Genomic DNA, 54030 nt, shown 5'->3' on the forward strand with positions numbered 1-54030 from the left:
TGGCGGCGGGCAGCGCCGCGCCAGAGCAGCGGCGGCAGGCGAAGCGCCGCCTGCATCGCCTTCCAGCGGATGCTGACAGTTCCGCTGGCATCCCCGCCTCTGCCGCTCGCGCTTTCATAACCAACAGCGGCTTCCAGCTGAATCCGCCCCTGCAGATGGGCAAGCTGGGCAGCAGCTTGCCAGAGCCGTTCAGCTCCATCAGCCTGCTCTACCAGCAGGGCCTCCACTTCCGGCTGCAAAAGTGAGCGGCCGGACAGCAGTGTCACAAGACAGTCTGCAGAATGACTCAATTCCCGCATGCAGCCAGGAGCTTCAAACCACAAATCCTCTTCACTTCTCTGCCCGCCTGCATCACCCACACTCCGTCCGGCCCGGCCATCTAGCATATCCCGCACATCGAATAGCTCCCAAGCCCACTCCTCCTTCCGCTGCCCCCGGGCTGTTTCCTCTTCCCGGATCTCCCTTTTAAGAGTATCTACCATACAGGCCCGCCATTCTGCTGCTGTCCATTTCTGCATAGCATAGCTGTATTCTATCTTCTCCCTGAGCTTCACACCCCACCCGAGAGGAATTGCGGATGACAGCATCACAAGTCCATCCGCCTTATTGTTATTCCAGCCGCGCCCTCCCCTCCCGCTCCACCATAACCAGTCAACCGCCGGAAAAACCGAGATCCATAGCTTCCAGCGCCCTTCTGTTGCCGCTGCATAGACACTAACTCTCATAACATGCCGCCCCCTGCTTATAAGATAATCACCCTGTCAGCGTAAACGCTGATCCTGATAAAGACCCTGAATTACAGATCCCCATGTACTTCCTTTTCTTTTCTCGCCGCTATAGCTTGGGCAATCAGGAAAACACAAAAAAGCACACTCCCCCGAAATGGAGAGTGTGCTTCACCCGTTTCTTGCATATTGAATTAATATTCGCCGCGTGTCGATTGCGATCCCCCGCTTCCCGGCATCCGCAGATCTATTACGGTCTGCCGTTCCTGCATACCCTGAAGCTGCATCAGCGGTACGAATTCAATTGCGGAGCCGCTCCGGGCCAGTCTGACTGCTACGGCTACCGTGCTGTCCTTGGATTCGTCATCCATCAGAGTTACCTGGTAGGCTTTGCCCGCCCGGAACGCCCGCCAGGCAAGCATCCGGATATACCCTTCAATTACCGCCTCATGATTGCGGGTAATCAGAATATAATGAATCCGCTTGCTGAACCGTCCGGCATGCGACGTTCCCGGTGTTTCAGGATATGAACGAGAGCTACTGCCAATCCATAAACAGCCGCAATCCATATTAACTGGGCTACCATGGAGATGCACCTCCTCTTATACCGACACTATATGCCGGTGTTCCGAGGTCGGTGACTGCCCATGGTTCCCTGCGCCTGGGAAACCTGTCTGCTCTAAAGGCTATCTTAAAGCGGACAGGGTCAGATCGCCTATTTCCGGGTATTTACTTAAATCAGCATTTTGCAAAATTCGAATATAACTGCGACTGAACAATACGCTGGCAGATGACAAAATACTCCCTGCCGTTATGTAATGTTGTTCCGGATCATTTGGATTCTCCAAAACGCTCAGTTAACGTTATGCCGGTTATAGGGTAACCCAGCCGTATTTAATCGAGTTGATTACGGCTTGTGTACGGTCGTCAACTTCCATTTTCTGCAAGATGCTGCTGACATGGTTCTTGACGGTCTTTTCACTGATAAAGAGGTATTCTCCGATATTCTTGTTGCTCTTGCCTTCAGCCATCAGACGCAGCACCTCTGCCTCACGGCGGGTCAGCGGATTATTGTCGCCGGCAACGAACTTCACGCCTGCTTCCTTGACCGGAGTCTCAGCCATAGCACCTGTTTCGTTAAGGTAAGTCATACGGCGCAGCTGGTTGATCAATTTACCGGTAACTTTGGGATGAATGAACGCATGCCCTTCACACACCGAACGGATGGCATTGATCAGCGACTCCGCCTCCATATCCTTCAGCAGATAGCCGTTGGCACCCTTGCGCAGTGTCTCGAATACATAACTCTCATCATCATGAATCGACAGAATGATAACCTTTACATCCGGGAACATTTCCCGTAGCTTCTGTGTAGCTTCAACACCATTTTCAACAGGCATATTGATGTCCATCAGCACAATATCCGGTTTGTTAACGTTGCAGAACTCCAGTACCTGAATACCGTCACCGCATTCACCGATAACCTCGATGTCGTCCTCCATATTTAAAATCCGTTTAAGCCCTTCGCGAAACAACTGATGATCATCGGCCAAAAGTACTTTTATCGGCAATTTGCCAGAGCTTTGGTTCTCCATCACATTACTCCTTCCCCTTTTCCACATTTGTCGGAATGTGAATTACGATTGTTGTTCCCTGATTCTCCGCTGACTCGATTTCCATCCTGCCTTCAAGCAGCTCTACACGCTCCCGCATGCCGACCAACCCGAAGCTTTCCCGGCTGCCCTGCTCGCTCACCTTTTTTACATTGAAGCCGAGCCCGTTATCCTTTACGACAATCTTGATCAGCTGCGCCTGATAAGTGATTTCTACCAGAACGTAACTCGGATAGGCGTGCTTCGCAGCATTGGTTAGACCTTCCTGCACAAGCCGGTAAACTGCAGCTTCCATAGCGGAGGAAAGCCGGTGCTCCTTGCCCCTTGTTTCGAAGGTGGTACGGATTTTTGTTTTTTCCTCAAAGTCATGCACATACTTGCGGAGGGTTGGGATCAACCCAAGGTCATCCAGCGCCATTGGACGCAAATTAAAAATAACCTTTCGCATTTCTTCCAGACTGTAGCGGACCTGTCCCTTTAAATCTATTATTTCGTCCTGCACCAGGCCAAATTCCTGCTTTACCAGCATTCTTTCTACAATTTCCGTCCTTAGGACTAGATTTGCCAGCATTTGAGCAGGACCGTCATGAATTTCCCGGGCAATTCTTTTGCGTTCCTCTTCCTGAGCCAAAATAATTTTAAGCCCGATCAGCTGCCTGTTTTTTGCCGTTTCGACAATCCGCGTGACTTGTCCCATTTCCCCGGCCAGGTAATCGATAACAACGCTCATTTGCGAACCGATGGATTCTGCGCGCTCAACAGAATTTTCGACACTGCGGACCCGCAGCTGCAGCTCATCCCGCCTGCTCCGCAGATAAATCTCCCGCTCCCTTGTCATCATAAGCTCAAGCTGCAGCTCGGTCGCTTTTTCATAAGCAATCCGTATATCCTTCTCCGAATAACGGACAAAATCACGGCTGACCTCGGTCAGCCGGATCCGTGACCGGTGATACTGCAGCTCCAGCTTATCGACTTTTTGCAATGTTTCATCCGTTTCTTCCATAACCCTCTGCAGTTCTTTTGTGAGTGCAACAAGCTCGTCCCGGGCAACATGCATTATTTCAAAAATCTGATACTTGCTGCTCTCCATCACGTCGATGGTATTCTTAATGACGCGATCTATCGCATCGGCCTGAAATTCCACGGATGCTTGCCCCATTTCTATCGGATCGTATTAAAGGCTTTCCTTTATATTAACATATCACGATTCGATAGTTACGGTCTTCGTTTTCTGTTCCCATTTTACGGTCAGTCCGAGCTGTTCCGAGACGAGTCTAAGCGGTACTAAAGTCCTGCCGTCTAGGATTAAAGGAGCTACTTCAGCACTTTGACGCTTCCCGTTCAGTACATATTCTTTTTTGCCGACAGTCAGGTCGAGTGCCTTCGCCCCACGCAAAACCATGATTTTCTTGGTATTCTGATCCCAGGCTGCGCTGCCGCCGAAGACATCCACTACATATTTAATTGGAATATAAGTGGTGTTATCCTTAACGATCGGAGCGACATCAATCGCTTTCTTAGTGCCGTTAACCGTCAGGGACTTTGAACCGATGACCATGGAGGCCGCTGCCTTCGGAAGTCCTGCTTCACTGGACAGGGACGGCATAACAAAAGAAATATTATCAAAGCCTACCGTACCGGTCTTGGCCCGCTCGTCCTGCCCTTCCTCTACATTGACTACATATACTCTTTTTAGCGTTGCCGGGAACTTGATGCCCGAGCCCGACAGGTCGATGTTCAGGCTCTTCCAGCCATTCCAGTCAATCACTTTAGCCAGATCAATGTATGCCGTTGTCCCCGCATTGTCAACGACCTCAGCCCGCAGCCAGTTAAGGCTCATATCGCCCATAACATCCAGTGACATCGAGGTTGCCGCAGCCGGGATGCTCTTGCCGGTGGTTCCATTGAACTGTGCATAGGCATACATTTTTCCGCTGCCTGCCGTCATGTCATAGCTGAGTGACAGCACTTTGGAGCCCGCGCGTTCGGCCGATCCAGCCACAACCGCCGCAGTTCCGGTGACGCCTGCTGCATTTGTAGTGAAGGCAATCGGATAGTTCACATTTTCAAAATCTTCCCAGGCTGTGGCTGCCGCTGTAGACAATACAACCGCGGTACTGAAGCCGTCATACCGGGCAATTGCGTAGCCTGTAGTCACGCCTGCATTGACCGAATTAACCGTAAGCTTGCCGTTCTGGACACTCCCGTTAAAACCGACCATTTCCCATTTCAGCGCCGAAGCCGGCACATTCAGAGCCGCTCCGCTTTTAGAGACTGCTGTAACAGGGACTGATACGGTCGTACCCGCTGTCAAGGGAGCTGTAGCTGTGCCCACAGACAGGCTCGCCAGATCCTCTCCTCCCAGAACGGTTACCTTTGTTGAGGCACTGGCTGCTCCGCTGGTAGCGGTCAGTGTGGCCGTTCCGGCTTTGACTGCTGTTACTTCACCTGCGCTGACAGTCGCGCTGCCGTTGCTGGAGGTCCATGCAGGGTTACCCGAGGCCACATCTATCGGATTATAGTAGGTATCATACCCTTTTAACGTATAGCTGGCTTTTTGTCCAATCAGAAGCACCGGACTGCCGCTGATCTTGATTCCTTTTACCTCTCCCTGCGGAGCGGAAGTATATACTCCCAGGCCGTTGACAATGCTGCGCTGCTCTGTACCGTATTCTGTGTTGAAGGTAAGTGTAGTCGACGTTTCGGCCAGCGGGCGGTCTACCATGGTTGTAGAGCCCCCTCCGTCGAGGTTCAATCCCTTCCAGACTCCGATATTGGTCATAAAGGATTGCAGCTCTGTCAGTGACATCCCGGCGCTGTTAGCATTATCCTCTACCGCAATCAGATAGACGTAACGGCCGTCCTGGGAATATCCCAGCGCTGTCCTTGCCCGGTAGCCGCCGATGCTGGAAGTCGAACGCGAGAAGGCCGCCGCCTTGCCGCCATTGACCAGAATGGTATGTCCGCCAATCATCATTTGCAGACTGGCCGGATCTACGGACTGCTGGGTCGTTTTGGATTTCAGCGAGTATACACTGCTAAGCTTCTGGCCTACCGCCAGATGGGCCTTGACGAATTGTGCAGCCAGCCCGTGAGTCCGCAGGATATATGCACCATCCGGAACGGCCATAGGCAGTGCCGCATCCAGAGAAATTTGCGTGATAACATCATTCTGAACCAGCACCTCTGTCGGTGTTGTTGAGCTGTTCTTTGGCCGGTCCAAAGCGGTCCAGGCATCAGTATAGATATAGGCAGCATTAGCATGGCTGTACGTGGAACTGCCGCCTTCCGGGCTATAAGCCCCCTTGTTAATACCGGATAACGGGAACTGGGACCCGTCCTCTGCCGTAACAAGACCCTCAAACATATATTCATCAATGACCGGCTTGCGGTCCTTGGTTACTGCGAAGGCATACATTCCATCCAGCTGCGAAGGTGTCGATACCAGGACTCCGCCGGATACCTGCCCTCCAATCGGGGCCCCTTCACCGCCGGTATTGAAGTAATCCCCGTTAATAGCCGCTACTGCTCCCGTTTCTGCAGCCATACCGCCCGTACTTTGCCGGGTAGTCAGATTACCGCCCTTGCCGGTCATTACATCCAGAGAAACATAAGGATTGTTCAAATCCACACGGATGACATCCGCCAGTCCGGTTGCGCTTTTGCCTGAACGCAGTGTGGTGTATTTATATTTCATCATCATCGCTCCGGAGGTAATGACCTCTTCACCCAGCTTCGTAACTGTAAAAGAACTGGCTGCCGCCTGGGCTACAGGTGCTGTACCTGTTCCCAATCCCGGCAGTCCCTCACTTCCAATCACCGGCATAATCCAGAGCACTCCGGCCAATGATGCTGCAATCCAACGTTTTGCCGCCGGCTTTCCTGTTCCCCGTCCCGGCTTCTTGTCACTGTTCCCCATGAAAACTTCGCTCATTTCAGTGTAACTCTCCCATCTCTTTTTATAATCGCACTCTTTCAGTGTCCAGCGTCTATTATGAAGTCAAAAAACAGGCATCTACTTCCCCTTTACTATTAAATAGACTGAATTTTTAACGAAAAGTTGCGAATATTGCTAGATTCCTCCCTTTTCATTGCTGCTACAGAAAATGCAGACAACATAAAAAAGCCCCGCTTACACGGGGCTTACTTCTTATAAGCAAACTTATTTTAAAGATAACCGGCCATACCCAGCATCCGCTGCAGCATAACTGCAGCCTGTGCCCGGGTGGCATTGCCCTGAGGCTGGAATTCCGTTGGGGTCATCCCCAGGATAATGCCTTCCTGTACCGCTTTTGCCACAAATTCGGCAGCCGCGTTCTGTATTTTGTTTTTGTCCTTAAATGCGCTTAGTGCAGAGGCAGCCGTACCGCTCAGGGTAATCGGATGCTCTGTGTACTCCATTGCACGGATGATCATGATGGCCAGCTGTTCACGGGTAATATTGTCATTCGGCCGGAAGCTGCCGTCTGTATTCCCGGTAATGATTCCTGCTTTGGCTGCTGCACCAATGTAATCACCGGTTTGGGTTGAAGACTGTATATCACTGAAGCGCTGTGCCGTTTCCCGGTCGCCCAGGAGCCCAAGCCCCCGGCTAAGCATAACAGCGAATTCAGCCCGTGTAACTTTTTGCTCGGGCTTGAACGTAGTACCGTAACTGCTGTCAATAATATTTTTGGCGGCAAGCAATGCTACAGTCGACTTGGCCCAGTGCTTACTCATATCTGTAAAGCTGCGGGTTGACAGGAATGTTCCCACTACCTGATTTCCTGTTGTATTCGCCCGGATAACGGTATAGCTGCCTGCTGAACTGATCTTCGTCGGCAGATACGTGGCATCATAATAGACAAGATCGAGTCTGGCTGCCGAGGTCTGGTCACTATTTAGTGTAGCGGTCGTCCGTACCGTATATTCCCCTGGGGAACTTAGGACCGTACCGTTAGAATAATTGCCGCTTACTACAGCGCTCATCCGGATATCTGTCAGACTGGTGACGGTTTGCAGCCCCTGGCTTCTAAGCTTTTGTTCAAACGGTGTATATGTGCCGGAAGGTACCTTTTCCAGTCTGATGACAAGCGATATTGTGCTGCTGTCTGCAATCAGACCTGCAGCCAGACCGTTCATGTTCACATCATCCAGCGCCAGATTGTACAGGGTATCCCCGTACCGGATGCCGAAAGCTGATTTGCTGTTGCGGTTAACCGCATCCAGCAGCGGCTTTAGCGGCACTGACACGTAAGCGGCAAGTTCCGTCTGGGGCACTTCGAATACCAGGGAGGGTGTACCTAGCTTTTGGAGATAATCATAGCTTGCGCTCAGGCGGTCGGCTGCAAGCACATACCGTTTGACTATTTGGTTATACACGGAGCGGTCGTCTGCTGTAGTCGCGGAATCGCTTTTGAGCAGCGGATATTCCTTGCCGAATTCACTGGCAGCCAGAATGCCCAGATAGGACGGGCGGCTGGATGTGGACGCTGCCGTACCGGTCAGATTCTGTACAGCGAGAGCTGTAAACGACGCAAGCGCAGTTCCGCTGAGATCAAGAATACTGCCTGCCCCGGTCATGTAAGACAGATCAACAGTCTGGCCTGCTTTGACTACAGTAGATAGAACCAGCTTCATCGTCGATCCCGATACATTAAAGGTTTGTACACCTACCGTGCTGCCGTCGACTCTGACAGCGAACTGGCCGCTATACAGCGTTGAACTGGCCTGCATGCTTTTACTGAAATTAACGGTCAGTTCATCCCCTGTTATTGTTGCTGAGCTAATATTCGGCACGGTGGTTACACTGCTACCGGAGACCGATACCGGCTGAAGATTAATGTAAGAGGCCCGGTTACCGTTCAGATCACTGATTCCTGCTGTTCCCGGAACATATGAAACGGTGGTATAGCTTCCAGTTGACAGGGCACTTGCTAAAGTAAGTATTACCTGATTGCCGCTCACGGTTACGTTAGTCACATAGTTAGGGGTGCTGCCGACCAGTACCGAGTACTGGCTGACCAGCGGCAGACTGTTCGGAGAGAGACCCTCATTATAAGTCAGGACAATTTGCTTATCTGACCCCGAAGCACTCTGGTAGACAGGCGCCACCGTATCACTGGTATTCCGGACATAGAAATCACTGAAGCTGGCTATATTTTGCCCGTATTGATCCTGCAGCGGATTAGAGCCGGCATAGTACGTTACTCGGACGTTCTGCCCGCTCGCTGCAACATTGTTTAAGCCCAGTGTAATGGATGAACCGCTGGAGCTCATTGAATTAACGCCCAGTGAAGTGCCATCAGCATACACATAGAACTGGATGTAGCCTGCAGCAGAGGCTGTTCTAAGCTGATCATTAAAGTTCAGCACCAGTGTTTTGCCGGTGAGGGTTCCATCCTTTGGTGTCGGAAGCACGGACTGGATGTTATTGGTCACCACACGCGCTGTAAAGGAGCCTGCAGCGTTTCCGCTTAAATCCTCTATCATTCTTATTCCCTGGATGTAAGATATTCTAATGACTTGACCTACGGCTACACCGGTACTGAGTGTAACGTAGACACTGTCCCCCTGAATATAAACACTATCAATGTTACGCTTCTCTTCATTAACAGTAACGGTAAAGCTGCCAAGCATCAAAGAGACACCTGAGTTGAGCGCTTCATCATACTTCAGGCGGATGGTACGGTTGTTCTCAAGTGATGCAGAAGATAGTAGCGGAGCTGTTTTATCCAGAGCTACTGTTTTAAAGCTCCAGGCATTTCGCCCATTAAAACCTTCGAACGGATTGTTGTTGCTATCAACAAATGCTCCATGGGCAATATCGACATAATAAACAGTATCATTATCCAGTCCTGCTGAAGGAACGATAGTAAATTCCTTTGAATCTGCACTTGGATTTACAGTCGTTGAAAGCTTAGTTCCGTTACTCTTATATAAGGCTACCCCATTCGGCGAAGTTAAGGTGGTTGCCTGATTGAAGGTAATTTTGATCGGCTGGTTGATCTGCACTGCTTCACTGCGATCAGCCGGACTTAGCGAAGTTATTCCGAAACCTGTAAGCGAAGTAGTGGTAAATGTCCATGTGTAAGGCCCGGAAGCCGGGAACACATTGCCATCCTGATCATAGAATGCCCCCTGCGGAATAGTCACCGTATACTGGGTGTTGCTTAACAGCGGATTAGACGCAGAGGCTGAAGCAACCTTAATAAACCGGGTTCCCCCTCCCGTTACCGAAGCAGAATTCACGTTAAAATATCTGGCATTCGCCGTATTACTTGGCGACACAGATATAACCCCCGTAGCCGGCATCATTGGCTGGTCAAACGTAAGCTGAATACCCGTTGATACCGCTACAGCACCTGCCCCGTTTGATGGAGATACCGTTATCCCCGGCACAGCAGAGCCTTTTACCGAAAAGCTCCAGACATTCCCCGTAGTGATGCCTGCGTAGGATTTATTATCATCATCCTTCAGTGCATACGGATCAATCAGCACATAGTAGCTGCTGCCGGCTGTTAGTCCATTTGCTAAGGTCAGCGTTACTGTTGTAGTTGAGGTTGCACTATCATTATACAGATAGACATAAGGCTCACCCTCTTTGATTTTAAACTCCTGAACCACAGAATTGTCCGCCGAAGCAATCAGTTTGATCGATCCGCCGCCCTTCTGCAGCTTCTTGTTTAATTTCAGGCTCAGCTGGGTGAGACTGCTGTCAACCCGTGAATAATTAGCCGGCGTGTATTCTGTTGCAGTAATAGCTGAATTAATAGATGGAGCAGTAGTAAATATTGAAGAGGCCGCTAACGATTCAAGGCCCAGGCTATCTTTGAACATACCTTTTGGCACATTAACCGTATAGGTCTTGTTATATTCAAGTTCCTTGCCTAATTTGACCTGATATTCCGTAGAACTGCTGATCAGTCCCGAGCTCCCTACCGGGATCGTAACATACGGCTCGCTCGCCCCTTGTGCCGTAACTGTGATGTTTCCGCTTTGCGGACTTACCAGCCTATCGAAGCTAAGCTTGATATTTGAGCTAACATTTACATTCATCTCTCCCTGAGCCGGGGAGATTCCGACGTTAAATTCATTTGCGGCATGTGCCGTCTGGCTGCCAATCCCAATAGACGGATAACCGGTACTGAGCAGCAGGTTTCCAGCCAGAATGAGTGCTGTCCAGATTGAAATTTTCCTTTTCATGCGCTAAAGACTCCTCTCAAGCCATACTTTCTCGTCTGTATACATATCCTTATATTTCGGCTTCCAGGCTTCCAAAGTTTAGAAGACTCACGCTTTTCCGGACGCTGCATCTCCGATCTGTTCTTCAATAACACAAAAAAGCCCGCAGCCAGTGATCTTCTGCAATAGAAGTACTGTTGCGGGCTTGTCTATTTTGAGTAAAACATTACTTTCTTATCTTATGAAAAGTCTAGACTCCGGCTTTAGCCTTCAGCATCTCTGCTTTATCTACACGTTCCCATGGAAGATCCACATCAGTACGTCCGAAATGTCCGTAAGCTGCGGTCTGTCTGTAGATCGGCTTGCGCAGATCGAGCATGGAGATAATGCCGGCAGGACGAAGATCGAAGCTGCTGCTGATCAGCTCAGCCAGCTTCTCTTCACTGGTTTTGCCTGTTCCGTATGTATCCACATTGATCGAGACAGGATTAGCTACACCGATTGCATAGGCCAGTTGAATTTCACACTTGTCCGCAAGTCCGGCAGCCACCAGGTTCTTGGCAACATAACGGGCAGCGTAAGCGGCTGAACGGTCAACTTTGGTCGGATCCTTACCGGAGAAAGCGCCTCCGCCATGACGGGCATAACCGCCATAAGTATCTACAATGATCTTGCGTCCGGTTAGACCGGCATCCCCTTGAGGTCCGCCAATGACGAAACGTCCTGTAGGGTTGATGAAATATTTTGTGTTATCATCCAGCAGTTCAGCAGGAACTACCGGCAGAATGACATGCTCTTTAATATCTGCCTGAATCTGCTCAAGTGTAATTTCCTCAGCATGCTGAGTCGACACTACAATGGTATCAACACGTACAGGCTTTTCATCCTGGTACTCGATGGTAACCTGTGTTTTGCCGTCCGGACGCAAATACTCCAAAGTACCGTCTTTGCGGACTTCGGATAACCGGCGGGCAATCCGGTGTGACAATGCAATCGGCAGCGGCATAAGTTCAGGTGTTTCATTTGTTGCAAAACCAAACATCAGACCCTGGTCTCCGGCACCGATATTTGCAGTTTCCTCAGCAACCTGTGCTGGATCGCGATTCTCAAGTGCAGCATTAACACCTTGTGCAATATCGGCAGACTGCTCATTCAGTGAGCTCAGTACCGCGCAGGTATTATAGTCAAAACCGAATTTTGCCCGGGTATAGCCGATCTCTTTAATGGTATTACGGACGATGGACGGAATATCGACATATTCCGATTTGGTGCTGATCTCGCCGATGACCAATACAAGACCAGTGGCGACAGCCACTTCGCAGGCTACGCGTGCATTCGGATCATTAGCCAAAAAAGCATCCAGAACCGCGTCAGAGATCTGATCACAGATTTTATCCGGATGCCCCTCCGTAACAGACTCGGAAGTAAACAAATGACGCCCTTTAATAGACATGTACATCAACCTCCCATATTGTTAGTCTGACACTGTATAAGGGGGCTCCTTAACACATAACAGGTCAAATAAATGGTAATAATATATAATGAATTTCTGCCCGTCCAAAAAATGAACCTTTTCCACATGGAAAAGGTTTAAGGCTTTCCTCAAAAGTCATATTATCTTATTTGCCGGAAGGTGTCAATTAAAGGCAAGTTTCGCTATGATCAGAAAAGAGACTGCTCCGCCTGCTTCACAAGCCTCTTTGTAATTTCTCCGCCTACAGATCCGTTATCTCTGGAAGTCAGATGACCCAGATATGGAGTCCGCCCAACCCCGCCCGATCCTCCAAGCGCTCCCAGCTCAGAAGCAAATTCCGTATCGGCTCCTCCGCCATAGGAATGACCATATAACCCGAATTCTGCTGCAATTTCATATTGCATTTGTTTCAGCATCGCCCGGCTTTCGGGTACTACTGTGCGATTAGTACGTGCCATGGTACAGCACCTCCTGAATGATTGTTTAGAATTACAGGAAGTATTGTGTACCTGAACCATAGCTTTAAGTCGGGTTAATGTTTGTCAGGTGTGGGAAAGAGTTCCGGGGTATAAAATTCATCCTGCCGGGCATTCTTATTATATAAGTATGCACAAAAAAATTATTTCAGAGTGTACGGTCCGCGTACCATAACGACCAATCCCAGAGTCTGTCCTTCTTTAACAGTTATCCCCCGGCCATCACGCGGGAAAGATAATAAATGATTGGATGGTGCGGCAGTTCCGTTAAGAAGATCTGTACCATCTGTCAGATCAGCAACACCATTGCTATCCTGTGAATAGATAACGGCTTTGCCGGCCCGTACAATAAATTCAGCACCAGCTCCGGCAATTAAAGTTTGGCCCGGTTTAACATCAACAATTTCTACAGCCTCTCCACTCTGAACTGGTGCGGTTGTTGCAACCGGCGCTGTCGTAGCTGCAGGTGTCGCAGTAGCCACGGGTGCTTGAGTTGCTGCTGTACCACCGCCTTGAAGTGCTTTTTGAATTTGTTGGTCAACATAGCTTTTGGTGACTACAGGATCATCAGCCGTACCTGGCTGGGAACCAACGCTTGCACCGTCAGCAGTAACATTGAGCAGAGAACCAGCCCAGAGGCTGCCTGCCAATACACCGGTTGCCAAGGATATTTTCCATACCGTTTTCATTAGTGCCCTCCTTTTGTATATAAAAAAAGAATAGCCTCCGAAGAGGCTATTCTGTGCTTCGGTATAACCGAGAAGCTAATTATTTACCGTTAACTGTAGTGTCTTTAACGATTTGGTTACCAGCAGCATCAACGATAGTTGCGTTGCCGTTAACAGATACAACAATTGTGTAAACGTAGCTTGCAGACAGGTTCAGGTTAGCAGCAGTATCGCCAGTGTAAGCGATAATTTCGTCAGCCTGGATTCCTGCTTCTTTGCCGTTTTCTACGTACACTACATCATTGTTATTGTAAGATCCGTGCGATACTGGCAGAGTCAGGCTCCACTTAGTGCTTGGAGCTGTTCCAGTCAGCGGTTGTACGGAAGCTGCAGTTACAGTTACACCGTTAACTACTACCTTCAGATCACCAGCGTCTACTCCGTTAACTGGCTCGGAGAAGGTCAGGATCAGTCTGGAAGAAACATCAGCGGATACAGCAGCAGATGCAAGTGTAGGAGCCACTTTATCTACGAAGCCGATAACCGAGATAGGGTAAGGAACTACTGTATTTCCGGAAGTATCTTTGATTCCGCTAATTACGAGCTGTTGAGCATCGGAAGAAGAGATCGAAGAAGACGGAATGTACAGGGATGCTACCAGGCTAGTTGGGTTACCAGTTCCGGAGTAGTTAGTAGTGATGTAAGAACCGGCAGCCAGTGCTTTACCACCCAGTGTGTAGTTGTTTACATCGCGAACAGTCGCTACGTTAAGGCCAGTTGCATCGTAAACGTTGAACGTTACAACTTGGTCAGAACCGTTAGGTGCTGTAGTAGCTCCTACAGTTACGCCGTTACCAGCGGATACAGTAGGTCTGTCAGTGTCAGTAGTTGTGGAAGCAGATACAGTTACAGTTGTAACAACTGCTGCGCTGCTGTTTGGAGCAGAAGCAGTATCCTTAACCAAACCAGCTGGCAGACGCAGTGTGTAAGTTCCAGCAGCAAGGCCAGTTACGTTCTTGAACGTTACAGATGCACCGCTCACAGAGTAAGTAGCTGCAGTTACAGGAACATTAGTAGCGAAGCCGTTAGCATCGTTGATCAGAGTGATCTGGGATCCGGCTACAGTTACATCTTCAGAGAATTTCACAACAAGACCTGTGCTAGTGTAAGTTGCACTTACAACTGTTGGAGCAACAGCATCCTTAGTGAATGTTACAGCTTGGGAAACACTGCTTGCCAGTGTGTTACCCAGAGCGTCGCGAACACTTGTTCCGAATACAATTGTACCGTTGAAAGTGTTGCTGCTTGGGAATGTGAACGCTGGAGCTGTCAGTGTGTAAGTTTTGGAATCAGTTTTGGAAACTACGAATGCACCTTTGCTTTCGCCGTTAGCATCCAACAGACGGATGGAACCGTTCAGAGACAGCTGATCCATATCTTTGCTGAATACAACTTTAACTTTGTTCTCGCCGGTAACTGTCGCACTTGTAATAGTAGGAGCAGCAGTATCAGCCACTACAGTTACAGTAGTCTTAGTTGGGTTCGGGGAGATGTAGTTTCCAGCGAAATCAGCTACGTTCAGCAGGGATACATCGTAAGTTTTGCCAGTTTCCAGAGTTCCGGTAGTCAATACCAGAGTATCCAGAGTATCACCAGCTGCTGCAGTTACAGCAGCACCATTAACATAAGCAATTGTTCCAAGCGCCTTAACTGGCTCGCTCAGTTTAACAGTTACTTTGTTAGTAGTTGCTTTAGCAATAGCACTTACGGAAACGATGGAAGGAGCAGTAGTATCACTAACTGTTACCAGTTGTGTGAATGCTGTTACCTTTTCACCGGCAGTAGTCTTGATTGCGTCAGTTGTAGTAACACCGTACTGACCTTTCAGGTACTGGTCTCCAGCAAATGTGATAGTTGCTTCTGTACCGTCAGCGCCCAGCACTACATTAGCAGTGTTAGGAGTTACGACAAGAGCATCACTCAGGTTAGTTACAGTGATAACACCGTCAACCAGAGTAGTCACGTTGTCTTTAGTTTCAGCGATTGTTGCGGAATCAATCGAACGATTGAATTTTACAACCAGCTGTTTGCTGTTTGGAGTAGTTACGGAAACAACCTTAGGAGCTGCCAGAGTTACTTTAGCAGTGTAGTCGTGACCGTTGTTCTTGAAGTTAATTGTAGTTTCAACGCCTGCTACAAGAGCAGTTGTCAAAGTTACAGTTGTAGTAGTTTTGTCAGAGAAAGTAACGAATACGCTAGTTGGGCTCAGCGCTTCAGCGGATGCTACAGTTGGAACTTTAGTCAGGTTGTCAACTGCATAAGCTGCTTCTACTACCAAAGAACGAGTAGCGTTAGCTTTGAAGTTGGTGCCTTGAGCAACCAGGCCAGCGTTGATAACTGCTTGAGCATAGCCTTTAGCCCATGCGGATGCGGAGTTATCAGTTGTAGCTGGAGTTTCCAGTTTCAGAGCGCGGAACAATACAGCCGCAACTTCTTCTACTGTTACTTTACCGTTGTAGTCGAAGATACCTTTAACAGTATCTTTACCTTGCATCAGGTTAGCTGCAGTAACAGCTTCGATGTAAGGAACTGCCCAGTTAGTAGCTGTGTAGCCTTTGTCTTTGTAAGACAGCTTACCAGTTACTTCAGTAAGACCGAACAGTTTAGTAACGATCTTAGCGAACTCAGCGCGAGTCAGATCTTTTTCAAGATGAGCTTGACCGTCTGGGTAACCGTTCAGGATACCTTTAGCAGCCAAAGCGTCGAATTTAGCTTGTGGAGTTGTTGCAGTTTCACCAAATGCTACAGAGGCAAACATCGAGAATGCCATTGCTGTAGATAATGCTACGGATAAAATTTTCTTCATAACCTTTTTTTCTCCTCCTTGGACATTCATGAACTGAGAATTTTCTTTAGTTGGGTAGCTCATGTCACTCATTAGCCGATGCACCCCCTTTCCCGAGTTGAGCATGTTAAGTATAAATAATGTCTGTGACGGGTATCACAGAAACTTGTAAACAGGTTTAAGGCAGACTAATACTAGATTCCTAATTCTACCTAAGTATTATACAATGTGCCTCAAGTCACGTAAAGTTAATTTTTCCATACGGCATCACCTTAACCCTTCAAGGTACTGGGCGTATGCCTGGTGTAATTGACTCTACATCTTAAACGCAGAAGTTTTTAAAAAGTTGCGCTTGGTTCAAAAGTTTTTTCAAAAAATTATGTGAGGTGCTTCCCGACCCGTTAGAAGATACTTTTGTATCTTCTACTAACTATTGTTAATCTTGGGCAGCTACGGGAATTAGTATAGCATAGCGCCTTTCACAACGTCATTAAGCAATATTTGTTAAGTAAATAAACATAATTCCCCTTTTTTGAACCCAAATACTGGCGACTGCCAATAAAAAAAGCGCCGCTTGCGGCGCTTTCCTTCTATAAACATATCCTAACGGATTTTCATGGATAGCTGAATCAATTCCTGGCGCTTCTCCGGGCTGGAATTTACATTCTCATACATCGCATCGATGGCTGAGCGGTTCTCGCGGTAGGCCTTCTCATGTTTAATTGTTGTATGGGACCATTCAATCAAAGCATTCTCCGCGATAACAAGATCATTGTATGCATCATGGAATCCGGTAGCCTGCACAAGCTCTTCCATTACTTCCTGTGTAATCTCCTGCAGTGCGCGCTTTGCGGCAATTTCCTTTTCCAAAACTTTAGCTCTATTCTCAAACAGGTTCTTTGCTTTCGTGTAATCCAGTTGCGCTTTAGATAAAATCGGTTTCATCGATGGCTTTCACCTTTCAGAAAAAAATTATTTTCTAAGTTATTGTAACGTAAAACAGTGCAGATTACAAAGTTAATGTCGGCGGTATGTAAATTCCTTCAAACAGGCGGACATACATTCATTAAATAAAGTATAACCTCTTCTCCACAAAATAACCGGCCGCGAACAGTTGTCGCAGCCCGGCGGTACTTAATTAATTGAAGGTTTTAGGGAAGATGCTGGTGCTCTTCTGCAATAGGGCTACCGCAATTTTGCCGGCTTCCGCTCTGGTTAGCTTGCCCTTGGGATTAAAATTGTATACCGGCTTGGTCTGACCGGTAACAGTAACTGCACTGCCCTCCATAATCTTTGCCTTGGATACGGCTTCGATCGCCGGACGGGAGTAGAAATCCATGCTGCCTGAGTCGACAAATGATTTGTTGAGGCTGGCCAGCAGCTTGGCATCATTGGCTGACATTTTGAGTTTGAGCGCCCGGGCAATCATTACCGCCGCCTGCTCTCTGGTGAGCGCCTGGTCCGGACCAAAGAATCCGTCGCTCAAGCCCGTGATAATCCCCGCTCTTGCCGCAGTCTCTATACTCTTAAAGTTCCAGGTTGTAGATACTGCTTCCGGCACGATATCGAAGAAGGTCTGCTTGTTGGTATCATAATCAAGCGGAATATTAAGACCGGTAACCAGCAGTGTAGCGAATTCGCCGCGGGTTGTTGTATCATCTGCCCCGAAGGCGTCGGCGCGCAGGTTGGTCATAATGCCTTTGGAATAAAGGCCGTTCAGAATATTTCTTGCCCACGGGTGATTTGTAATATCCGTAAACCCGCGGCGCAGTTTCATAACAGTGTAGTAGCCGAACTCATCAAAAGGAACGGTTACGGTATGATTCTTGGTATCGACTTCCCCGCCGATGTTCTCCCATTTGCCCGCGTCCGTGTAACGGAACACTGTAACGGTCGAACCGACCTCATCCACCACGTTTGGACTAAAGCTGAGCGTCAGCTCCCCGCGCTGGGAAGGTATGATTTTGCGGGACTGGCTGATCTGCGTGAAATTACCCTCGATGGAATATGGGGCAACCCCGTTAGATGCAGGCACATAACTGCTGCTTCCCTTGGTGCCTACCTCACCCAGACCACCGCTTAACCAGTAAATATCCGATACTCTGGAAAAGTTACTGTTGGTCGCTGATGAGGTGAACCGGAGAACCAGCTCCTGCAGAATGACGAGCTGCTTCTGAACTCCTACAAATCTTTCATCTACCGGGCTGACATTAATGATGTTGCCGTAATCGTTGGTACGCTCTACAACCCCGTCATTAGGGTCGGCAATCCCGAACAGCAGCTTGGTGTCAGGATAATACTTCGCTGCTCCTGAGCTGGTAAATCCCTTCATCAATGTGCCTTTAGGGAAATTGAGCTCCAATTGCTTGTTGAAAACACTATACTTTGTTGCTACCTTCTCAGCCATGTACTGCGTATCAATCTGCACTGCACTGGCGTAATAAACCGTTACTGTATCATTAAGGGTTGAATCCTTACGTACAATCTGAATCTTAATCGTTGTTGCCTTATCCGGTTTAAGCCCTACAAAGTCGTAGGTAAAACGGTTAGCCAGGTCAGAACGGGGCACAGCTTCATACTTGTCGATCATAACCTTCGTTGCGCCCTCAGCTTCAATATCAAACCGTACGAAGTTTTTGTTTACAACAATCTGGTTTCCGACAGTGGCTACTGGAGCCAGAATACGGTAAGGCAGCACTTCACGGACAATTTCAATTCTTTGCGTCGTTCTCGCACCAGTCTTATTGATCAGCTCCAGCGTGTAAACATGGCTTCCTGGAGCATCGAACTTCAGATCGCGGATCCGCAGCAGAAAGTCCTTGGTTGTTCCAACATAATCATAGATTACTGAACCGTAGGTTCCTGGTGATGTAAAATCATCTTTGCTGTTTTCTTTGAGCATAGTGGCATTGCCAACAGAACTAAAGACCATATCAGAGCCCCTGTAAAGATTAAGAGTGGTAGCTCCCCCGCCTTGCAGGACCAGATCATAATTATCCTTGGTGGTTACATACTTGCCGTCAGTGTATGTGATCTCTGCCGGAAGAGTCAGAATCGCATTGCGCTTGGCATCATTCGTACGGGAATCCGTCTCGAATGCCGGACGGTTCGTTACCAGTACCGGATGAAACTGCGTCAGATTGGATACGTTTGTATCAATAATATAGATACGCAGCTCTTTGGTAATCACACGCTGGTTGCCGGAGGAGTCCATGGAAATCCCCGTAAACATCAATGTATTTTCCCCGTATACCAGCGGACCGGCCTGATCGATCTTCAGGGTGACTTTGAATTTAGGTGCCTGCATGGTGACTTTAAACTGCGGATTTGATGCCGGATCCCATGATGAGCTGTCCCTGCCGTTAATCTGGAACTGGGCTCCGGAGATATTTTCAAAGCCGATATATTCTCCCTCTACAGTAATGCTTGAGGTTGTATTGGAGTTATACTCGATTGTCTGGCCGTCCTGCAAATTGCTGACATAGATATAGTTCTTCGATACATAGGAAATATTTACATTGTACACCGAATTGGATGTACCATATTTAAACTGTACTTTCTGCTGGCCGTTCGAGAAACCGGTAATTCTGTACACCTGCTGGGTACCATCAGCATCAAGCCCGGTTGCAGCAATTTTCTCAAGCGCCAGGCCTTTGGTACTCAACGGCAGATACATCGCGCTTAAAGCGCCTGTAGGCTCAACATTCGTCTCTACCAGGATGTAAAAGTTATCTTTCTCCATCTGTTGTCCGTTCAGCGGAAGCTTGGACACATCAGCGATGCTTTTGCCTGTTGCATAATCCGGAAGGTAGTAGATATTATCAATAACCGTTTCTCCGGGAACATAGTAATAAGATTTCACAAGGGATGCGGTATAGTTGCCGAATCTTACAGTCAGTGTAAAGTCATTGCTGCCAGTAGCAATCGGAACATCCTCCGAGGTTGTGAACTTCACCAGCTTGTATGCCGGCGTAATACCGTCAGGACCCGGAATAGTCTGCTCTTGAGTAGTCGTAATGGTTCTGATGGCAACTTCACTTGTTGTACCTGCATTAATGATCAGCTTGCCTGTACCTGAATTCCCACCGAATGAGGATGTGTTATACGGAAGCAGAACTTCCCCTGACAAGCCGGCGGTAAATTTATTCGCAACAGAAAGTGTCGGCGTATTGTTAATCAGGGAGTACTTGCTGCCCGCATGAACCAGATCCAGGGAAGCGTACGGCTGGTCCGTATCAAAATAGTATACATTACGGTCGATTGTAATTTTGTCGGAGGCATTCTGTACAATAATCTGCAGTGAGCTTAGACCCGGCTGCAGCGTTAGGGCCGGAGTAAAAAAGGTTCCGTCCTCCAGCAGAGAGGTCTGAAGCGCTGTTCCTCCATTAAGCGATACGGTTACCTTTGTAGCGTTGGCTACTTTACCTTGCAGTGTAATCGATGATACAGGAACGACTACCTGTGTGCCTTCATTTAAGTTGAGGGCAGCCGGACCGCCCAGCACCTGGAGCGATGTTACATAAGGCACTCTGTCATACAGAACATAGAAGGACTCAGAACGTGTCAGATTCCCCTGGAGACCCGAGAAGGTGATTTTGTTAAACCCGGAATACAGGGTCACCCCGCTTGTTGTAAAGCGGTTGCCAGGGCTGTTGGCATCAGTAGTCACTGTTCCTGTTGTTAGACGCGTGGAATCTGTTACCCATCTGCCTAAGCTGTCCTGCGACAGCTGCTCCACAACAACCTTCATAGTGGTGGATGTTACTTGTGAATAAACACCAGTTATATTAAGCGTCTGATTACTCGTCAAAAAAACCTTGTCACGGGTGATTGCATTTGCTGTGTTTACAGCAGCATTAGGATCCAGCACTACTGTCGAGCGCAATGTCTGATCATCGGGAGTAAAATAAGTTGTGACTGCAGTCGCCGCAGCCGCCTGAGGCATATATTTGCCCGGGAACATAGAAACGATCAGAGCCGCAAGCAGCACCCAGACAAATGGTCTCTTAAAGCGTTGCATGTGTATATCTCTCCTTTGAGTTAAAATTCTCTTCGTGACCTTCACTTTTTTCTTTATCGGTTGTTTCCGCCTATCTTGTTAGGGAGAACAGCAAAAAACTCATCCTAAAAAAGGATGAGTTTTGTTAATTTAACAATAAAAGTCTGAATAAGAGCGGTAGACTAAGATTTCGAGCTGCGCTCCGGTGCAAGCTTGAGGCGCATTCTCAGGAATAAATCAATAAGCGGACGTTTGGTTTTGCTGATAACGCCGGTAATTTCAGCACCGATCTGCAGGAAGAACAGCATCACACAGATCACCACAAAAGTAACCCAGTTGGCCTCGTACAGGGAAGCAGACGTTTGAATGACAGCCAGTACACCAAAGAAGGCGGCGATCCCGTAAATAATCAGCACCGTCTGGCGGTGGCTGAATCCAAGCTCGCGCAGGCAGTGATGCAGATGACCTTTATCCGGTGCAAAGATTGGTTTCTTTTGCAGCTTGCGGCGTACGATTGCAAAGAAGGTATCCGATAAAGGAACTCCAATAATAAGAAGCGGTGTTATAAAAGATACAACAGCGATCTGTTTGAATCCGAGCAACGCCAGCAGTGCCAGACAGAACCCAAGGAACAGTGAGCCTGTATCACCCATAAAGATTTTGGCGGGATGAAAGTTGAAGAACAAAAATCCTAAAATACTGCCAAGCAGCAACAGGCACAGAAGCGCAACCATTGTATTGCCCATCAGGAAGGCCATAACCGCAATTGTAGCAATTGCTATACCTGATACTCCAGCAGCCAGCCCGTCCAGGCCGTCAATCAGGTTAACCGCATTGGTGACCCCGACAATCCAGAAAATCGTCAGCGGTACCGCAATCCAGCTCTCCAGTGAGGAATACGTATTATTAAATGGAATGTTTACGAAATCAACAGTAATGTCAAAACCGAAAACGACGATGCAAGCTGCAGCAATCTGGCCCAGCAGCTTCACTTTGGCTGAGAGCTCGAAGCGGTCATCAAGTCCGCCGATCAGAACAATCAGTCCACCGCCGCACAGCAACGCTTGAATGAAATGTGTCTCCCGCGAAGTAAAATCGTACGGAATAATCGGCAATACGGCAAGCAGGCCTAACACAAACGCCAGGAAAATACCAAGTCCGCCGAGGCGGGGCATAATTCTCGTATGCACCTTTCGGGCATTCGGCACATCTGTGGCACCAATCTTGATAGCGAATCTCTTCACTAGCGGTGTCAGGAGAAGTGCAAGTCCCATGCACACAATAAATCCGGCGATGTATATGATTAACATTTGAAAAGTCGACCCCCATTTCTCTACCGCATTGAATTATACGCTGAACTAAAAGCAAATTCCAATTCCGTTTTTAGGCTGTTGTTCGGATATTCCCGGTAAATTAGCTCGTTTTTTCAGACTTTTGTTACTTTATCTTTCTCACGCAGCACTTTTACTGCAAATTTCGGCAGCGCAAGCATTCTTTTATATCGTGTTGGTTCTTTTAGAAGACGATATAGCCACTCGGCCCGCAGTTTCTGGAACGCAACAGGCGCCCGTTTGCTCTTGCCGGAGATCACATCAAAGCTTCCGCCTACTCCCATCATTACAGGGATATTCAGCTGTGATTTGTACTTGGCGATCCATGGCTCCTGGCTGTCCGCCCCTCTGGCGACAAACAGCAGGTCAGGCTGGGACTTCACAATATCTTCCACAACAGCTTCGTCTGCTTCCGGACCAAAGAACCCGTCGCGGTAGCCGGCAATTACGATACGCGGATATTGAGATTGTAACCGGGAGACGGTCGCCCGAATCACTTCAGGCGTCGAACCCAGGAGATACACTTTCCAGTTATAGCTTTCGCCTTGACGCAGTAATTCATGTAAAAGGTCAAATCCCGCTACACGCTCAGCCACCGGCTCCTTGCAATACTCTGCAGCCCACACTACGCCAGTCCCGTCAGGGACAACCAGTTCTGCCGATTTCATAATCTCCATGTAGGAAGGGTTCTCCAGTGCAGCCATAACCATAATGGGATTGGCAGTAATGACCTGATGCGGCTCACGGTTACGCACTGCATCGGTCAAATAAGAGACTGTAGCCTGCATATCGACTTTGGAAACACGTATACCAAAAATCGGTACAGTAGGCAAAATACTATCTGCTTTCACGTTCACTCATCCTTTACGGCGTAAATATTCGACAATCCGGCGGGCAGGTGCTTCAGCTTCTAGGGCCAGGGAGGCGATCAGAGATTCCCGTTCCTGCTTCCAGGCTTCCCCCTGCTCAAGAAGCAGGAGAACTTCCGCGGCAACCTTGTCTGCCTCCAATGAACCCGTCGATCCGACAGGTCTGCAATGGATGCGCTCTAGGAAGTGGTCGATCTTCGGATCATAGGAGACGCCCATCAGCGGGACCCGTCTGCCGGCGGCATAAATCAGGCTGTGCAGGCGCATGCCGATCAGCACATCGCACTCCGCAACCTCGCGCAGCATCTGCTGCGGATGCAGCGCATCTTCACGTATACTGACGCTTCCTCCTAATGAAGCAGCCTCTTTTTCCAGCTTCCGCATGACATAACGCGAGGCTTCATTGTCAATAGGATGATGAAAAGGCAGAAAACGCAGGTGAAGCGGTGTTTGAGCACAGGCCTTCAGCAGCCCTTCAGCGATTGCATTCAGCTCATGCCGTGACTCCTCCCAGAAACGGACGGAAATCCCCACAGTCTTCATTCCAAAGGCTGTCCCAGCAGTGGATGCGCCCAAAGACTCCGCTCTTTGCGGCAGCTCGAGACCCATTACAGGATCGGGCACGACCTGAATGTTATTCTGACTCAGCCCCATGCTCTCCAGCAGGCTGCGGGACTGTTCGTCCCGCACGGACACATAGGCGCTTTTACGGAATACTGACTTAATCAGCGGGTGAAACAGCTTGCGGTTAACCGGTCCGATCCCCTGGGCATAAATAAAGGTCGGCTTGCCCATCCATTGGGCAAGCTTCAGGACGCCCAGATAATACGGTATGGTTTTAGGACTGGTTACATCCTGCAGCAGACTCCCGCCTCCGCTGATCAATCCGGCGCTTTCGGCGATGGCCTGCCGCACCTCGCCCAGCTTCATCCGGTGTACAGACTTAACACCGTAGGTGGAGGTTGTCCATTCCGGGTCTATGGATAATACAACAGGTTCAATCGTTATGCCGGCGGCTTGCGACTGTTTCCGCAACGCATTCAGAATCGATTGCAGAACAGCCTCATCTCCGCTGTTGCGGAAGCCGTAGTAGCCGGAAATTACAAGTTTTTGAGCAGTGGCGACCATCGTTTCCAACACCTTTCCGCAATCTGCCAGACCGCTACGGCAATCAGGCCAATAATAAGCCCAAGACCTAATCCAAGAAGTCCGCGGATCAATGAGATCAGCACCGGAGTATGAATATGGGCAAAAGTATCCACCATGGACAGCTGGCCGATGACCGCAACAATCATAATAAAGGCGGCATTGCGGTATTTATAGGCCATAAAGGCGCCCAATATAAACAGCGGATGGGCCAGCAGGAACTCCTTATTGCGCGGCCGCACGCCAACTGTATTCTCCAGGAAGGTACGGAAAGTCATTTCAATGGAGCTGACGCTGCCGCTGTTACCCGTACGGCTTAAATAGTACATGCCCAGCACACCGAGAATACCGGCGGCGATGACCATGGCCAGGGTAACCGGTGTACGCAGAAGCTTGCCGGTCTTGTTAAAGGCAAACTCTCCGCGGTATAAGAGTACATACAAGGCGGTCAGTCCAATAGGAGCCAGGTGCAGAAGACTGACGCCGCGGAACTGGTTAAGCACCAGACTGTAAGTAATATTGTTAAGCAGGGCAATAACAAACGGCACAGCACTCAGCGAGATAAGTGCAGTCTTGATATAGAGCACAAGGCTATGAGCCAGCCGGCGTCCGGGACTCATAACTGCATAAGTCAGTTTATTAATCCGCAGCGGCGGCCCCTGCTCGTTGATCTTGCGGACAGCCAGCACAGTCGCAACTGTCGGCGCACTAATAGCAACTGCAAGCGCAAGTGCCTGCTCAAACAGCTGCGGCTTCAGCAACATCAGACCGGCACTGCCGACCAGTCCCAGAATCCAGGCAGCCAGGGTAAGCCAAGGAATGAAGTACGACACAAGCAGGGCTACCATGGATACTGCGCCTATAACAGCCCCCAGCTTGAAGTAACGCTGGTAAGAGGAATCTACGACCTCGAAGGCTTCAGCCTGACCGAGTGTAAATCCGTTATCTTCAATCTTCTGCACGGCTCCGTCAGGGCCGCTCAAGCTGGTCACCAGGTTGTCCAAGGTATCTTTAATCTGAGCTGTAGTGGTATCCCGTGAAGGAATGGTATTGAGATACAGCATCCGGATGTTGCGGTCCTTGGTAGCCAGGGCAAACCTGTCGGCAATGACCTCCGGAGACAGCCCGGAATCGCCTTCGCTAAGCGAATACAGGCGCGTCACATTATAATCAAGCAGATAAGCCAGCTTGCCGAAGCCCTTTTGCTGGGCCTTGATATTCTCGATGGCCGCTATCCCCATCCCGCGTTCCTTAAGGAGATCAGCAAAAGCGGTAAGGCTACCGGTATCGGCATCATCCGTGAAGCCTTTAACCGATTCTCCTTCGAACAGTATGCGTTTGACGCCAAGCTCCTGGTAGCGGTCCAGCAGCTTCGTAACGGCTTCTTCATTATAGGCAAGAGAGTCCACCAGACGCGGAACAACGCTGAAGCCCTTCTCATGCAGCATCTCCAGATTGAACGGGTCAGGCTGGAGCGGCTTCAGGGTAGCATCTTCCAGCGGGGTTTTGATAATCAGCCCCTGCTGCCCGCGGAAGCTCCAATTTTCAGTGTCAATGCCAAGCACATTAAAAGCATCCTGAATCAGCGGTGCGAGCACCGAACTATTCTCCGTGCTCGTAAAGAGGACGTATGTATAGTTCTCATTCTCGGGAATTACAGTATCAGTCAGGTTGGCAATATCAGTTGCCCCCCACATCATCAGACGGCGGGCCTTGCGGTAATCCTCCAGCGTGCTCTCATAAATTGCCATGCTCTGAACGCCGGCTTCCTTGAGGCGGTCAAGCTGCTGTGAAATGTAATCCTTGGGATTAGCACGGTAGCTGGCTACCTCCACCAGATCACGGTAATCAAATACAAACTCAACTGTCTTGGAAGATTTCTCGGTCTGCAGACGGTCGTAGACAACCGGGAGAGCAGACAGAACACCGATTACTACGAGAATCCATAACCACTTGCGTGAAGTAATATTCCATTGTTGCCATTTTTGTGCACCAAAAGTACCTCCTCTTTCACTTCCTAACTCAAGCAGAAACGGATGCGCGTCCTGTCAGGAGCAGTATCCGTTTCTGTGAGAAAGCTTCATATCGTGCAGGATTATTATTTCCCGTCGACGCGGGCCATAACCTGCTTTGTAAGGGCAGCCACCTTGTCTTTTGCATTCTGCAGCGATTCTCCGCGAACCGCAAAGTATACTTTAATCTTCGGCTCTGTGCCGGATGGGCGCAGGCAGAACCATGAACCATCGGACAACAGATACTTGAGCACATTTTCCTTAGGCAGCCCGTTAAGGCCAAGTGAATAGTCGAGCACCTCGGTAACGGAAGCTCCGGCGATTTCCTGCGGAGGATTACTGCGCCAGTCACTCATGATCCCTTGGATCTGGGCTACCCCGTCCTTGCCCTTGAGCGTGCGTGATTCCAGGCTTTCCAGGAAGTAGCCGAACTGTTCATACAGCTCCTGAAGCACATCATACAGCGTCTTGCCCTGCGCTTTATAATAAGCACCTGCTTCGGCAATCAGCATGGAGGCAAGCACGGCATCCTTGTCGCGGGCATAGTTGCCGGCCAGATATCCGTAGCTTTCCTCGTATCCGAACAGATAGGTATATTCACCGGACTGCTCGAACTGGGTCATTTTCTCCCCGATATATTTGAAGCCTGTCAGCGTGTTGAATACGGTAGCGCCATAATGCGAAGCTACAGCCGCTCCCATCTCACTGGTAACAATGGTTTTGACTACAGCACCGTTGCTAGGCAGCTTGCCCTGTTCCTGCAGACGGCTCAGGTAATAATGGATCATCAGCGCGCCGGACTGGTTGCCGGACAGTACTACAAAATTGCCCTCATTATCACGGACGACGGCTCCCATACGGTCCGCATCCGGGTCTGTCCCGATCAGCAGGTCTGCATTAAGCTCTTCGCCCAGCTTGATCGCCAGCGTGAAGGCTTCGCGCTCTTCGGGATTCGGCGATTTCACAGTTGAGAATTCGGAATCCGGCTGTTCCTGCTCGGGTACAACATGTACCTCCGTGAAGCCGATTTTCTTCAAAACGCTGCGGACCGGCAGGTTGCCTGTCCCGTGCAGCGGGGTGTATACAATCTTGAAATCACGGCCGAGTGTGGAAGTAATCTCCTCACGGGCAACGCTGACGGCTGCCACTGTATCTGTGAAGGCCTCATCCTCTTGCTCTCCCAGCCAGTGCAGCAGGCCTTGGCTCTCCGCTTCTTCACGGGAAAGACGTTTAACACCATTGAAGGAATCAACCTCCAATATGTATGAAATCACCTTTTCCGCTTCGTCCGGTACAAGCTGTCCGCCGTCGGCATTGTACACCTTATAGCCGTTATATTCAGGAGGGTTATGGCTCGCAGTAATAACTACGCCTCCTGAAGCCTTCAAATGACGTACAGTAAAGCTCAGCTGCGGCGTAGAGCGCAGGGAAGGGAACAAGTGAGCCTCAATCCCGTTACCGGCCAGAACAAGCGCTGCTTCCAGAGTGAATTCAGGTGAGAACCGGCGTGAATCGTGTGCGATTACGACGGATGGCCGGCCTTCGCCCTTATGATTTTCAAGAATATAGTTGGCGAAGCCTTGAGTAGCTCTGCCCACAGTATAACGGTTCATGCGGTTGCTGCCGGCGCCGATTACTCCGCGGAGACCGCCTGTACCGAATTCCAGATCTCTGTAAAAGCGTTCTTCCAGCTCCTGCGGATCGTCCGCCAGAAGGTTCAGCTCTTGTTTGGTGTTCTCGTCAACGGAAGGGTCCTGCAGCCAGCGGCTTAATGTTTCTGCGGCTTTCGGGCTTAATTGAGTCATATGAATCTCTCCTTCTCCATCTATAATTTAGGGTAGTATAACTGGGATTAGCTGAGCGCGAACATAATTTCGCCGGAAGCCACAACCTTGCCGTCCACCTTAGCGGTAGCCTGGCCTTTTCCGATGCTGCCTTTAAGTCTCGTGATTTCTACCTCAAGGGTAAGCGTATCCCCCGGTACAACCTGGCCGCGGAAGCGGAAGCCGTCCAGCCCTGCCAGAAAACCGATTTTCCCGCGGTTGGCTTCAACCCCGAGAATAGCTACTGCACCAACCTGGGCCAGCGCTTCAGTAATCAGCACACCCGGCATAACCGGATAACCCGGGAAATGGCCTGCAAAAAACGGCTCGTTTACCGTTACGTTCTTGATGCCTACAGCCCGTTTGCCCATTTCAATTTCGATAATTTTGTCCACCAGCAGAAATGGGGGCCGGTGGGGGATTATTTCCTGGATTTCATTGATATTCAGCATTTAAGCAAAGCTCCTTTCGGATTTAACCGCGTCATTGGGCAGTCCTCCGGCAGGCTGCAGCTGTAATCTTGCCGAACCCTGCATAAAGTTGGACTACTCCGGTAAAAACTATAATTATCCTTCACCACCTGCAGCAGTGGAGGTTAAGATAAGGGGCTTTCTCCGCCGCACGCGGCAGCATGACGGAGAGGGCCCTTTTTGGATTGCGGAAGGTTTAGATCCGCAGTCTCCGCAAAGCTTCTGAACAGCTCCCCTGTTAAGGGTCCGCTTGTCCCTTAGTCCCCACTCATTATACATTTTCCAGTATAAAAAAGAAAACTCCCCTGTACAACAAGGGAGTTTCAAAACAACGCATAAATTAAGGTGCAAAGACCAGATCATAGACATGCTTCCATGTGCTCCACTGGAGTACATCACTGAGTTCCCGTTTGCCGATAATGACATATCCTGCAACCAGCCCGCCGGCGAGCGCAGCGATCAGCAGGAGAGGAATCAGAAACCACTGGATAATGGTCCATTTGGATACGCCGCCCCGTTTGACCGGCTGCTGCTTGTCCTCTTCAGGCTTTGGTTTGTTCTGAGCACTCATTCCTTCACCTACCCGCGCATATTATTGGCCAGGCCAAGCATCTGGTCACTGGAGGAAATCGCACGGGCAGCCAGCTGGTAAGTGCGCTGAAGCTGCATAAGCTCCTTCATTTCCTTGCTTAAATCCACATTGGACTGCTCCAGATATCCGGATCGCACGCCGAATGCCGTCTCTTCACCAGGCTGCCGCTGGAGAAAGGCCTGCCCTTCCGTTACACCATCAGGAAGCACATAAAAATTACCGTCTACAGCCTGCAAAGCCGTCTTGCTGAGCGGCTCAACAATCATTATTGTGCCCGCTAACTGCACAGGTTCATTCTCGCCGGTTTTGGTAAGTACCCGTCCCTTCTCATCTATCGCTGCACTGACATTTGCCGGAACCCTGAGCGGGTTTCCCTCTGTGTTCAGCACCGGATTGCCTGTACTGTCCACCAGCATCATCTGCTGGGCATCCGCCGGAACAGGAGTGAAATGGAAATTCCCTTGACGCGTATAAGCCGTGTCCCCGTTAACCTGCACGCCGAACAGCCCGTTTCCCTGCAGCGCGAGATCTGTAGGGTTGCCGGTCTCCTGCAGCGGCCCTTCCTCCCAATTGCTGGTTACTGTGGATACACGTACCCCGAACCCGATATTGAAGCCGAGCGGCATACTGCGGCCAGGCTGCTCATAATCCTTAGACTGCTGCTGGACACGGGTCAGGACATCCTCAAATGACCCTTCCTTGCTCTTATATCCATTCGTATTCATGTTTGCGATATTGTCCGCAATAATATCCAGGCGCTGCTGAAGACTGGACATAGAGACGCCCGCACCGATCGTCGAATTGTTCACAGGTTGTTCCCTCCCAAAATAACCCCGCAAAGTGGGGCTTTATTATCGAAGCTGACTCAGGTACTTTGCGGGGACCCCGAATATATACTGATATGTTCAAAAAAGCTAGTACGCCTTGCCTTCGACCTATACTCTGCCCACTTCATTAACAGTCTTCTGCAGGCTGGTGTCATAGAACTGGATTACCTTCTGATTGGCCTCATATGCCCGGTAAGCGGCATTCATATCCACAGTTACCTGGGTAGCATCAACATTGGAGCCTTCAATATAGCCCTGGCGCAGCAGGAGATTGTCCCCGTCTTCCGCAAAACGGATCTCTGCCGCATCTGCATCATCAGCGTGAAAAACACCATTGCCGTCACGCACCAGCTCCTGCGGTCTTGTAACGATACTGATGCCAATCTTTGCTCCGGAAGGAAGGCCGGTAGCCGGGTCCAGCAGGTTGCCCTGCCCGTCCACTGCAAGATTATCCATAGGCTCTGTCAGCACAAGCGGATTGCCTGCCGCATCCAGCACCCGGAACCCTCCGGAGCTGAGCACTTCCCCTGCTGCGTTAACAGTAAAGCTGCCGTTTCTTGTATATAAGTTATTCCCTTCATTATCCTGTACGGTAAAAAAAGCCTGCGGCTTGTAGGTAACTTCGCCGTCCTCGCTCACATGCTTGCCCGATCCGTCGAACAGCATGTCCGCTCCGGTTGCCGGGTCCGGAAGCCGCAAATCATCAGACAGCGCAAAATCAAACGGCTTGCCGCTTTCAATCAAATCGCCCTGCAAATATTGGGAAACAGCCTGCTCAGCGAATACCCCTGTGTTGAGGCGGCCGACCTGCTTCGCTGTACCGCCGCTCATTGCCGAGATTAATACATCGGGAAAGGCATGGGTTACCGTATTAACCTGCTTGTACCCCGTAGTATTTAAGTTGGCAATGTTCTGCGTCGCCGTATCATGTCTGCGCTGCTGTGTCACCATACCGGCAGCGGCCGTATACAATCCTCTGATCATGCGGGCAATTCCCCTTCCTCAATCTGCTGTTATCCCTTATATCGGCAAGCTAGAATTTTTTCTTAACGGCTTTGTCCAAATTATCCAGCAGAATACCGGTTCCCTTTACCACACAGTGCATCGGGTCCTCGGCTACCCAGACCGGAACATGCAGCTCTTCAGAGAGCAGCTCGTCCAGTCCGTTTAGGAGCGCACCGCCGCCGGTAAGAACCACACCACGGTCAATAACATCTGCCGAAAGCTCCGGCGGTGTACGCTCCAGCACGGATTTGGCTGCCGCCACAATCATGGAGACCGGATCCCACAGCGCTTCTTTTACCTCTCCTGAGGTAATAGTGAGCGTCTGGGGAAGTCCGCTGACCATATCCCGGCCTCTGATATCCATCTCAGCCTTCATACCGCCTGGCCGGACCGAACCGATAGAAACCTTAATATCTTCAGCAGTGCGTTCGCCGATAAGCAGCTTATACTTCTGTTTGATATATTTTAAAATGGCCTCGTCGAATTTATCCCCCGCCACTTTAATGGAGGAGGCGGTAACGATGTCGTTCATAGACAGGACTGCTACATCCGTCGTTCCGCCGCCAATATCGACGACCATATTTCCGCTTGGCTGATAAATATCCATGCCTGCACCGATCGCTGCGGCTTTGGGCTCTTCCTCCAGATACACATCTCTCGCTCCGCTCCGCTCGGCAGCTTCCCGGATTGATTTCTGTTCAACTGAGGTAATATTTGTGGGGGCACAGATCAATATGCGGGGCTTGGAGTACCAGGTACGTCCGCCCACACGGTCGATGAAATATTTCAGCATCATTTCCGTAATGGCAAAGTCAGCAATAACACCATCCCTGAGCGGACGGATCGTTGTAATATTGCCCGGTGTGCGTCCGACCATCCGGCGTGCCTGTTCACCTACCGCAAGGACCCGCTTCGTATCACTTTCAAGTGTGACCACGGAGGGTTCATCCAGAACGACTCCCCTCCCTTTTACATGAATGAGCACATTGGCAGTGCCGAGATCGATTCCGATATCCTTGCTAAGCATAATGAAAGAGCCCCCAAAGTGTTATTTTAAATGAGAATAGTTAGTTGTAGAACTTGAACTTAATAATGTTAAAAGCGCTTCATTATTAAGTTCATCCTATATAGTACCAAATTTAAAAATACCATACTTTAGGGGAAGTATACAATGCACTAAACCTTAATTATTCCTTAAAAAGCTGAAAAAATCATGGCTTTGCGGCTACGGCAACCTCGCGTTTCTTGCCTGTCGTTTTTTTGTACTTGATCTTAGTGGCTTCTCCCCCCCGCAGATGCCGGATCGACTTATGATATTCGAGAATGTGCTTTACCTGATCGGCCAAATCCGGATTAATCTCCGGCAGCCGTTCGGTTAAATCTTTATGCACCGTGCTCTTTGAAACGCCAAATTCTTTGGCTATAGTCCGGACCGTATGCCTGGTTTCCACGATGCAGCGTCCGATTTTAATCGTCCGTTCCTTGATGTAATCGTGCACGCTCCCGCCTCCCAACTGTGGATAGTTTGGTACATTATATGAGGGGCGGGCCTATATATTCGCGCTTTCAGGACGTGACAAGCCTGTGAAAGCCCATTTTCTTTCCGGGACAACCGTTTGACCTGATGATTTTGAAAAATAGGACTAAAGTTGTACTTCTAATAATAAGCATTAAAGTTACTCCCCATGACGTAAACGCAAAAAAACAGGGAGCTTACGCCCCCTGTCCCCTGCAGATATTTAGCGCTGAGCCAGCAGATCGGACGGGTTAACAACTTTACCGTCCTCGTACACTTCGAAGTGTACATGATTGCCGAGATCCTTCTCGATCTCACTGCGTCCCGCCGTTGCCAGCGTATCCCCCTGCTTGACTTCATCGCCCTGCTTCACTTTTACATCGCCAAGGCTCTGATACACGGTCTTCAGATTGCCCGGATGGGTAATCTCAACGACTTTACCGAATACAGCAACCTCTTCAACCCGGGTAACTTCACCGCTGAGTGCAGCTTTGACGTCAAAGGTTTTGTTGTCTTCACGGGCGATATCAATGCCGATATTCGGCACGAAGGTATCATTGTACTGCACCATAGCCGCCACATGATTTTCTTCCGTACCGTTCTCATCGTAGAACGGCTTAACGACCTGCACTTCACTTGGACTGGCTACCGGCCAGGCCAGGCTTTCTGCCGACGCGACAACTTCGAGCGCTTCCGGATCAGCCGGTGTGCCGGCTTCATTGCCGGAACCGCTGACGTCCTGGGACACTACAGCGGCGGTGTCAGGATTAAGCGGCTTTTGGCCGGCATCCTGATAGAACCACACCAAAGTTAGGATAAGAGCCGCTGCCGCCGTGTAGACTGCCGGGAATACCCAGCGTTTGGATAATGCTCTGTTCCATGAAGAAGGCTTGGCGCCTGAATCTCCCTGCTTGTTTTTGAGAGATTCATCATGGGTTTGCTTGTTTTTGTCTTGTTCATTCATAGTTTATCACCTCAGTAACCAGTGTTACCGGGCGGTTCGCTTTTATACGTATCTTTTAAGTTATTTTTTCAGGAGAGTTGAGACTTGGGTAAACTGGACTCCGCTATAGTAGTGTTTGAGAATCTGGGTGGCTGTGCTCCCTTCCTTCGCCATCCCGTTTGCCCCCCACTGGCTCATGCCGACTCCATGCCCGTTGCCGTAGGTGGTAATCAGCACTTCACTGCCCTGCCGCTTCCAGGTGAACTGGCTGGAGCGCAGCCCCAGCTTCTCGCGGACCTCACGGCCGGTGAATACGGTTCCGCCAATGGATATTTCCTTAACCCTATGGCCGGCGGTCAGCGACAGCACTACTGCCGGCAGTGCTGAGGAGGACGAGGATACGGGCTTCACTTTGCCTGAAGCAGCAAGATCCTGTGAAGCAGGCAGTGCAGCAGCGTCCAGTCCAAGCTTGCTCAGCAGCTCGGAGGTGCTGAAGCTGACCGACACGGCCAGGTTCGGTGTAATCTCCAGCTCCCAGGGACTTGCGACGCTGCGCAGATAAGGAACGGCCATATTCCAGTAGTCTTCCGAATTTTCGGTATAGCCTCCGCTGGAGGCAAAGAAGGACGCCGTAATCGGCTGCCCTTTGTAGGTCATGATCACCCCGCGCGTCTCAAGGACCGCGCGGCGCAGTTTGGCCAGCTCGGCGCTCTTGCCGCCGTGCTCCCATTTCCGTTCCAGCACCGCCTGCGAGATGTAAGCCTGATGGCTTACTGTATCGCTGACATCGGCCTCCGGAACGGGCACCCCGCTGTGGTCGCCGGCCAGCAGGCGGCGCACGATAAAGGTGCGGGCGGCCACGGCCTGCGCTTTGAGCGCTTCGAGCTCAAAGTCCGCCGGCATCTCGGCCGCCAGCACGCCGCTGACGTAGTCCTCCAGCGGCAGGGTCTCTATTTGTCCGCTCTGCGACAAATAGACGGTCACTTCCGGCTGTGGGGCCTCCGCAGCAGCCGCTGCCGGCTGGCGCCGGCGAGGCCTGGCCTGCGCCACGGCCTCAGGGGCTGGCTCATGTCCCCCGCGCCAGCGGGACAAGAGCCAGCGGGACAAGAGCCAGCGGCAGCAGCAGCCCCGCGAGCAGCGGGGCTGCCAGCCAGGCGGCGGGGGCGAGCCGCCTGATCTTGGGAGCGCGCGGCCGTGCAGCGCGCCGGAACTTCATTCTGCGTTTCAGGTAGCGGAACTCTCTCATCTCTTCTATGGCTCCTTCCGTAGGCACTGGTGATTCTTATAGATATGAATTTACGGAAGCTGCTAGAACGCTAGAGCGTTAATTTTGAGAGTAAGAGAATCTGCAGGCTCCCTGCACATACCACCCCAAAACCGCAAAAAAGACTGCCCGCCTAAGCGGAGCAGTCTTGAGCATTTCAAAGTAAAATAATTATACCCAGGTTGGCTGAACCTGGAAGCGCGGCTTCAGCTCTTCACTTTTGGAAGCTTCAGGCTTAACGGCTTCTTCTTTTGCGGCCGCCGCTGGAGCAGTTGATTCCTGCATCGAAATCCGCCAGATGTCTGCACCAAGCCCCGACAGCTTCTCAGCCAGATTTACATACCCGCGGTCAATATGATGGGTTCCGCTGACTTCCGTAGTACCTTCGGCAACAAGACCCGCCAAAATAAGCGCAGCTCCTGCACGCAGATCCGTCGCGCATACCTTGGCGCCCACAAGCTGGGCATTGCCGGTTACGATGGCGGAACGGCCTTCAATCTTGATTTCCGCATTCATGTTGTGGAATTCATCAACATGCATGAAGCGGTTCTCAAACACGGTCTCGGTAACGACAGAGGTGCCTTCCGAGCGGAGCAGCAATGCCATCATCTGTGACTGCATATCAGTCGGGAAGCCCGGATACGGCAGAGTCTTCAGATCAACCGCCTTCAGCGGCTTGTCGCTGATGACACGGATGCCGTTCTCGTCAGGAAGAATGGTTACGCCCATTTCCTCCATCTTGGCGATTACAGGCCCGAGATGATCAGCAATAGCGCCTTCGACATAGACATCACCGCCGGTAATCGCTGCAGCCGCCATATAGGTGCCTGCTTCAATCCGGTCAGGAATGACATGATGTCTGACGCCATGCAGACGCTCAACGCCTTCAATACGGATTACGCCTGTTCCAGCACCGCGGACAATCCCGCCCATACCGTTAATATAGTTGGCCAGATCGACAATCTCCGGCTCCTTCGCAGCATTTTCAATTACAGTTACACCTTCCGCGAGTGCCGCGGCCATGATTATATTCTCAGTTGCCCCTACGCTGGCCACATCCAGATAGACCTTGGCTCCGCGCAGACGGCCGTTAGATTTGGCTTCAATGTATCCCTGGCCCAGACTGATCTCTGCACCCAGCGCTTCAAAGCCCTTGAGATGCTGGTCAATCGGCCTTGTTCCAATAGCGCAGCCCCCCGGCAGTGAAATACGGGTATGCCCCATACGGGACAGCAGCGGGCCCATGACTAGGAAGGATGCACGCATTTTGCGCACCCATTCATAAGGCGCTTCACAGGAGGATATGCTTCTGGCATCTACCTCGATGATATCGTTCTGGTATGTAACGCCCGCACCCAGAGATTCCAGCACTTTGCTGATCGTCATTACATCGTCAAGCGGAGGAGCGTCCACAATAACGCTGACTCCTTCTTCTGCCAATAGAGAGGCGGCTATGATCGGTAGTACGGAATTTTTTGCGCCGCTAACTTTCACGCTCCCGGTCAATCTGTTGCCACCGCGGACGATAAATTTGCTCATTTCGGTTTCCCTCCGCGTCCATTATTTCTGAAATTAATTTTGAAGGTAAGATGCATCTGTTAAAATATCGGATATTCCGTCAGTGCGCCCGATGTGCGGGCACGTTCCTTAAACATCAGTGTTGACATAATAAAACCTTATTATTCGACACCATTTTTGCCACCCGGCCTATGACAGATATAACCAAACCATCTGCCATTAAAACATGTTACGGATCTGCCCGCTCCAGCCCAGGTAATCCAGCAGAAAGCCGGCCACGAAGTGGCCAAGGACGATTGCCAGCAGCAAATGCAGCAGTCGGCCCTGCGGGCTCTTGGGATATCTTATGACCAGATCGAGCTTAAGGTTCTGAAGTGCCCACCAAGATAATACTACACAGAGCAAAGAAACGATCATGGATACCAGACCGCTGGTACCGACCGCACTGGACAAATCTTCAACCAATATTTGATCCATGGAAAACCTCCGTGTAAGTTACTTGGAAATCGACTCTTATATCATACTTGCGCAGGTCAAAAGAATCCAGTACTTTTACAAAGTTTTAAACATTACATGCCCAGATAGCTTGGATTGTTACGAGATTTTCATAATATTTGCCACTTCGCCTCATAAAAAAACGGCCAAGCCATAGGCTTGACCGCGGTTTGATTACTGTTGTCCTTTTCCGGTGGACACCTTGATCCGTGTAACGGCGCGCTGCAGAGCCAGCTCCGCACGACGGTGATCAATTTCATCCTGTTTGCTGCGTGACTGAAGACGGCGCTGAGCCCGTTCCTTAGCCGCTTCGGCGCGTTCAACATCAATATCGGTAGGCAGCTCGGCGCTTTCGGCCAGAACCGTTACTTTGTCTTTATGCACTTCCACGAACCCGCCATGAACAGCGATAGTGGTCGTAAGACCCTCCGATTTCACAGTGAGCGGAGCAACCTGAAGTGGTGTCACCAGCGGAATATGTCCCGGCAAAATGCCCAGCTCCCCGTCGACTCCGCGTACAGTCAGGCTGGTAACCTGCTTGGAGTAAACAAGGCGCTCCGGTGTGACAATTTCAAGCAGAAAGGTATTCACTTTCATTCCTCCTAAAAGCTTAACTTCGTTAAGCTCGCATCGAAAGCATAGGCTTTAGCTTTACGAAGTGAAGTTCGCTATCGAAAGCTAGATCTTAACTGATTACAGGGATTTCGCTTTTTCGACCGCTTCTTCAATCGTACCTACAAAGAGGAAAGCTGCTTCCGGAAGATCATCGTGCTTGCCATCCAGAATTTCCTTGAAGCTGCGTACAGTTTCCTTGATCGGCACGTATTTGCCCTTGAAGCCGGTGAATTGCTCAGCTACGTGGAAAGGCTGGGACAGGAAGCGTTCAACTTTACGGGCACGTGCCACAATAACCTTGTCTTCCTCACTCAGCTCATCCATACCCAGGATCGCAATGATATCCTGAAGCTCTGTATAACGCTGCAGCAGCTGCTTAACGCCCTGTGCCACGTTGTAGTGCTCTTCGCCGACAATCTCCGGAGCAAGGATACGCGAACTGGATGCCAGCGGATCTACCGCAGGGAAAATCCCTTTCTCGGAAATCTTACGCTCAAGGTTGGTCGTTGCATCCAGATGGGCAAACGCCGTCGCCGGAGCAGGGTCAGTATAGTCATCCGCCGGTACGTAGATCGCCTGGATCGAGGTAACGGAGCCCTTCTTGGTGGAAGTGATGCGCTCCTGCAGCTGACCCATTTCTGTAGCCAGTGTAGGCTGGTAACCTACCGCGGAAGGCATACGGCCGAGCAGGGCGGATACTTCGGAACCCGCCTGGGTGAAGCGGAATATATTATCGATAAAGAGCAGCGTGTCGCGGCCTTCCACATCACGGAAATACTCCGCCATGGTCAGACCGGTCAGAGCTACACGAAGACGTGCGCCCGGCGGCTCATTCATTTGTCCGAATACCATTGCGGTTTTCTTGATAACGCCGGAATCCGTCATTTCATGATAAAGGTCATTACCTTCACGGGTACGTTCACCAACACCTGCAAATACGGAGATACCGCCGTGCTCTTGCGCAATGTTGTTGATCAGTTCCTGAATCGTTACGGTTTTACCAACGCCGGCACCGCCGAACAGGCCGATTTTACCGCCCTTGGCGTAAGGAGCCAGAAGGTCAATAACCTTGATTCCTGTTTCCAGGATTTCTGCCTGTGTGGACAGTTCATCAAAGGTCGGAGCCAGACGGTGAATCGGGTTACGCTCTGCTGCTACAATTTCAGCACCGTTATCAATAGGGTTACCCAGCACGTTGAACACGCGGCCCAGTGTAGCTGCACCAACCGGAACGGAGATTGGACCGCCCTGGTCAAGGGCTTCAATTCCGCGGACAAGTCCGTCAGTGGATGACATAGCAATACAACGAACCAGATTATCACCCAGGTGATTGGATACCTCAAGGGTCAAATCAATGGCACGGCCGTTTTCCAAGCTGGTTACAATCTTGATAGCGTTGAAAATCTCGGGCAGCTGGCCGCGTTCAAATTCAATATCGACAACCGGACCCATAATGCTTACAACGCGTCCTTTGTTCATCTTATTATTTCCCTCCTCGAAAGCTGTTGCATTGAGAAGAAACGGAGAATACCTTCACCTGCGGCGTAGGCCCCCGTTTCCTGATCTTTAAGACTGCGCGTTCGCTCCGGCCACAATCTCGGTAATTTCCTGAGTGATTGCCGCCTGACGGGCACGGTTATAAGTAAGTCTAAGTTCGCCGATCATCTTCGACGCGTTCTTCGTTGCACTGCCCATCGCTGTCATTTTCGCACCCAGCTCACTGGCCTTGCCGTCCAGAACGGCGCTGTAAATCAGCGTTTCTGCGTATTTCGGAAGCAATACTCCGAGCACGCCTTCAGGAGAAGGCTCATATTCGTAGTTTGCGCTTGCTTCATGGTGTCCTCCGCTTACCGCATCCATCGGCAGCAGCCGGTCAACAGTAGGAACCTGGCTAATCGCATTAACGAACCGGTTATAGCAGATGTACAGCTCGTCGTAGACACCCGTTTCAAACTGCTGCACTGCAGAATAAGCAATCGATTTAATGTCAGAGAACTTAGGCGAATCTGACATCTCGGTTACTTCCTCCACAATCGGATATTCGCGGCGGCGCAAGAAGTCACGGCCTTTGCGGCCGATTACGAACAGGGCGTACTCATCCTTGGATTTATGCTTTTCTGCCAGCAGCATTGTCAGCTTACGCAGAATATTGGCATTGTACCCGCCGGCGAGACCTCTGTCGGATGTAACGATGAGATAGGCGGTCTTCTTCACCGGACGGCTTACCAGCATCGGATGGGTCACATCCTGGGTGGCAGCGGCAATGTTCGATACAACCTCTTTCAGCTTCTCCGAGTACGGACGGGCAGCCTCTGCCTTCTCCTGCGCCTTGCGCAGCTTAGAAGCGGCTACCATCTCCATCGCCTTGGTGATCTGTCTGGTGTTTTGAACGCTTTTGATTTGACGTTTGATATCACGCATGCTTCTTGCCATGATTTTCACCACCTTAAAGCTTTGACGAAGTCAAAGCTATCTTCGTAAGCATAAACCAAGCTTTGACGAAGTCAAAGCTATCTTCGTAAGCATCAACTAAGCTTTGACATTGTCAAAGCTAGTTCATAAGAGCCTGCCGGTGCCCAAGCTCACACCGGGGCTCCGGTTCAGACTGTCATTCTATGTGTATTAACGATTAACTGGTCGCAAAGCCTCTTTTGAATTTGTCGATAGCTTCTTTGAGGGCAGCCTCGTTATCTGCAGTCAGGTCCTTGGTATCAGTGATGGATTGAACGATTGCAGCACCGTTGGTATCCACAAAGGCCAGGAATTCTTTCTCGAAGCGTCTAACGTCTTTGACCGGAATGTCATCAAGGTGGCCTTTAACAGCCGTATACAAGCTGATAACCTGATGTTCTACAGACAGCGGCTGGTTAACGCCCTGTTTGAGAATTTCCATCATCCGGGCACCGCGGTTCAGACGGGCCTGCGTAGATTTATCGAGATCGGAGCCGAACTGGGAGAACGCCTGAAGCTCACGGTATTGGGCCAGATCCAGACGGAGCGAGCCGGCAACCTTCTTCATCGCTTTGATCTGCGCCGAACCGCCTACACGGGATACAGAGATACCGACGTTGATCGCCGGACGCTGACCGGAGTAGAACAGGTCGGATTCAAGGAAGATTTGGCCGTCTGTAATCGAGATTACGTTCGTAGGAATGTAAGCTGATACGTCGGAAGCCTGTGTTTCGATGAACGGAAGGGCGGTTAATGAACCTCCTCCAAGCTCATCGCTCAGCTTCGCTGCACGCTCAAGCAGACGGGAGTGCAGGTAGAATACGTCACCAGGGAACGCCTCGCGGCCCGGTGGACGGCGGAGCAGCAGGGACAATTCGCGGTAAGCGGAAGCCTGCTTCGAAAGGTCATCGTAGATAACCAGAACGTGCTCGCCTTTGTACATGAAGTATTCACCCATCGCACAGCCTGCGTACGGAGCAATATACAGGAGCGGGGAAGGCTCGGAAGCCGATGCCGTTACTACAATTGTATATTCCAGCGCACCGTGGCGGCGGAGGGTTTCCACAACCTGTGCAACTGTGGATTGCTTCTGGCCAATGGCAACGTAGATACATTTCATGCCATTGCCCTTTTGGTTGATGATCGCATCGATGGCAATTGCCGTTTTACCGGTCTGACGGTCACCGATGATCAGCTCGCGCTGTCCGCGGCCGATCGGCACCATCGCATCGATGGCTTTAAGACCTGTCTGCATAGGCTCATGAACCGATTTACGGTCGATAACGCCTGGTGCATTGCTTTCAACCGGGCGGAATTCTGTAGTTGCAATCGGGCCTTTGCCGTCAAGCGGCTGACCCAGCGGATTCACTACGCGGCCCAGAAGGGCTTCGCCTACAGGTACCTGCATAATTTGTCCGGTACGTTTAACTTGGTCGCCTTCGCGAATTTCCTTGTACTCACCCAGGATAACAACACCGACGTTGCTTTCTTCCAGGTTGAGCGCCATGCCCACTACTCCGTTGGAGAACTCCAGCAGTTCTCCTGCCATCGCGTTTTCCAGACCGTAGACACGGGCGATACCGTCGCCGACTTGAATGACGGTGCCGATTTCGGCCACTTCAATATCGGCTTTATATTGCTCAATTTGACTTTTGATCAAACTGCTGATCTCTTCAGGTCTAATGCTCAATATCCTCACCCCTATCTTCTATGCTTATCATTAAAAGATTTCTCAAGACGTGCAAGCTTGCCAGACAGGCTTCCGTCATACAGCGTATCGCCGATAACGACCTTCAGTCCGCCCAGAAGGCTCTTGTCAACGAGATTCGTAACCCGGATCTTGCGGTTCGTAAGCTGACTGAACTCCTGAGCCACATGTTCCTGTTCTTCCTGGCTCAGCGCATATGTGGAGTATACCGTTGCATCACCGATACCCAGGGCTTCACCTTCTATTTTCACGTACGCTTCCAGCAGATCAGCAAAAATATCGGTTCTGCCCCGCTCCACCAATAGTTCAACCGTGTTCAGTACCGTTTCGGAGAGCTTGCCTTCAAGTGCGGTGCGCAGCACCTTCAGCTTATCGGACTGGGAGATGCGCGGCGCAAGAATGAACCGTTTTACCTCTTCATCAGAATGAAGCACCGTTACCAGTGTCTTCAGCTGCTCTTCCACTTCAAGCGTATTGCCCTTCTCCACCGCGGCACTGTACAGGGCTTTGGCGTAACGTTTGGCAACTACCGCACTGCCGCTCATGATCGGCCTCCTACCTCTTTGAGGTACTGGTCAACGAGCTGCTCCTGTTCACCGTCAGCCTTAACTTCTTTCTCAAGCAGCTTGGATGCGATACGGACTGAAGCAGATCCGAGCTCGCTGCGCAGCGCTTCGACTGCCTTGTTCTTTTCATTGGCAATATCACGGACAGCCTCGTCTTTAAGACGGGCAGCTTCAACTTTAGCCTGGTCGATCAGCTTGTCAGCCTGGTTGAGGCTGGTAGCCTGCGATTGCTGAATAATCTGCTTGGCCTCTTCGCGCGCCTTTTGCAAAGCCTGTTTCTGCTCCTCCACGTAAGCGACCGCCTGTTCCCTGGTCTTAGCTGCTTCATCCATCTGCTGCAGCACAAGCTCACGGCGTTTTTCCATAATTCCGAACAGTTTGCTGAACGCATATTTACTGAGCAGGATATACAGGATTACAAATGCGACAATTGAAAATACTATGTTGGTCCATACTATAGTCACTGTGGTCACTCCTTTCCGTTACCGCGGTGTGCGGATATATACAAAAGTAAGGCGCGGATGGCACAAGCCCTCCCCGCCAAACCGTAGGAACGGTTTATTAAGAAAACATGATCAAGAATGCAATAACCGTTGCCGCCAACGGAATAACTTCGACGATACCTACACCGATAAACATTGTAGTCTGCAGTGCGTTACGTGCTTCCGGCTGACGGGCGATGGATTCTACCGTTCTGCTGACGATCATACCGTTACCAAGACCTGCGCCGAGTGCGCCCAAACCAACCGCGATTGCTGCTGCCAAAAATTCCATTGAAAATATCCTCCTTTAATTTCGGTTCATTTTTTGTGTGTTTTAATGATATTGAAATCTCCCGCGAAACCCGCATGGCAATTGCCGCGCTGCCTCACAGTAGTTCATTAATGCGCTTCTTCTTCGTGAATGGTCATCTGTGCGATGTACACCATCGTCAGAATCGTGAAAATGAATGCCTGAAGAGCCCCGACGAAAATACTGAAGCCCTGCCAGACTGCCAGGAACGGTATACTTAAGATTCCCAGCTTGAGAATCACAGTGATCAGAACCTCACCTGCAAAGATATTCGCGAACAAACGAATAGCCAGTGCAACCGGCTTAGCCAGGTTTTCGATGATGTTGAGCGGCAGGAAAATCGGAAACGGCTCAATATAGTGCTTGAAATAATGCTTGCCGTTCTGCTTGATGCCCAGATAATTCATCAGTACGAAAACGATAATCGCAAGACCGGCCGTAATGTTGATATCCGCTGTCGGTGACTTATACCAGAGCAGCTCGACATGCTCGCCGTGTGCCAGGTTTTTGGTCGCATCAATGACGTGCCCAAAAATGTACACCGGCTCATGGGCCTCAGTGATAAAGGAAAAAGGCAGACCAAGGAGATTGGAGACAAAGATAAACAGTATCAGCGTCAATCCCAATGATATGTAAGGCTTGCCCTTCTTCAGGTCCATTGCACTGCTGATAACCCCTTGTACGAATTCAACTACCCACTCCATAAAATTCTGGAGTCTGGACGGGTTATCGACAGACAAATTGCGGACAGACAGCATCACCAGAACGAAAACAATAACGGAACTGATTAGCAGTGTCAGTACGGCAGATAAATCAATTGGTATGCTGCCAAGATAGATTATTGGCATTTCATGCATGGTATCATCCCCCTTTCCCTTTAATCTTAAAGCTTGTTCTTTACACTCAGATAAATCCCTACCGGAATAGAGAGAAGCTGGGGAATAAAGATTCCAGCAATGGTAGCCTCCAGCGAGAAATGCTCAATCTTGACCGAGAACATGGTCACTAGAATAGCAAAGCAGATCCGTGTGACAAACCCGAGACTGAAAGCCTTACCCTCATTATTCGCAACCGATTCAGCTACCCGCCGCACTTTTACGGCAAGATAACGGAAGTTCACAATACCCGCAACCAAACCGAGTGTCATCCCTAGTGTGACTGCACGGGTTTCATGATGAAGAGCATATCCCATCAGCAATCCTGCCATGAGTACAAATGTGACCCTTGTTACGGCATTGATCATGGGAGTCATATTATCCATTTTGCTCCCCCAGAAATTTTTTGATTAACAGGGCGACATTGATAATTCCCAGAGCCATACCGGAAATCGCACCGATCGCAACCCAGATATCCGGGCCGTCGTTCAGGCGTTGGAGCCACCTTGCTGCAAAAATACCTATAATAATGTAAGCGGCAAGCAAAGTGCCTGCACTTGCAATCACCAGAGCGGTTTTTCCCAGCCCGGCTTCACGCTTCGGCTCTTTCATAGGCTACAATCCCAACTAATTTTACTGAATATCCAGACTCTTTGTCAATTCAATGAAAATTGTCCAAAAGTACATGAAAACATGAAAATAATCACAGCATTTTTATTCAAAACCATACAAACCGTACAGTTTCACTGTATGCTGTATTTTCAATGTCGCATATCAGGTTTTGTAGCGTAAAATTTAATTTGTGAACGTTTTATGAAATTCTTCAGGACGATCGGCATTCACACCAAAATGGTGCTTAATCGCATTGACAATTCTTTCAGATGCTTTGCCGTCTCCGTACGGGTTGGCGGCCCGGCTCATCGACTGGTACAGTGCCTGATCAGTCAGCAGAGCATGTGTCCGTTGATACACCTTCTCCTCGTCCGTTCCCACAAGTTCCAAAGTTCCGGCCTCGATCCCTTCCGGGCGCTCGGTCGTATCACGCAGCACAAGCACAGGAACCCCAAAGGAGGGAGCTTCCTCCTGCAGGCCGCCGGAATCGGTCAAAATCAGGTGGGTATGCGGATAAAAATTGTGCAGGTCAACGACATCCAGCGGATCGATCAGCTTGATTCTCGGATGCCCGCCCAGGATCTCATGCGCCGGCTCCTTGACCGCAGGGCTCGGATGCACAGGATAAACTATAGCTACATCTTCAAACTCATCAGCGATTCTTTTAACAGCACGGAAAATATGACGGTGCGGTTCGCCTTGAGACTCCCTGCGGTGCGCCGTCATCAGAATTAATCTTTTTCCCGCCGCAAAATCCAGCACCGGATGCCGGTAGTCCGGCTGTACGGTATATTGAAACACATCGGTCACGGTATTGCCTGTGATATAGATACTTGACTCCTTTTTGTTCTCGTGTCTCAAATTCCCTGCCGACCAGTCAGTCGGGGCAAAGTGCAGATCTGCCAAAACCCCTGTCAGCTGGCGGTTCATTTCCTCCGGGTATGGAGACAGCTTATTCCAGGTCCGGAGTCCCGCCTCTACATGCCCAACCTGAATCTGCTGGAGGAAGGAAGCATAACTCGCCAGGAAGGTTGTCAGTGTATCACCATGGACAAGTACCAGGTCAGGCTTCGCTTCACGCAGGACAGGCTCAAGCCCTTCCAATACACGGATGGAGATTTCATTAAGCGTCTGCCGGTCCTTCATAACGTCCAGGTCATAGTCAGGAACGATTTTAAACACTTCCAGTACCTGATCCAGCAGCTCACGGTGCTGCGCAGTTACGCATACAACCGATTCGATATGTTCAGGATGCTTGTTCAGCTCAAGTACGAGCGGCGCCATTTTGATTGCTTCCGGACGTACTCCGAAGATTGTCATTACCTTTATTTTCTTGGACACTTCCCCACCCCTTTCTTCTATATAGATAGCTGTTTGTAGAGCTACCCAGTTAATACTCTTTTACTTCCTATTTGGTTCCGTATAAACGGTCTCCGGCATCCCCAAGCCCGGGTACAATGTATCCGTGATCATTAAGGTGATCATCAAGTGCTGCTACATAGATATCTACATCCGGATGGGCAGCCTGTACCGCCGCAACACCTTCAGGGGCTGCGATCAGGTTCATCATTTTGATCTGGGTGCAGCCGCGGTTCTTCAGCGAGGTGATCGCAGCAATGGCAGAGCCGCCTGTAGCCAGCATCGGATCGATTACAATCAGTTCACGTTCCTGCACATCTGTAGGAAGCTTGATATAATATTCAACCGGCTGGAGCGTCTCCGGGTCACGGAAGAGGCCTACATGGCCTACCTTTGCTGCAGGCAGCAGTTTAAGTACGCCCTCGGTCATCCCGAGACCGGCGCGGAGAATCGGAATCAGCCCGAGCATTCTGCCCGAAATAACTTTACTCTCTGTTTCTGCTACCGGTGTCTGTACGGTGATTGTCTCCAGCGGGATATCCCGTGTAATTTCATAGGCCATAAGCGTAGCCACTTCATCTACATGCTCTCTGAATTCTTTTGTGTTGGTCCGCACATCACGGATAAATGTCAGTTTGTGCTGAATCAAAGGATGATCGCAAATCACCAATTTTCCCATTTCTGTCCCTCCGGTAAATGTAAGTCTTGTCAGCCGCAGAAAGCGCTTTTGCCGCTTCCGTGGCTAAATCTTGTCTATTATATCATCACCGGAGGTGTATTTCACCTCCGAAGGCAAAGTAGCTGCATAAAACTGCCGCCCTTCAAATAATAAGGGTGTGCAGGCAGGTTTAAGCCCAATCCGTAATCTCTTAGGTTATAAATCGAGCCTTAGTGTATGCTAATTCACATATTTAATACCTTTCACATTTCTTTCACTGTTTTTAATGAAAATTCCATGAACTTTCATGAATATTTCAAGAAATCTATCGACAATTTCTGCGTTTTAATTGTGAACATTATGCAACGTTAAGGTCCGGGATAAAAAAAGCCCCCGCTAAGACCTTCAGAAAACAGTCCTTGCAGGGGCATTGCTCCGCTCCATTCAAATGAAGCGGGCAGATATTAGTATTGCAAACCAGGATAGATCGGGAACTTCTCAGTAAGCGCGGCTACCTCGCGGGCAGCTTCAGCCAGCACCGTTTCGTCCTTGGGATTCTTCAGCACATTGGCAATAACGCGGCCGATAACGGTCATCGCCTGCTCGTCCATTCCACGGGAAGTAACCGCAGGCGTACCGATCCGGATTCCGCTTGTAACAAACGGGCTGGTCGGGTCAAACGGAATCGCATTTTTATTCACGGTAATGCCGATGGAATCAAGCACCTTTTCTGCATCCTTACCTGTAATGTTCAGATTACGGGTATCCAGCAGCATCAGGTGATTGTCCGTACCGCCGGAAACGATATTAACTCCTTCTCCGATCAGCGTCTCTGCAAGCACCTTGGCATTTTTCACTACATTCTCGGCATAGGTCTTAAATGACGGCTGCAGCGCTTCACCGAAGGATACCGCTTTGGAAGCAATAACGTGCATCAGCGGTCCGCCCTGGGAGCCCGGGAATACGGCTTTATCAATTGCAGCAGCCCAAGGCTGTCTGCACAGAATCATCCCTCCGCGCGTCCGCGCAGTGTTTTGTGGGTGGTGGTTGTAACAAAATGGGCATGCGGTACCGGGCTCGGGTGCAGTCCGGCAGCGACGAGGCCGGCAATATGAGCCATATCGACCATAAACAGCGCGCCGACATCATTTGCAATGGAACCAAGTGCTTCAAAATCAATGGTCCGCGGATACGCGCTTGCCCCGGCAACGATCAGCTTAGGGCGGTGCTTGAAGGCAGCCTTGCGCACTTCATCATAATCAATCAGAAATGTATCTTCCTGTACACCATAAGCTACAAAGTTATAAAGCAAACCGGAGGCATTCACCGGACTCCCGTGCGTCAAGTGGCCGCCATGGGCAAGATTCATTCCAAGCACAGTATCCCCGGGATTGAGTGCAGCCAGATAGACCGCCATATTCGCCTGGGCACCGGAATGCGGCTGGACATTGGCATGATCGGCGCCGAACAGCTGCTTGGCACGGTCACGGGCAAGGTTCTCAACGATGTCTACATCCTCACAGCCGCCATAATAGCGTTTGCCCGGATAACCTTCGGCATATTTGTTCGTAAGCACAGAACCCATTGCTTCCATTACAGCTTCACTGACGATATTCTCCGATGCGATAAGCTCAATGTTGGCACGCTGACGGCTCAGCTCCAGTCCCATTGCTTCCAGTACTGCCGGGTCACTCTTGCGCAATTGTTCCATGATTATTTACTTCCTCCCTGAGTGAAATATATACCTTCTTATTCTTTAAAAACTTATGCCCGATGGTGTACGACACTGCAAATTTTCAATCCAGCTAATCCTTAATCACACTGCGGGGAACCGCTGGTCTCCTGCGTGCGGTAGACCGCACGTTCACCGCCGATCAGCGGCGGTCTGCTGAAGGCGGCATTCACTCTGGCTGAACCGATATAGCGCAGGCTTGGCCGGAAGGGCACCGCCACCCGGCGCAGGTGCATGCCGATCAGCGTCTCGCCGATATCAATGCCGGCATGGGCCTCCACCGTCTCTGCCAAAACCGGATCAGCCATTGAACCATAGGCTGCTGCGGCCATAGAGCCGCCGGCCCCAGGAATCGGCACAGCCGAAACTTCCCTGAGCCCCAGAGCTTCCAGCAGGGAACGTTCCATGACCAGAGAGCGGTTCAAATGCTCACAGCACTGATAAACCGTGTGAAAGCCCCGCTCCGCTGCTATGCGGCGTATTCCCTGAAGCAGCTGCTGTGCCACTTCCAGGGCACCGCCGGTGCCGATCCGTACCCCGGCAACCTCACTGGTGCTTGCTCCGACAACAAGGATCTTTCCGGGTCCCAGCTTACCGGCTTCCGCCAGCTCGCCCACTATAGCAGCTGTCGCTGCTGCAAGCGAAAGTTCCGCACCCGCCGAAACTCCCGTCTGCCCCGATATAATGCGGGCTGCGCGTTCTTCCGGCGAGCCCTGCTTCATGACCTCATCCATTGCTTAAGCCTCCCTCAAGCATTACTTGCTGATTTAAACAAAAAAGAGCAGTCCGCAGGTGGCTGCGGATGTGCTCTTTTGCCCAGGCGACCGGCCGTTTATTCCAGTGCTCCATCGTGGTTTCATCCACACTTGTCGCCAGTCACACCGGAACCGGGTAATATTTATTACATCTTAAAGGATAGCCTCCGAAAAATCAACCTTCTTTACAAACGGCGTAAGGACTCCAATTTGTCGAGCAGACTGTATAGCGCAGTGCGGATCTCGGCAGCTGTAAGCTCGTAATCCTCCCGCGAGCCCCCAAACGGGTCAGAGATATCAAAGCTCGGTATCCGCTGCCGGATTTCAATAATCCGCTGCAGGTCCGCCTGCTTGGGCTCCCGGCCAAGTGCGATGTCGAGCTCCGCCTCGGCATACAGGCTGTCCAGCTCACTGATATCGCCATTAACAGACTCCTCGTTATATACATATTCCTTGAGTGTATGGGTTTTGGATACTGCCTCCGGAAAATACTGCAGCAGGTGGCGTTTGTGCCCGCCGGTCAGCGTCAGCACCAGATCCGCCCAGTTCACGGCCTCCCTGCTAAGCTGGGTAGAGCTCATAGGCTCATTAATGCCTTCTTCACGCAAAATCGCTGCGGCATGCCTGGATACGGAAGTGCCGGAAATGGCGGAAACGCCTGCAGACCGCACTGCAAGCTCAATGCCCCGCTCCTTTGCAAGCTTCCGCAAAAGCCCCTCAGCCATAGGACTGCGGCAGGTATTGCCGGTGCAGACGAATAAAATGTGCAGCATGCTTTCCACCTCCATGAAAGGATCATTTAATAATCTGATGCCGTTATTGTATCAGAAGATGAACAGCAAGCCAAACCCTAAAAGGATTGCCCCGCCAAGCGCCTCCCCATAATCGCCCAGTCCCCGGCTTACCCGCCTGCCCAGCAGCAGGCCGGTAATGGCCATAAAGCCGCCGCAGGCTCCGAAGGCCAGCACGGTTAGTATGATGCTGTCCACGAACATCCCTAGGGATACACCTACGGAAAAGGAATCAATGCTCACACTCAGCGAGATCAGCAGCATCCCCCAGAACGTACGGTGATCCATCGGACGGCTGGTGCTTTTCTCTTTGCGGAAAGTGTTCCAGACCATATGCCCGCCCAGCAGAATCAGCAGCCCGCCGGCTGCATAAGTCGTTACTTGTCCCAGTAAATGGCCTACGTAACTGCCGGTGAATAAGCCTAGCAGCGGCATCAGCACATGAAAAAACGCAATCAGCAGGCTGAGCTGCAGCACATGCAGCAGGCGTATGCCCTTCATCCCGATTCCTACACCAAGCGAAAAGGCATCCATACCCAGTGCAATTGCCATAATGGCAATCGTTACAATCTGGCCCCAGCCAGGATAAACCCCTGCCATGCCCATACCCCCAAAGTCTGAATGTCTTGTACAACAACGATATGCGGGTATTAGGACAATCATGACTTGTTAATCGTGTATTGTGGGGATCAAGCCCATAACCCGCTGATCCAGCTCCAGAGATTCTTCAGCATATCCCATAGGAAGAAGCGTACCTCCGGAGCTTCCGCTTCCCCTTCGTCTGAAGATCCCGCTGCAGTATTTTTAACAGAATTATTATCATTGTTATCTGCACTCTTATTATTTACGCTTGTCTCTGCACCGGCAGCCGAAGCAACTTCCGTTCCTTTGGCAGCAGCATCGCCACTTCCTGCATCGATGAAGCAAAGCGGCGGAAACAGCACACACCACCAGTTTTGTCCTTTACCTGCTCCAAGCGTAATGCGCACTGCTTCATATTCACCGGCCGGATATACCGTTCCGCCATACAGTTTAGTCGGGAATGGCACAACGCCAAGCTCAACCCTGAAATCATAATCAATTCCCCGCTGCAGCAGTTCCCGGGCAACCAGCTCGTTCAGCTCCGGCAGATGACTTTTGATCAAGGAACGGGCCTGTTCCAGGCTCTGCGGGTCCTCCAGTCCGGATACCCACTGGTTCATCTGCTCTACCACAGCATCGCGGATCTGGCGTTTGACCAGCTGGTCTCCGGCTCCGTCAGAATTAGCGAGAATACGCAGACGGATCGATTCCTGCGGAATCGCAGTCTCCGCTACTGCCGCATCGCTTTTTTGCCCTTCCCAGACCATCATCAGCACCATCAGAAAAGAAAATAAAATGGCAGTATGCTTAAAAGTAACCCGTAAGGCTTCCTGTCTCTCCGGCGAAAATAACTTCATTGTCCGCAGCCCCTCTCTCTGAACCTCTTATACCCCCAGTATGTCCGGATATGAGAGACTGCAAACCTAGTAATCTATTAAAAGTTTATCAGCAGCTCAAAAATACACTGCAGGCGCAGGCAGCTCCTCCTCCACATCCTGCCCGTATAAATGCACGCTCATGGCAATGCCCATGCTCGCCATATTGATTAGAACGGAGGTGCCGCCGAAGCTGATGAACGGCAGCGTAATGCCCGTCAACGGCATCAGGCCGATATAGGCGCCGATGTTCTCAAGAATCTGGTACATCAGCATCGCGATTATGCCGATAATCAGAAAAGGCCCAGCCTTATCCTTGCATTCCAGCGCAAACAGAATCATCCGGTGAATCAGGACAAAAAACAGCAGAAGCAGCACTGCTGCACCAATAAATCCGAATTCCTCGGCTATCTGTGCGAAGATGGCATCAGAGTACAGCACCGGTATTTTGCCCGACTGGACAGAGTTCCCTTTCAGGTACCCTTCCCCGCTAAGCCCGCCCGACCCAATGGCTATCCGCGCATTACGCGTCTGATAGCTGTCATCACTGCTTGCCCGCTCCGGTACCAGCCAGGGATCAAAGCGTTTTATGAAATGCTCGCGGCCAATTGCCCCGCTTAGGAAATCTGTCGTTTTCTCATGATAGTTAATATAGCTGTAAACAAACGCCCCAAATGCGCCTCCGGCTATCAGCAGCCCGATCAGCGCATGTGATGTTTTGATCCGCCCGATCCATAACAGACCTACGAGTATAACCACAAAGCTAAGCGCATTGCCCATATCATTCTGGAGGATAACGATTCCGAACGGCAGCAGGGCAACCAGACTAAGGGGTGCAACATCCCGCCAGAACCGGAGCTGGCTGCGGCCGAGACGGACCAGCAGGGAAGATAGCGCCAAAATCAGAATCAGCTTAAAAAGCTCAGCCGGCTGGAAGCTGAAGCTCCCCACCTGCAGCCAGGCTCTGGCACCAAACTTTACGGTTCCAAACAGGCTGACCAGCACCAGAATGATGATCCCCAGGATGTAAATATAAAGCGCATATTTGACCAGCAGGCGGTAATCAAATAAGGACAGTCCAAAAAAAACAACAAAGCCCGCCCCGTAATATTGGAGCATCTGGATATGCATGCCCTTGTCATCTCCGCCGTGGGTAACGCTGTATATCGACAAAATACTGATCCCCATCAGCATAAGCAGCACAATCACGGTAATTCCGTCTATTCTTTTAAATCTCTGCAGCATCAGTCAGGCTCCTATCCGTACAGGAAGTCGGCGAATTCCACAATTTCCATTGCAGGAATTTACAGGGAATAGCCTATACTCCCATATTAATGCAAGCCGCTGCACGAATACAAATTTTCACTTTCCGCCATAAAATATAAAAAAAAGAACTGCCGGGGCCTCATTTCCTGAGATCCGGCAGTCCTTCATATCCGATATGCAGTTAACCCTGTTTCGCGGCAGCAGGGTAAGCGGCAGGAGCGGGCAGATCCTCCTCCACTTCACGCCCGTGCAGGCGTACACTCATGATCAGGCCAATGCTGGCCATATTGATCATCAGTGAGGTCCCCCCGAAGCTGACGAAAGGCAGCGTGATCCCGGTTAGCGGCATCAGCCCGATGAATGCGCCGATATTTTCAAATATCTGATACAGGATCATGGCTACAACCCCGACGATCAGAAACGGTCCGGCGCGGTCCTTGGACTCCAGGGCGATCAATATCATCCGGTGAATCAGTATAAAATACAGCAGCAGCAGCACCGCAGAGCCGACAAAGCCGAACTCCTCAGCAATCTGCACGAAGATAGAGTCGGAATACGTATAGGGCACACGGTCGGTCTGCACCGAGCTGCCGTTCATATAGCCCTCCCCGCTCATGCCGCCTGAGGCGATGGCCAGCTTGGCATTTTTGGTGTGGTAGCTGGCTTTGGCCGTCGCCTTTTCGGGGACGAGCCAAGGGTCGAACCGTTCAACCCAGTGCGAGCGGCCGATATCGGTCATGAACGCTTTGAACTGATCATGATAATGAATATAGCTCATTATTCCGGCAACTGCCGTACCTGCTACAATCAGAACCCCGATCAGCGCATGCGAGAATTTGATATTTCCGATCCACAGCAGTCCGGCCAGAATCACGATATAGGACAAGGCATTACCAAGGTCATTCTGGCTGATGACAATCAGGAACGGCAGCAGCGTAAGAAGCCCTAGCGGCACGACATCCTTCCAGAACAGCAGCTTGTTCTTATTTTTGCGGAACAGCACCGCTGCCAGAAACAGGATCAGGATCAGCTTAAACAGCTCTGCCGGCTGGAGGCTGAGGCCTCCGATCTTCAGCCAGCCCTGGGCCCCGTTCTGGGTTTTCCCGATAAAGCTGACCAATACCAGAATCCCGATTCCTGTTATATAAATATAAAGCGCATATTTCACGATCAGCCGGTAATCGATAAAAGTCAGACCCAGAAAAGCAATCAGGCCCAGTATATAGAACTTGATCATCTTCAGATGACTCCCGTCCAGGCCATCCCTTCCATGCGTTACACTATATATAGAGAAAATGCTGATCACCATCAGCAGAACCAGTATAAATACAATGACACCATCAATCTTCTTAATCTTCTGAAGCATATTCTGTCTCCTTACTCGTTACTTCAGCTTCCACTTCAACAACTGTAGAAGTCCGTTCATTCTATTGTAAAGGAAGGGGCAGCAAAAATACAATTTCACCGCCGGCTGTTCGTCTAACAGCGGTGCGGTGAAATGTCGGGAGTTACATGGCGTAATGCGCGGCCCACAGCGGGGCGCTTAGGGCGCGATGCCGGCTCGCGCGGGGATGCCGGCGTTCTGCCCTGTGTGCGGCGCGACGGACAGGCGCTCAGCG

45 protein-coding genes, 2 pseudogenes and 1 riboswitch are annotated in these 54030 nt (G+C 50.5%); all 47 genes and pseudogenes read right to left on the minus strand.

The window, feature by feature from the left end; genetic code table 11:
- Positions 1–725 (minus strand): annotated as a pseudogene (locus AWJ19_RS25190) (hypothetical protein); the annotation flags it as partial.
- A gap of 194 nt (positions 726–919) precedes the next feature.
- Positions 920–1294, minus strand: a complete 375-nt coding sequence (locus tag AWJ19_RS25195) for a hypothetical protein (RefSeq protein ID WP_068728001.1) — start codon at positions 1292–1294, stop codon at positions 920–922.
- A 303-nt stretch (positions 1295–1597) separates the two neighbouring features.
- Positions 1598–2320 (minus strand): response regulator transcription factor, encoded by a 723-nt coding sequence (locus AWJ19_RS25200; RefSeq protein ID WP_068728002.1) that lies wholly within the window; start codon positions 2318–2320, stop codon positions 1598–1600.
- A gap of 4 nt (positions 2321–2324) precedes the next feature.
- The gene (locus AWJ19_RS25205; protein ID WP_068728003.1) at positions 2325–3482 is read right to left on the minus strand and encodes a sensor histidine kinase; all 1158 of its coding nucleotides are present in this window, start codon (positions 3480–3482) and stop codon (positions 2325–2327) included.
- 57 nt (positions 3483–3539) lie between these two features.
- On the minus strand, positions 3540–6272 hold the full coding sequence (locus AWJ19_RS25210) for a stalk domain-containing protein (protein ID WP_082708107.1): 2733 nt from the start codon (positions 6270–6272) through the stop codon (positions 3540–3542).
- A 233-nt stretch (positions 6273–6505) separates the two neighbouring features.
- Positions 6506–10522: an Ig-like domain-containing protein gene (locus AWJ19_RS25215; protein WP_068728004.1), complete on the minus strand. Its 4017-nt coding sequence runs from the start codon at positions 10520–10522 to the stop codon at positions 6506–6508.
- Between the two features lie 229 nt (positions 10523–10751).
- On the minus strand, positions 10752–11954 hold the full coding sequence (metK, locus tag AWJ19_RS25220; protein ID WP_068728005.1) for a methionine adenosyltransferase: 1203 nt from the start codon (positions 11952–11954) through the stop codon (positions 10752–10754).
- Positions 11955–12163: 209 nt separating this feature from the next.
- A complete protein-coding gene (locus AWJ19_RS25225; protein ID WP_068728006.1) occupies positions 12164–12433 on the minus strand; it encodes an alpha/beta-type small acid-soluble spore protein in 270 nt (89 codons plus the stop codon).
- 161 nt (positions 12434–12594) lie between these two features.
- The gene (locus AWJ19_RS25230) at positions 12595–13140 is read right to left on the minus strand and encodes a hypothetical protein (protein WP_068728007.1); all 546 of its coding nucleotides are present in this window, start codon (positions 13138–13140) and stop codon (positions 12595–12597) included.
- 79 nt (positions 13141–13219) lie between these two features.
- Complete coding sequence (locus AWJ19_RS25235) at positions 13220–16057, minus strand: Ig-like domain-containing protein (RefSeq protein WP_157890089.1); 2838 nt, start codon at positions 16055–16057, stop codon at positions 13220–13222.
- A gap of 510 nt (positions 16058–16567) precedes the next feature.
- Complete coding sequence (locus AWJ19_RS25240; RefSeq protein ID WP_068728009.1) at positions 16568–16909, minus strand: hypothetical protein; 342 nt, start codon at positions 16907–16909, stop codon at positions 16568–16570.
- A 193-nt stretch (positions 16910–17102) separates the two neighbouring features.
- A complete protein-coding gene (locus AWJ19_RS25245; protein WP_068728010.1) occupies positions 17103–20984 on the minus strand; it encodes an S-layer homology domain-containing protein in 3882 nt (1293 codons plus the stop codon).
- Positions 20985–21145: 161 nt separating this feature from the next.
- Positions 21146–22273, minus strand: coding sequence for an MraY family glycosyltransferase (locus AWJ19_RS25250; RefSeq protein ID WP_068728011.1), 1128 nt, complete (start codon positions 22271–22273; stop codon positions 21146–21148).
- A gap of 116 nt (positions 22274–22389) precedes the next feature.
- Positions 22390–23145 (minus strand): WecB/TagA/CpsF family glycosyltransferase, encoded by a 756-nt coding sequence (locus AWJ19_RS25255; protein ID WP_068728012.1) that lies wholly within the window; start codon positions 23143–23145, stop codon positions 22390–22392.
- A gap of 6 nt (positions 23146–23151) precedes the next feature.
- A complete protein-coding gene (gene csaB / locus AWJ19_RS25260; RefSeq protein ID WP_068728013.1) occupies positions 23152–24291 on the minus strand; it encodes a polysaccharide pyruvyl transferase CsaB in 1140 nt (379 codons plus the stop codon).
- The gene (locus AWJ19_RS25265; RefSeq protein ID WP_068728014.1) at positions 24264–26339 is read right to left on the minus strand and encodes a DUF5693 family protein; all 2076 of its coding nucleotides are present in this window, start codon (positions 26337–26339) and stop codon (positions 24264–24266) included. Before AWJ19_RS25265 ends, csaB begins: the two co-directional genes overlap by 28 nt.
- 68 nt (positions 26340–26407) lie before the next feature.
- Positions 26408–28126, minus strand: a complete 1719-nt coding sequence (locus AWJ19_RS25270; protein ID WP_068728015.1) for a phospho-sugar mutase — start codon at positions 28124–28126, stop codon at positions 26408–26410.
- Between the two features lie 47 nt (positions 28127–28173).
- Complete coding sequence (gene fabZ, locus AWJ19_RS25275; RefSeq protein WP_068728016.1) at positions 28174–28596, minus strand: 3-hydroxyacyl-ACP dehydratase FabZ; 423 nt, start codon at positions 28594–28596, stop codon at positions 28174–28176.
- A gap of 358 nt (positions 28597–28954) precedes the next feature.
- Entirely contained in the window at positions 28955–29185 is a 231-nt protein-coding gene (locus AWJ19_RS25280) for a DNA-directed RNA polymerase subunit beta (protein WP_068728017.1), read from the minus strand.
- Between the two features lie 8 nt (positions 29186–29193).
- On the minus strand, positions 29194–30015 hold the full coding sequence (locus tag AWJ19_RS25285) for a flagellar hook-basal body protein (RefSeq protein WP_068728018.1): 822 nt from the start codon (positions 30013–30015) through the stop codon (positions 29194–29196).
- Between the two features lie 126 nt (positions 30016–30141).
- Positions 30142–31017: a flagellar hook-basal body protein gene (locus tag AWJ19_RS25290; protein WP_068728019.1), complete on the minus strand. Its 876-nt coding sequence runs from the start codon at positions 31015–31017 to the stop codon at positions 30142–30144.
- A 49-nt stretch (positions 31018–31066) separates the two neighbouring features.
- Entirely contained in the window at positions 31067–32065 is a 999-nt protein-coding gene (locus AWJ19_RS25295) for a rod shape-determining protein (RefSeq protein WP_167360634.1), read from the minus strand.
- A 184-nt stretch (positions 32066–32249) separates the two neighbouring features.
- Positions 32250–32537 (minus strand): sporulation transcriptional regulator SpoIIID, encoded by a 288-nt coding sequence (gene spoIIID, locus AWJ19_RS25300; protein ID WP_038597396.1) that lies wholly within the window; start codon positions 32535–32537, stop codon positions 32250–32252.
- Positions 32538–32777: 240 nt separating this feature from the next.
- Positions 32778–33518, minus strand: coding sequence for a M23 family metallopeptidase (locus AWJ19_RS25305; RefSeq protein ID WP_068728021.1), 741 nt, complete (start codon positions 33516–33518; stop codon positions 32778–32780).
- A 60-nt stretch (positions 33519–33578) separates the two neighbouring features.
- Positions 33579–34547, minus strand: coding sequence for a stage II sporulation protein D (gene spoIID, locus AWJ19_RS25310; RefSeq protein ID WP_241781883.1), 969 nt, complete (start codon positions 34545–34547; stop codon positions 33579–33581).
- A 16-nt stretch (positions 34548–34563) separates the two neighbouring features.
- Positions 34564–34770 (minus strand): hypothetical protein, encoded by a 207-nt coding sequence (locus tag AWJ19_RS36885; RefSeq protein ID WP_241781884.1) that lies wholly within the window; start codon positions 34768–34770, stop codon positions 34564–34566.
- Between the two features lie 162 nt (positions 34771–34932).
- Positions 34933–36300: a UDP-N-acetylglucosamine 1-carboxyvinyltransferase gene (gene murA / locus AWJ19_RS25320; protein WP_068728023.1), complete on the minus strand. Its 1368-nt coding sequence runs from the start codon at positions 36298–36300 to the stop codon at positions 34933–34935.
- Positions 36301–36498: 198 nt separating this feature from the next.
- Complete coding sequence (locus AWJ19_RS25325) at positions 36499–36756, minus strand: DUF1146 family protein (RefSeq protein WP_198536636.1); 258 nt, start codon at positions 36754–36756, stop codon at positions 36499–36501.
- 192 nt (positions 36757–36948) lie between these two features.
- A complete protein-coding gene (locus AWJ19_RS25330; protein ID WP_068728024.1) occupies positions 36949–37365 on the minus strand; it encodes a F0F1 ATP synthase subunit epsilon in 417 nt (138 codons plus the stop codon).
- Positions 37366–37467: 102 nt separating this feature from the next.
- Positions 37468–38868, minus strand: coding sequence for a F0F1 ATP synthase subunit beta (gene atpD, locus AWJ19_RS25335; RefSeq protein WP_068728025.1), 1401 nt, complete (start codon positions 38866–38868; stop codon positions 37468–37470).
- An 87-nt stretch (positions 38869–38955) separates the two neighbouring features.
- On the minus strand, positions 38956–39822 hold the full coding sequence (gene atpG, locus AWJ19_RS25340) for an ATP synthase F1 subunit gamma (RefSeq protein ID WP_068728026.1): 867 nt from the start codon (positions 39820–39822) through the stop codon (positions 38956–38958).
- Positions 39823–40018: 196 nt separating this feature from the next.
- Positions 40019–41530 carry a F0F1 ATP synthase subunit alpha gene (gene atpA / locus AWJ19_RS25345; RefSeq protein ID WP_068728027.1) on the minus strand — a complete coding sequence of 504 codons (1512 nt, stop codon included), beginning with the start codon at positions 41528–41530 and terminating at the stop codon, positions 40019–40021.
- Positions 41531–41541: 11 nt separating this feature from the next.
- Complete coding sequence (locus AWJ19_RS25350) at positions 41542–42093, minus strand: F0F1 ATP synthase subunit delta (protein WP_068728028.1); 552 nt, start codon at positions 42091–42093, stop codon at positions 41542–41544.
- A complete protein-coding gene (atpF, locus tag AWJ19_RS25355) occupies positions 42090–42578 on the minus strand; it encodes a F0F1 ATP synthase subunit B (protein WP_068728029.1) in 489 nt (162 codons plus the stop codon). Before atpF ends, AWJ19_RS25350 begins: the two co-directional genes overlap by 4 nt.
- A gap of 97 nt (positions 42579–42675) precedes the next feature.
- On the minus strand, positions 42676–42888 hold the full coding sequence (gene atpE / locus AWJ19_RS25360; protein ID WP_039877624.1) for a F0F1 ATP synthase subunit C: 213 nt from the start codon (positions 42886–42888) through the stop codon (positions 42676–42678).
- Positions 42889–42995: 107 nt separating this feature from the next.
- Complete coding sequence (gene atpB, locus AWJ19_RS25365; protein WP_068728030.1) at positions 42996–43763, minus strand: F0F1 ATP synthase subunit A; 768 nt, start codon at positions 43761–43763, stop codon at positions 42996–42998.
- Positions 43764–43789: 26 nt separating this feature from the next.
- A complete protein-coding gene (locus AWJ19_RS25370) occupies positions 43790–44167 on the minus strand; it encodes an ATP synthase subunit I (RefSeq protein ID WP_068728031.1) in 378 nt (125 codons plus the stop codon).
- Positions 44160–44393, minus strand: coding sequence for an ATPase F0F1 (locus AWJ19_RS25375; RefSeq protein WP_068728032.1), 234 nt, complete (start codon positions 44391–44393; stop codon positions 44160–44162). The genes AWJ19_RS25370 and AWJ19_RS25375 overlap by 8 nt, the downstream gene beginning before the upstream one ends.
- A 183-nt stretch (positions 44394–44576) precedes the next feature.
- Positions 44577–45713, minus strand: coding sequence for a UDP-N-acetylglucosamine 2-epimerase (non-hydrolyzing) (wecB, locus tag AWJ19_RS25380; RefSeq protein ID WP_068728040.1), 1137 nt, complete (start codon positions 45711–45713; stop codon positions 44577–44579).
- 88 nt (positions 45714–45801) lie between these two features.
- Positions 45802–46431 carry a uracil phosphoribosyltransferase gene (gene upp, locus AWJ19_RS25385; RefSeq protein WP_039877631.1) on the minus strand — a complete coding sequence of 210 codons (630 nt, stop codon included), beginning with the start codon at positions 46429–46431 and terminating at the stop codon, positions 45802–45804.
- Positions 46432–46874: 443 nt separating this feature from the next.
- Positions 46875–48124: pseudogene (gene glyA / locus AWJ19_RS25390) on the minus strand (serine hydroxymethyltransferase).
- 98 nt (positions 48125–48222) lie between these two features.
- The gene (locus AWJ19_RS25395; RefSeq protein ID WP_082708109.1) at positions 48223–48876 is read right to left on the minus strand and encodes a TIGR01440 family protein; all 654 of its coding nucleotides are present in this window, start codon (positions 48874–48876) and stop codon (positions 48223–48225) included.
- A 73-nt stretch (positions 48877–48949) separates the two neighbouring features.
- Positions 48950–49032: riboswitch (ZMP/ZTP riboswitch) on the minus strand.
- A 50-nt stretch (positions 49033–49082) separates the two neighbouring features.
- On the minus strand, positions 49083–49670 hold the full coding sequence (locus tag AWJ19_RS25400; protein WP_068728033.1) for a low molecular weight protein arginine phosphatase: 588 nt from the start codon (positions 49668–49670) through the stop codon (positions 49083–49085).
- A 51-nt stretch (positions 49671–49721) separates the two neighbouring features.
- Entirely contained in the window at positions 49722–50294 is a 573-nt protein-coding gene (locus tag AWJ19_RS25405) for a manganese efflux pump (RefSeq protein ID WP_082708110.1), read from the minus strand.
- 83 nt (positions 50295–50377) lie between these two features.
- Positions 50378–51127 (minus strand): stage II sporulation protein R, encoded by a 750-nt coding sequence (gene spoIIR / locus AWJ19_RS25410; protein WP_068728035.1) that lies wholly within the window; start codon positions 51125–51127, stop codon positions 50378–50380.
- A 96-nt stretch (positions 51128–51223) separates the two neighbouring features.
- Positions 51224–52390, minus strand: a complete 1167-nt coding sequence (locus AWJ19_RS25415; protein ID WP_068728036.1) for an FtsW/RodA/SpoVE family cell cycle protein — start codon at positions 52388–52390, stop codon at positions 51224–51226.
- A gap of 202 nt (positions 52391–52592) precedes the next feature.
- The gene (locus tag AWJ19_RS25420; protein WP_068728037.1) at positions 52593–53777 is read right to left on the minus strand and encodes an FtsW/RodA/SpoVE family cell cycle protein; all 1185 of its coding nucleotides are present in this window, start codon (positions 53775–53777) and stop codon (positions 52593–52595) included.
- Between the last annotated feature and the right edge of the window lie 253 nt (positions 53778–54030).

Origin of the sequence: Paenibacillus sp. DMB5 (genome assembly GCF_001517085.1) — a bacterium.
GTDB lineage: Bacteria > Bacillota > Bacilli > Paenibacillales > Paenibacillaceae > Paenibacillus_AQ.

What these genes read in the sequence shown, in the direction of transcription:
- AWJ19_RS25415 (WP_068728036.1), bottom strand. Translation starts at nt 52,390, where the DNA reads ATGCTGCAGAGATTTAAAAGAATAGACGGAATTACCGTGATTGTGCTG.
- wecB (WP_068728040.1), bottom strand. Translation starts at nt 45,713, where the DNA reads ATGACAATCTTCGGAGTACGTCCGGAAGCAATCAAAATGGCGCCGCTC.
- AWJ19_RS25240 (WP_068728009.1), bottom strand. Translation starts at nt 16,909, where the DNA reads ATGAAACCGATTTTATCTAAAGCGCAACTGGATTACACGAAAGCAAAG.
- AWJ19_RS25270 (WP_068728015.1), bottom strand. Translation starts at nt 28,126, where the DNA reads ATGACTCAATTAAGCCCGAAAGCCGCAGAAACATTAAGCCGCTGGCTG.
- AWJ19_RS25200 (WP_068728002.1), bottom strand. Translation starts at nt 2,320, where the DNA reads ATGGAGAACCAAAGCTCTGGCAAATTGCCGATAAAAGTACTTTTGGCC.
- fabZ (WP_068728016.1), bottom strand. Translation starts at nt 28,596, where the DNA reads ATGCTGAATATCAATGAAATCCAGGAAATAATCCCCCACCGGCCCCCA.
- spoIIR (WP_068728035.1), bottom strand. Translation starts at nt 51,127, where the DNA reads ATGAAGTTATTTTCGCCGGAGAGACAGGAAGCCTTACGGGTTACTTTT.
- AWJ19_RS25420 (WP_068728037.1), bottom strand. Translation starts at nt 53,777, where the DNA reads ATGCTTCAGAAGATTAAGAAGATTGATGGTGTCATTGTATTTATACTG.
- upp (WP_039877631.1), bottom strand. Translation starts at nt 46,431, where the DNA reads ATGGGAAAATTGGTGATTTGCGATCATCCTTTGATTCAGCACAAACTG.
- murA (WP_068728023.1), bottom strand. Translation starts at nt 36,300, where the DNA reads ATGAGCAAATTTATCGTCCGCGGTGGCAACAGATTGACCGGGAGCGTG.
- metK (WP_068728005.1), bottom strand. Translation starts at nt 11,954, where the DNA reads ATGTCTATTAAAGGGCGTCATTTGTTTACTTCCGAGTCTGTTACGGAG.
- AWJ19_RS25230 (WP_068728007.1), bottom strand. Translation starts at nt 13,140, where the DNA reads ATGAAAACGGTATGGAAAATATCCTTGGCAACCGGTGTATTGGCAGGC.
- AWJ19_RS25290 (WP_068728019.1), bottom strand. Translation starts at nt 31,017, where the DNA reads ATGATCAGAGGATTGTATACGGCCGCTGCCGGTATGGTGACACAGCAG.
- AWJ19_RS25245 (WP_068728010.1), bottom strand. Translation starts at nt 20,984, where the DNA reads ATGCAACGCTTTAAGAGACCATTTGTCTGGGTGCTGCTTGCGGCTCTG.
- atpG (WP_068728026.1), bottom strand. Translation starts at nt 39,822, where the DNA reads ATGGCAAGAAGCATGCGTGATATCAAACGTCAAATCAAAAGCGTTCAA.
- atpD (WP_068728025.1), bottom strand. Translation starts at nt 38,868, where the DNA reads ATGAACAAAGGACGCGTTGTAAGCATTATGGGTCCGGTTGTCGATATT.
- AWJ19_RS25210 (WP_082708107.1), bottom strand. Translation starts at nt 6,272, where the DNA reads ATGAGCGAAGTTTTCATGGGGAACAGTGACAAGAAGCCGGGACGGGGA.
- atpE (WP_039877624.1), bottom strand. Translation starts at nt 42,888, where the DNA reads ATGGAATTTTTGGCAGCAGCAATCGCGGTTGGTTTGGGCGCACTCGGC.
- AWJ19_RS25395 (WP_082708109.1), bottom strand. Translation starts at nt 48,876, where the DNA reads ATGGATGAGGTCATGAAGCAGGGCTCGCCGGAAGAACGCGCAGCCCGC.
- AWJ19_RS25305 (WP_068728021.1), bottom strand. Translation starts at nt 33,518, where the DNA reads ATGAATGAACAAGACAAAAACAAGCAAACCCATGATGAATCTCTCAAA.
- AWJ19_RS25295 (WP_167360634.1), bottom strand. Translation starts at nt 32,065, where the DNA reads ATGCTTAGCAAGGATATCGGAATCGATCTCGGCACTGCCAATGTGCTC.
- csaB (WP_068728013.1), bottom strand. Translation starts at nt 24,291, where the DNA reads ATGGTCGCCACTGCTCAAAAACTTGTAATTTCCGGCTACTACGGCTTC.
- AWJ19_RS25400 (WP_068728033.1), bottom strand. Translation starts at nt 49,670, where the DNA reads ATGCTGCACATTTTATTCGTCTGCACCGGCAATACCTGCCGCAGTCCT.
- atpB (WP_068728030.1), bottom strand. Translation starts at nt 43,763, where the DNA reads ATGCATGAAATGCCAATAATCTATCTTGGCAGCATACCAATTGATTTA.
- AWJ19_RS25280 (WP_068728017.1), bottom strand. Translation starts at nt 29,185, where the DNA reads ATGAGTGCTCAGAACAAACCAAAGCCTGAAGAGGACAAGCAGCAGCCG.
- AWJ19_RS25215 (WP_068728004.1), bottom strand. Translation starts at nt 10,522, where the DNA reads ATGAAAAGGAAAATTTCAATCTGGACAGCACTCATTCTGGCTGGAAAC.
- AWJ19_RS25235 (WP_157890089.1), bottom strand. Translation starts at nt 16,057, where the DNA reads ATGAGTGACATGAGCTACCCAACTAAAGAAAATTCTCAGTTCATGAAT.
- AWJ19_RS25195 (WP_068728001.1), bottom strand. Translation starts at nt 1,294, where the DNA reads ATGGATTGCGGCTGTTTATGGATTGGCAGTAGCTCTCGTTCATATCCT.
- AWJ19_RS25370 (WP_068728031.1), bottom strand. Translation starts at nt 44,167, where the DNA reads ATGGATAATATGACTCCCATGATCAATGCCGTAACAAGGGTCACATTT.
- AWJ19_RS25405 (WP_082708110.1), bottom strand. Translation starts at nt 50,294, where the DNA reads ATGGGCATGGCAGGGGTTTATCCTGGCTGGGGCCAGATTGTAACGATT.
- AWJ19_RS25225 (WP_068728006.1), bottom strand. Translation starts at nt 12,433, where the DNA reads ATGGCACGTACTAATCGCACAGTAGTACCCGAAAGCCGGGCGATGCTG.
- AWJ19_RS25325 (WP_198536636.1), bottom strand. Translation starts at nt 36,756, where the DNA reads ATGGATCAAATATTGGTTGAAGATTTGTCCAGTGCGGTCGGTACCAGC.
- AWJ19_RS25375 (WP_068728032.1), bottom strand. Translation starts at nt 44,393, where the DNA reads ATGAAAGAGCCGAAGCGTGAAGCCGGGCTGGGAAAAACCGCTCTGGTG.
- AWJ19_RS25250 (WP_068728011.1), bottom strand. Translation starts at nt 22,273, where the DNA reads ATGTTAATCATATACATCGCCGGATTTATTGTGTGCATGGGACTTGCA.
- AWJ19_RS25350 (WP_068728028.1), bottom strand. Translation starts at nt 42,093, where the DNA reads ATGAGCGGCAGTGCGGTAGTTGCCAAACGTTACGCCAAAGCCCTGTAC.